The 46,390-nt window shown below is 54.1% G+C and carries 38 protein-coding genes and 2 tRNA genes; 21 read left to right on the top strand and 19 right to left on the bottom strand.

Features of this window, described 5'->3' with window-relative positions; genetic code table 11:
- On the bottom strand, positions 1 to 2,378 hold a 2,378-nt coding region (ileS, locus tag ABQ298_05520), incomplete at its 3' end, for an isoleucine--tRNA ligase (GenBank protein MEQ9823824.1).
- Positions 2,379 to 2,624: 246 nt separating this feature from the next.
- Between ileS and ABQ298_05515 the strand changes: the two genes are divergently transcribed.
- Positions 2,625 to 4,445, top strand: coding sequence for a hypothetical protein (locus ABQ298_05515; GenBank protein MEQ9823823.1), 1,821 nt, complete (start codon positions 2,625 to 2,627; stop codon positions 4,443 to 4,445).
- An 18-nt stretch (positions 4,446 to 4,463) separates the two neighbouring features.
- On the top strand, positions 4,464 to 6,641 hold the full coding sequence (locus tag ABQ298_05510) for a hypothetical protein (GenBank protein ID MEQ9823822.1): 2,178 nt from the start codon (positions 4,464 to 4,466) through the stop codon (positions 6,639 to 6,641).
- A gap of 12 nt (positions 6,642 to 6,653) precedes the next feature.
- On the opposite strand, the gene murJ is transcribed toward ABQ298_05510, so the two are convergent.
- Positions 6,654 to 8,192, bottom strand: a complete 1,539-nt coding sequence (murJ, locus tag ABQ298_05505; protein MEQ9823821.1) for a murein biosynthesis integral membrane protein MurJ — start codon at positions 8,190 to 8,192, stop codon at positions 6,654 to 6,656.
- A gap of 126 nt (positions 8,193 to 8,318) precedes the next feature.
- On the opposite strand from murJ, the gene ABQ298_05500 reads away from it, so the two are divergent.
- Both ABQ298_05500 and ABQ298_05495 read left to right on the top strand, forming a co-directional pair.
- Positions 8,319 to 9,356 (top strand): phosphate acyltransferase, encoded by a 1,038-nt coding sequence (locus ABQ298_05500; GenBank protein MEQ9823820.1) that lies wholly within the window; start codon positions 8,319 to 8,321, stop codon positions 9,354 to 9,356.
- The gene (locus ABQ298_05495; GenBank protein MEQ9823819.1) at positions 9,353 to 10,510 is read left to right on the top strand and encodes an AAA family ATPase; all 1,158 of its coding nucleotides are present in this window, start codon (positions 9,353 to 9,355) and stop codon (positions 10,508 to 10,510) included. Before ABQ298_05500 ends, ABQ298_05495 begins: the two co-directional genes overlap by 4 nt.
- 16 nt (positions 10,511 to 10,526) lie before the next feature.
- Here ABQ298_05495 and ABQ298_05490 read toward each other — a convergent pair whose 3' ends face one another.
- From ABQ298_05490 to ABQ298_05480, 3 genes are read right to left on the bottom strand one after another with little or no spacing between them, the layout of a single operon-like run.
- A complete protein-coding gene (locus tag ABQ298_05490; protein ID MEQ9823818.1) occupies positions 10,527 to 11,243 on the bottom strand; it encodes a hypothetical protein in 717 nt (238 codons plus the stop codon).
- 49 nt (positions 11,244 to 11,292) lie between these two features.
- On the bottom strand, positions 11,293 to 11,598 hold the full coding sequence (locus ABQ298_05485) for an FmdB family zinc ribbon protein (GenBank protein ID MEQ9823817.1): 306 nt from the start codon (positions 11,596 to 11,598) through the stop codon (positions 11,293 to 11,295).
- 12 nt (positions 11,599 to 11,610) lie between these two features.
- On the bottom strand, positions 11,611 to 12,243 hold the full coding sequence (locus tag ABQ298_05480) for a DUF4013 domain-containing protein (GenBank protein ID MEQ9823816.1): 633 nt from the start codon (positions 12,241 to 12,243) through the stop codon (positions 11,611 to 11,613).
- Between the two features lie 248 nt (positions 12,244 to 12,491).
- Here ABQ298_05480 and ABQ298_05475 point away from each other — a divergent pair, with 248 nt between their 5' ends.
- From ABQ298_05475 to ABQ298_05455, 5 genes are all read left to right on the top strand, one after another.
- The gene (locus ABQ298_05475) at positions 12,492 to 13,310 is read left to right on the top strand and encodes a polyprenyl synthetase family protein (GenBank protein ID MEQ9823815.1); all 819 of its coding nucleotides are present in this window, start codon (positions 12,492 to 12,494) and stop codon (positions 13,308 to 13,310) included.
- Between the two features lie 143 nt (positions 13,311 to 13,453).
- A complete protein-coding gene (locus ABQ298_05470; GenBank protein MEQ9823814.1) occupies positions 13,454 to 14,845 on the top strand; it encodes a hypothetical protein in 1,392 nt (463 codons plus the stop codon).
- A gap of 10 nt (positions 14,846 to 14,855) precedes the next feature.
- The gene (locus tag ABQ298_05465; GenBank protein MEQ9823813.1) at positions 14,856 to 15,773 is read left to right on the top strand and encodes an SLBB domain-containing protein; all 918 of its coding nucleotides are present in this window, start codon (positions 14,856 to 14,858) and stop codon (positions 15,771 to 15,773) included.
- A 50-nt stretch (positions 15,774 to 15,823) separates the two neighbouring features.
- The gene (locus ABQ298_05460; protein MEQ9823812.1) at positions 15,824 to 17,944 is read left to right on the top strand and encodes a polysaccharide biosynthesis tyrosine autokinase; all 2,121 of its coding nucleotides are present in this window, start codon (positions 15,824 to 15,826) and stop codon (positions 17,942 to 17,944) included.
- A gap of 31 nt (positions 17,945 to 17,975) precedes the next feature.
- Complete coding sequence (locus tag ABQ298_05455) at positions 17,976 to 20,315, top strand: O-antigen ligase family protein (protein MEQ9823811.1); 2,340 nt, start codon at positions 17,976 to 17,978, stop codon at positions 20,313 to 20,315.
- Positions 20,316 to 20,372: 57 nt separating this feature from the next.
- Here the strand turns inward: ABQ298_05455 and ABQ298_05450 are convergent, their stop codons facing one another.
- Both ABQ298_05450 and ABQ298_05445 read right to left on the bottom strand, forming a co-directional pair.
- Positions 20,373 to 21,914 carry an exosortase/archaeosortase family protein gene (locus tag ABQ298_05450; GenBank protein ID MEQ9823810.1) on the bottom strand — a complete coding sequence of 514 codons (1,542 nt, stop codon included), beginning with the start codon at positions 21,912 to 21,914 and terminating at the stop codon, positions 20,373 to 20,375.
- Positions 21,915 to 21,961: 47 nt separating this feature from the next.
- Positions 21,962 to 22,591 (bottom strand): NUDIX hydrolase, encoded by a 630-nt coding sequence (locus ABQ298_05445; GenBank protein MEQ9823809.1) that lies wholly within the window; start codon positions 22,589 to 22,591, stop codon positions 21,962 to 21,964.
- 81 nt (positions 22,592 to 22,672) lie between these two features.
- On the opposite strand from ABQ298_05445, the gene ABQ298_05440 reads away from it, so the two are divergent.
- The 4 genes from ABQ298_05440 (at position 22,673) to ABQ298_05425 (ending at position 27,521) form a co-directional block, all read left to right on the top strand.
- Positions 22,673 to 22,749, top strand: a tRNA-Pro gene (locus tag ABQ298_05440).
- 34 nt (positions 22,750 to 22,783) lie between these two features.
- Positions 22,784 to 25,699, top strand: a complete 2,916-nt coding sequence (locus ABQ298_05435) for a tetratricopeptide repeat protein (GenBank protein ID MEQ9823808.1) — start codon at positions 22,784 to 22,786, stop codon at positions 25,697 to 25,699.
- Positions 25,696 to 26,733 (top strand): hypothetical protein, encoded by a 1,038-nt coding sequence (locus ABQ298_05430; GenBank protein MEQ9823807.1) that lies wholly within the window; start codon positions 25,696 to 25,698, stop codon positions 26,731 to 26,733. Before ABQ298_05435 ends, ABQ298_05430 begins: the two co-directional genes overlap by 4 nt.
- A gap of 32 nt (positions 26,734 to 26,765) precedes the next feature.
- A complete protein-coding gene (locus tag ABQ298_05425; GenBank protein ID MEQ9823806.1) occupies positions 26,766 to 27,521 on the top strand; it encodes a MotA/TolQ/ExbB proton channel family protein in 756 nt (251 codons plus the stop codon).
- 45 nt (positions 27,522 to 27,566) lie between these two features.
- Here the strand turns inward: ABQ298_05425 and ABQ298_05420 are convergent, their stop codons facing one another.
- Together ABQ298_05420 and ABQ298_05415 are read right to left on the bottom strand one after the other, a co-directional pair.
- Entirely contained in the window at positions 27,567 to 28,454 is an 888-nt protein-coding gene (locus tag ABQ298_05420; protein ID MEQ9823805.1) for a rhomboid family intramembrane serine protease, read from the bottom strand.
- A gap of 73 nt (positions 28,455 to 28,527) precedes the next feature.
- Positions 28,528 to 29,094, bottom strand: coding sequence for an NUDIX domain-containing protein (locus ABQ298_05415; GenBank protein ID MEQ9823804.1), 567 nt, complete (start codon positions 29,092 to 29,094; stop codon positions 28,528 to 28,530).
- A gap of 232 nt (positions 29,095 to 29,326) precedes the next feature.
- Here ABQ298_05415 and ABQ298_05410 point away from each other — a divergent pair, with 232 nt between their 5' ends.
- Positions 29,327 to 30,994 (top strand): glycosyltransferase family 39 protein, encoded by a 1,668-nt coding sequence (locus tag ABQ298_05410; GenBank protein MEQ9823803.1) that lies wholly within the window; start codon positions 29,327 to 29,329, stop codon positions 30,992 to 30,994.
- On the opposite strand, the gene ABQ298_05405 is transcribed toward ABQ298_05410, so the two are convergent.
- The 6 genes from ABQ298_05405 to ABQ298_05380 form a co-directional block, all read right to left on the bottom strand.
- A complete protein-coding gene (locus ABQ298_05405) occupies positions 30,924 to 31,637 on the bottom strand; it encodes a phosphatase PAP2 family protein (GenBank protein ID MEQ9823802.1) in 714 nt (237 codons plus the stop codon). The genes ABQ298_05410 and ABQ298_05405 overlap by 71 nt on opposite strands.
- Positions 31,638 to 31,670: 33 nt before the next feature.
- Positions 31,671 to 32,009, bottom strand: a complete 339-nt coding sequence (locus ABQ298_05400; protein ID MEQ9823801.1) for a lipid-A-disaccharide synthase N-terminal domain-containing protein — start codon at positions 32,007 to 32,009, stop codon at positions 31,671 to 31,673.
- Positions 32,002 to 32,742 (bottom strand): glycosyltransferase family 2 protein, encoded by a 741-nt coding sequence (locus ABQ298_05395; GenBank protein ID MEQ9823800.1) that lies wholly within the window; start codon positions 32,740 to 32,742, stop codon positions 32,002 to 32,004. Before ABQ298_05395 ends, ABQ298_05400 begins: the two co-directional genes overlap by 8 nt.
- 49 nt (positions 32,743 to 32,791) lie before the next feature.
- Positions 32,792 to 34,318 (bottom strand): glycosyltransferase family 39 protein, encoded by a 1,527-nt coding sequence (locus ABQ298_05390; GenBank protein ID MEQ9823799.1) that lies wholly within the window; start codon positions 34,316 to 34,318, stop codon positions 32,792 to 32,794.
- A gap of 7 nt (positions 34,319 to 34,325) precedes the next feature.
- Positions 34,326 to 35,414: a 3-dehydroquinate synthase gene (gene aroB / locus ABQ298_05385; GenBank protein ID MEQ9823798.1), complete on the bottom strand. Its 1,089-nt coding sequence runs from the start codon at positions 35,412 to 35,414 to the stop codon at positions 34,326 to 34,328.
- A gap of 119 nt (positions 35,415 to 35,533) precedes the next feature.
- Entirely contained in the window at positions 35,534 to 36,646 is a 1,113-nt protein-coding gene (locus ABQ298_05380; GenBank protein MEQ9823797.1) for a tRNA-dihydrouridine synthase family protein, read from the bottom strand.
- A gap of 127 nt (positions 36,647 to 36,773) precedes the next feature.
- Here ABQ298_05380 and ABQ298_05375 point away from each other — a divergent pair.
- Positions 36,774 to 36,858 (top strand) — tRNA-Leu (locus ABQ298_05375).
- A 79-nt stretch (positions 36,859 to 36,937) separates the two neighbouring features.
- Here ABQ298_05375 and gmk read toward each other — a convergent pair.
- Positions 36,938 to 37,561: a guanylate kinase gene (gmk, locus tag ABQ298_05370; GenBank protein MEQ9823796.1), complete on the bottom strand. Its 624-nt coding sequence runs from the start codon at positions 37,559 to 37,561 to the stop codon at positions 36,938 to 36,940.
- 13 nt (positions 37,562 to 37,574) lie between these two features.
- Complete coding sequence (locus tag ABQ298_05365) at positions 37,575 to 38,111, bottom strand: hypothetical protein (protein ID MEQ9823795.1); 537 nt, start codon at positions 38,109 to 38,111, stop codon at positions 37,575 to 37,577.
- Positions 38,112 to 38,398: 287 nt separating this feature from the next.
- Between ABQ298_05365 and ABQ298_05360 the strand changes: the two genes are divergently transcribed.
- The 3 genes from ABQ298_05360 (at position 38,399) to ABQ298_05350 (ending at position 42,639) form a co-directional block, all read left to right on the top strand.
- A complete protein-coding gene (locus ABQ298_05360) occupies positions 38,399 to 39,586 on the top strand; it encodes an acetate kinase (GenBank protein ID MEQ9823794.1) in 1,188 nt (395 codons plus the stop codon).
- 47 nt (positions 39,587 to 39,633) lie between these two features.
- Positions 39,634 to 41,751, top strand: coding sequence for a phosphate acetyltransferase (gene pta / locus ABQ298_05355; GenBank protein ID MEQ9823793.1), 2,118 nt, complete (start codon positions 39,634 to 39,636; stop codon positions 41,749 to 41,751).
- A 219-nt stretch (positions 41,752 to 41,970) separates the two neighbouring features.
- Positions 41,971 to 42,639, top strand: a complete 669-nt coding sequence (locus tag ABQ298_05350) for a hypothetical protein (protein ID MEQ9823792.1) — start codon at positions 41,971 to 41,973, stop codon at positions 42,637 to 42,639.
- Positions 42,640 to 42,678: 39 nt separating this feature from the next.
- Here the strand turns inward: ABQ298_05350 and miaB are convergent, their stop codons facing one another.
- Positions 42,679 to 44,085 carry a tRNA (N6-isopentenyl adenosine(37)-C2)-methylthiotransferase MiaB gene (gene miaB, locus ABQ298_05345; protein ID MEQ9823791.1) on the bottom strand — a complete coding sequence of 469 codons (1,407 nt, stop codon included), beginning with the start codon at positions 44,083 to 44,085 and terminating at the stop codon, positions 42,679 to 42,681.
- Between the two features lie 215 nt (positions 44,086 to 44,300).
- Here miaB and ykgO point away from each other — a divergent pair, with 215 nt between their 5' ends.
- The 3 genes from ykgO (at position 44,301) to ABQ298_05330 (ending at position 45,548) form a co-directional block, all read left to right on the top strand.
- Positions 44,301 to 44,426 (top strand): type B 50S ribosomal protein L36, encoded by a 126-nt coding sequence (ykgO, locus tag ABQ298_05340; GenBank protein ID MEQ9823790.1) that lies wholly within the window; start codon positions 44,301 to 44,303, stop codon positions 44,424 to 44,426.
- A 22-nt stretch (positions 44,427 to 44,448) separates the two neighbouring features.
- A complete protein-coding gene (locus ABQ298_05335; GenBank protein ID MEQ9823789.1) occupies positions 44,449 to 44,697 on the top strand; it encodes a type B 50S ribosomal protein L31 in 249 nt (82 codons plus the stop codon).
- A gap of 89 nt (positions 44,698 to 44,786) precedes the next feature.
- The gene (locus ABQ298_05330) at positions 44,787 to 45,548 is read left to right on the top strand and encodes a hypothetical protein (protein ID MEQ9823788.1); all 762 of its coding nucleotides are present in this window, start codon (positions 44,787 to 44,789) and stop codon (positions 45,546 to 45,548) included.
- A 19-nt stretch (positions 45,549 to 45,567) separates the two neighbouring features.
- Here ABQ298_05330 and ABQ298_05325 read toward each other — a convergent pair.
- A partial coding sequence (locus tag ABQ298_05325; protein MEQ9823787.1) for a hypothetical protein occupies positions 45,568 to 46,390 on the bottom strand: 823 nt, incomplete at its 5' end.

The following is a 46,390-nucleotide window of genomic DNA, read 5'->3' as shown; positions in this document are numbered from 1 at the left end:
GAAGCGAAGTCGGAATCGGTCTCCAGATAACCGGCTGCTTCATCACAGGTAAAGGGCAGGATGGGGGAAAGTACCCGAATCAAGGTATCGAGCACCCGATAGAGCACGGTTTGCGAGGATCGGCGCTTTGCATCGTTGGGTGCCAGGGTATAGAGGCGATCCTTGATGATATCGTGATAGGTAGCCGAGAGCGTATTGTTGCAGAACAGCTGGACTGTCTGGTAGACCTTTGGAAAGTCGTAGCTGTCATACGCCTGTTCTACGGTGGAGACCATTTGCTGCAGTTCGTGCAGCATCCACTGATCCAGGATATGCAGGTCTTGCAGCGCAACGGCATCGGTCTCGGGATCAAAATCGTAGAGGTTGCCGAGTTGGAAACGCAGTGTATTGCGAATGAGTCGATAGATGCCAGACGCCTGTTTGATGACAGTGGCTCCGATCGGAAGATCACCGCGATAATCCTCGGACGAGATCAGTAGGCGAAGCACGTCGGCACCATATTCACCCAGCCATTGGGTTGCTGTTTTTGCTCCCTGGCTCTTGGACATTTTTCGACCATCTTCGTCGACGACGAAGCCATGGGTGAGCACGGTCTTGTAAGGAGCGCATCCCTTGGAGACAACGGAAGTCCATATGGAACTCTGGAACCACCCACGGTGCTGATCGCTGCCTTCAAGGTAAAGATCGGCGGGGGAGTGCAGTCCTTCAAAAGAGTCGAGCACAGCACGGTGAGAACTGCCCGAGTCAAACCATACGTCCAGCGTGTCCGTGCCTTTCACCATGTCGGACGCATCCCAACCTTTGGGCAGTTCAATGCCGTCCAACAGCTGCTGCTCTGTCCAGTCGAACCAGATGTGCGTGCCATGGGTGGCAACTTTGTCGGCAAGCGCAACAATGACATCCTTGTCGAGCAGAGGCACTCCGTCCGCGTTGTAAAATACGGGAATCGGTACACCCCAGGCCCGCTGCCGGGATATACACCAGTCCGGACGGCTTTCCACCGCACCACGAATGCGGTTTTTCCCCCAGCCCGGAACCCACTCCACCTGGTCAATCGCTTCGAGCACTTTTTCGCGCACATGATGGTGATCGAGCTGCATGAAAAACTGGTCCATGGCCCTGAATATCACCGGAGTCTTTGACCGCCAGCAATAGGGGTATTGGTGTTTGATTTTCTCAAAGTGCAGCAGCGAGCCATTTGCCTTGATGATGTCGAGCACTGCTAGGTTTGCAGGGTTTTTCCCATTTACTTCGAGAACACTCTTCCCCACCAGTTCTGGCGGAATCTGTCCATCATCAACATAGGCACCGTCGTCGTTGATCGGGCAGTAGATTTCAAGCCCGTATTTAAGTCCGGTCTGATAGTCTTCAAGCCCATGGCCGGGTGCTGTGTGCACGCATCCTGTTCCGGATTCAAGCGTCACGTATTCTGCCATCAGCACCGGACTGGCTCGGTCAATGAACGGATGCCGGGTCTGCAGTCCTTCGAGGGACTCACCCGTGAAGGTTTGCGTCTGGATGGTTGCGGAGTCGGACCATCCGCAATGTTGCACAAATGCATCCGCAAGCTCCTTTGCGACCAGATAGTGGTGTCCGTTCTGGATAACGGTGACATACTCAAAGCGCGGGTGAAGCGCAATCGCGAGATTGGCTGGCAGAGTCCAGGGCGTGGTGGTCCAGATCACCACGCTAGTGGCATCTGGCAACCCAAACGCAGAGGCATTTTCCGCAGGGAATGCAACCCAGATGGACGCACTGGTGTGTTCGGTATATTCAATCTCCGCCTCAGCCAGAGCCGTTCGACAGGGAATGGACCAGTAGACGGGCTTTTTGCTGCGATAGACCAGCCCCTGCTCCACAAACGCAGCAAAGGTGCGAAGGATGTCCGCTTCGTAAGCGGGATCCATGGTCAGATAGCGGGTTTCCCAATCCGTGAGAATGCCCAGTCGCCGAAACTGTTCGAGCTGGATATCAACGTATTTCTGCGCAAACGTCTCACAGGCCTTGCGTACAGTGACCGGGTCGAGGTCACCTGCTTTTTTTCGCAACTCTTTGGTGACGGCATGCTCGATGGGGAGTCCATGGCAATCCCATCCCGTGACATAGTGGGCATCGTACCCGCGCAGGGTTTTGTACCGCACCACGATATCCTTGAGCACCTTGTTGAGAACATGACCCAGGTGGATGTCTCCGTTTGCAAACGGAGGCCCATCATGCAGGATGAACGGCTCCGCTCCGCTCCGCTTTGCACGTACCTTTGGGTACACTGACGTCTCGTCCCAATGTTGAACGCGAATGGGTTCACGTTTGACGAGATCCGCCTTCATGGGAAAGGCAGTTTTGGGTAGATTGAGTGTATCCTTAAGGTTCGTTGACATCAGAAAAATGAAGATGACAGAGTTTGATCCTGCGGGGTGCCAAGTCAAGAATTCAAGCGACATTATTGACACTGCTGCCTGTGCAAGTAATGGGTAGGCAAGTTTGAACATGGCAAGGCTGTCTGCGGTCAGAGGTGCAAGTTTGCAGAAGGAGTCCATATAGAAGGGTTCCCGATGCGCTGCTGAGGGTGCGGATTGCGATAGTCCTTGCCTTTCATCACAAGGATGCCACATCGTTTTTTCATCGTGAGACCGTATATCATTCACACGCTAGCCCTCGCCATTGTGCTGCTGAACGGATTCAACCGTTTGCAAGCGCAGGACGTGATGCCCCTGAGAGAGATCAAAATTGGAATGGAGGGAACGTGGGATACGGTTGTCAGGGGTGACCAGATTGAGACCTTCCGATTGAGAGTGCTTGGTATTTCCCCCAACTTTGCGGGTCCGGGCAAACCCGTGATCATCTGTGAGGCACTGGATGCGGACCAGCTGCTCAATGGTCCGGTTGCGGGCATGAGCGGCAGCCCGGTTTACATCGAAGGCAGGCTGGTCGGCGCCTACGCCTATGGATATTCCTGGCCCAAACAACAGGCGATCATCGGCGTCACTCCGATCGAGTCCATGATCGACATCATCGAACGCTTTCCTCCGCAGGATATTGCTGAGCGCTATCGGAAATCATTCAATAATGGTTCCCGCGGGCTTGTTCGGCATCTCCTGGATCGACCCGCACTGACTGTGGAACCGAAAAGCCTGCGTGCGCAAAGCCAGGTATCGGAATCGACCGTGCAGGAATTGTTTCCCGTGTATGTTTCGGGTATTTCTGCCGAAGTGCTCTCGACGTTTGAGTCGCACGCTGCAGATTTGGGGATTCGCTGGGCGCAGGTGCCTTCGGCGACGGCGACTTCACGTGACTTTGGTGAACCGTGGAGTGACTCGCAGTCCCGCAATCTTCGCCCCGGCATGCCAGTGGCAGGAGTTTTGATGGGCGGTGATTTCAGCATGACAGGAGTGGGAACGGTAACCTGGAAACAAGGCAATCGTTTGCTCGGGTTCGGCCACCCCTTTTTTGGTGGTGGAGATGTGGAAATTCCAATGGCTGCGGCACGTGTGATCACGGTGGTCCGCTCCGTCCAGCAGTCGTTTAAGATGACAGAAGTCGGCCCTGTGGTCGGCTCGATCTACCAGGACCGTCTCACAGGAATTGCCGGAGAAATTGGACGAAAGGCCCCCACAATTGCGGTGAGCTATACCATCGAGAATGCGGATGGGATGGAAACCCGCTACGAAGCGGAGGTCTTTGAACACAGCCGAATGTCCCCCCTCCTGGCGGCGATCGGGTTGTTGCAAAGCTTGCAGTCGAACATGGATGCCGATGAAGAGCAGACCCTGTATCTGGAGACAAAAATCCATGTCGAAGGCCAGCCGGATGTCACTTATCAGAACGTTGCGATTGATTCCGCAGGTGCTACCGAGCTGGCGGTGCAGCTGCTCAACGTGGTGGGCGTGCTAGCGGACAATCCGTTCGAATACCCGCGCATTGACTCTATCGAATGCACCGTAAAGATGATCCCGACCCAGCATTTCAGTTTTTTCGACGAAGTATCAGTCGTGAGCAGCGTGCCGGCTCCGGGAGAGACCCTTAATGTTGATCTCCGGATTCGCAATTACCTCGGAGAACCCGTGCATCACTCCCTGAGCATTCCCATTCCTGTTGGAACCAAGGGGGAAGTGCTCACGCTTCAAATTGCGGATGCCTCGCAGGTTGAGCCGGAGAATCAGTCATTGTTGCGTCCGGATATGGATGATATCGGCGATGTAATTCGGCAGATCAATCAGATCCGCTCCCGACAGAACATCTATGTGCGACTCCTGCGTCAGGCAAGTGGCGTGCAGCTTCAGGGGGATTCCATGTATGATCTTCCGCCATCAATCACACACCTTTTCAGTACTCCCAAAAACGCCCAATACAGTGCCAGTTTGAGCGAAATACCGCTCTGGGAAACCACCCTGCCCACCTCGGGCGTGTTCTCGGGTTCATACCGCCTGAACATTGAAATCAAATAATCCGGTTATCGCTTTACTATGAAGATTTTCTCCCGTTTCCATTCGTTGCAATGCCTGCTGATTGTCATACTGGCGTCTGCAACTGCGACAAGCGCAACTGCTGTCATGACCGAGAGCGTGGTGCATGAGGGATTCAGCACCCTGGATAAAGGCACCTTCAGCAATGTTGGCATCTCCGTCGATGGAAAGCTGTTTCCCACTCGGCAGCTGACTTTGCACAGCACACTTCCTGCATCCATCGTGTGGGAAGCAGTCCTGGGACCCAGCGGGGAACTCATTGTCAGCACAGGGAACAACGGAACCGTTTACCGGGTGTTTCCTGAGACTGAACCGGAAGTATTGATACAACCTGAAGAATCGCTCTCCAGAGCGCTGGCAGTCGATGAACAAGGGCGGGTCTATGTGGGCACATCCCCAAAGGGACGGGTGTATCGCATCGATTCTGAAGGACGACAGGAAGTGTTTTTTGACCCATCTGACCTATACATCTGGGACTTGGAAATAGGTCCGGACGGCATGCTCTACATCGCTACGGGTGGATCGGGCAAGGTTTACCGCGTTCCGCTCGAATATCGACCCGGTGAGGAAGCAGAGGTATTGTTCGAGGCGTCGGAAACCCATGTGAACAAGATGGCATTCACCGTTGATGGAAGTGCGTTGGTGATCGGATGTGGAAATGGAGGAAATCTCTACCGACTTGACCTCCAGGGTAATCACCGGGCGCTTTATCACTCAGGAGCAGAAGAAATCAAAAGTATTTTCCCCCGTGCAGATGGGTCCATCTATTTTTCGACCTTTTCTTCAAACAACTCCTCCAAATCTTCAAATGCGAGCGCATCCACAAGGTCCACCAATAACAGTGGCGAAGAGGAGGACAGTAATCCGTTTTTGATGACGATTTTTGCCAAAAACCTGCCCGAAGACAATGGGTTGATGCGTCTGGATGCGGATGGCAACATCAACACCGTCTGGAGTCTGAGTCCCAACAAGATTTTTACGGTGTTTCCCGAAACGGAAAAGGATTGGTTGATCGGCAGTGGTACCAATGGCCGTGTCTTTCGAGCTCACAGCATGAACCAGTGGAGTAACGTGCTCACAGTTCCTACCGGAGGTGAAGTCACGCAAATCGTGAAAACAGGTGATGCGGATGGCAGCCTTTTTCTGATTTCCAGTAATCCGGCACGCATCTACAAACTGGGCGCATCCATCAGTGATGAGGCAACCTACACATCGGAGGTGATTGACACTGGCAAGATGGTGAAATGGGGCACCCTGCGCTATCTTTCCGTTACAGGAACCTTCACCAACGGAGTCGAGATCGAGACACGTTCGGGCAACATTGAAGATCCCAACCGTTCCTGGTCGGATTGGCAGGCACTGGAGGGGAATCGCATCCAGAGTCCTAGCTCTCGTTTTGTGCAGTATAAGATCCGAATGTATCCGGAAAATCCAGGACTACAGCGCATCCAGGTATTCTATCAAGAGCAAAATCTTGAGCCGACGATTGACGAGATTCGTATCGTGCCCGGAGCATTTGGACTCTATGCCCCACCCCGTCAGTCGCAGAACATGAATTTCTCGAAGGTCTTTCAGTCCAATTCGAATCTGGGTCAGACTCCCCGAATTCCGCAACTGGTCAGAGAAAAGGAAGAGGGGGCAATGACGGCGGTTTGGATGCCGGGAGATCCGAACAGAGATCGTCTGCTGTTTGATCTATTTGTGAAACGCGTTGGCGAAAACGATTGGATCCAGATCGCATCCGATCTGGAAAACCCGATTTTCGCAATGGATATTCGGGGGCTTGAGGAGGGCTATTATCAGCTCAAGGTTGTCGCTGATGACCGGCTCGACAATCAGGCAGACCTCGCCCATCGCTTTGAGAAACGCAGTGATCCGTTCCTGATCGACTTCACCTCACCCGTGGTAAGCATCGAGTCTCAGGAAGTCCTTGAGGATCGCTACCGAGCAAACATTGTGGTGGAGGACAAGTTTGGAGTGATTGAGCGTGCATACTATGTCCTGAACGGTGGACACATGATGAAAGCCATCCCGGATGACGGCATGTTCGATTCTGCTCTCGAGCGATTTGAAATCGAGCTGAATGACCTCAAGCCGGGATCGTACAGCCTGGTGTTTCAGGGGTATGATGAAAATGGCAACATCGGCGTGATTACCCAGCACTTTCAGATCCCCTGATCATGATCATACTCAGGATATGCGGTCGGTAGGTTTGCTGAACCAGGAGCGCAGCCCCATCAACCAACAGGCCAGTGCATAGCTCAGCACACCCGTTGCAATATGGGTCCCGAGAGCTAGAATCTGCAAAGCAATCTCCCCGGTGGCGGGTTTGGGCAGCCACCAGCTCAAACCCACGACGCAAAAACCCATGAATACGGCGGCAGCCGACATGCGTAGCAAAGGGGAGAGCATGCTGCCCAGTGAGTCGATCCAGTCGCGATGCCGAAGCAGCCCAACCAGCAGACAAAGCTGTACCAGTGAGGTGATGACATTGGCACTTGCCAGTCCGAGCACGCCGAAGGGAATCATCAAACCTATAGAAAGGGTGGCATTGAGTACCAAAGCGATCGCGGATACCTGAACCGGAGACCGCATCTCCTGTCGGGAGTGAAAGACGCGGGTCAGCAGAGCGATGATGGCGTAGCACGGGACACTGGCAGCGTAGATACTGAGCACTGGTGCGCTCTGGACCACGTCATGACTCGTGAACTTGCCCCATTGAAAGAGCACTGAGATGATGGGTTGTGCAAGCAGGGCCAGACCCACTGCAGCAGGCATTGTGATGCCGTATGAAAGCAGAATGCCATGCTTGCAGGTTTCGGAGAAGCGGGCGTGATCCGCCCGTGCTGCAAATCCGGACAGCAACGGAAACAGCACGGTGTAGATTGCGACTGCAAACATGCCAAGTGGAAGTTCTGTCAGACGACTCGCAAGGTAGAGCTGTGACACTGCAGCATCGGAATGCTGGTAGGCGATCAGACGCGTGACGAGAATGTTGACCTGAAGAATGGCAGCTCCGCCCGTTGCGGTGAGGAAAAGTTGCCTGAGTCGTTGGAGTTCCGGGGAGGGCTGCAGGTTGACCTGAGGGAGCCATTGGTGCCCCACCAGCTGCGCAGCGGGAAGGAGAAACTGAAGCAGACCTCCGCACAGCACCCCGACGCAGAGCATGATCGCGAGTGACAGGGAACCGGCAGGAAAGAGATAGTTGCCTGCCAGCAGGGCACTGATCATGGCGAGATTGAGGAAAATCGGGGAGAGTGAAGCTAGGAAAAATTTGCCGAAGACATTGAGCGCTGCGGTGAGGATCGCAGCCATGCAAATCATCACCGCATAGGGCAACAGCATGACAAGCATGGGCAAGGTGACGGACCATTTCTCAGGCAGGTCATACTGATGATGGAAACCCAGCAAGAGGATGGAAGCCAAGGCAATCCCTCCGCCGAAATAGAGCAGCAGTCGCGTCAGAGTCTGGTTCAAGAGGCGAAACCCCGATTTGGGGTCGCAGTTCCAGTTTTGGCTGAAAACGGGAATGAAGGCGGATGCCAACGCTCCTTCACCCAATAGCCTGCGAAAAAGATTGGGCAGGGTGAAAGCCATGAGAAAGGCTGAGGCGATCAGACCCGTTCCAAACGAAGAAAAGAAGGCAACATCCCGGACCAATCCCAAAAGGCGAGACCCTCCAGTGGAGAGTACCAGCGTACTCATTTGCCGAATACTTTTTGAATTCATGAGGGTTTGTGTTGAATCGTTGGCGAAATGCCCTAGAGATTGCTGGTGATCAGGTCTTTCCTCTATGCACATCGCCCAGAGGGACGACAATCACAATTTGACCGTTTCACCTGCATCTGCTTCGCCGTGTTATTTCTCGAAAGACTCAAGGAACAATTGCAGCGCCACCCGAAGCGAATTGTGTTCCCCGAGGGAGCAGACCCTCGCATCATTCAGGCGGCCCGTCAGTTTGTTACCAGCCAGCTCGGGGTTCCCATCCTGTTGGGAGATCGGCGGGTGATCAAGGATCGGGCACAGCAGCTCAACATCAATCTCGACCGAATCCGACTGGTGGAACCCTCTCGCACGGACGAGTTGGAGCTTTACGTTGAGCGAATCAGGGAGATTCCGCATTTTTCACAATTCCCGGACGAGGCCAATCGCGAGCGTCTGCTCGACACCAATACCTACGCAGCGATGATGGTTGCCAATGGCCAGGCGGATGGTGTGGTTTCGGGTGCTACAACGATGGCGTCGAGTGCTCTGCGTCCACTGATCCGCATCCTTCCGAAGCAGCCTCATGTCTCAACGGTATCGTCCCTGCTCATTCTGGATGTCAAGGTCGACGAAGAGGAGCGGCGGTTGTTGTTCCTGGCGGATTCGGCAGTCATCCCCGACCCGACCTCGCGGCAGTTGATGGACATCGCACTGACTACGGCTTGCCTGCATCAGCACCTCACGAATGATGTGCCTCGCATCGCCATGCTCAGCTACACGACACATGCACAGGATGCCCGTGACCCCCGGGTGGTCAAGATGCAGGAGGCAACTGAACTCGCCCGAGCCAAAATTGCAGAGTTGCGCCTCCCCTTTCATGTAGAGGGTGAACTGCAGGCGGATGCCGCTCTGGATTCCTTTACTGCACGCATCAAGGGATTGAGCGGACAGGTTTCCGGCAACGCCAATGTGCTGATTTTTCCGGATCTGTTGGCGAGCAACATTGCCTCCAAGATGGTGCAATGCCTTGCCGGTTGCCGCAGTTATGGGCAAATTCTGACCGGATTTGTGCGTCCCGCAGCTGAGATTAGTCGCAGTGCGAGTGCCCATGATATTCTGGGGACGGCGGTGATCGTGGCCGCTCAGGCAGTCGATCATCGCCTGTTGTTCAGTGATTCCAGACCATGATTGAAGACGAAAAAACCTACAGGGGGCAATTGCTGAAGCACCCGACCAACCGTTCGACCAAACGGATTTTTGTGGCAGGCACACGCATGAACGAGGGAAAGACTACCACCTGCCTCGGACTGTTCTCGGCCATCCAAAGGGTCAACCCGAATCTGGGCTTCATCAAACCCATCGGGCAGCGCTTTGTGCATGTGGGCGGCAACATGATTGATGAGGATACCGTGTTGTTCAACTCGACCTACCGGATCGCTGCCCCCATCGAATCGATGAGTCCTGTGGCAATTGATCCCACGCTCACCCGGCGGTTTCTGGACAATCCGGATGAATATTCGCCGCAGCTCGTGGACCGCATGTGCCGGGGCTTTGACCGAGCTGCGTTTGAGAAAGATTACATCATCATCGAGGGAAGTGGACATGCGGGTGTCGGCACGGTTTTTGACATGTCCAATGCTCAGGTTGCAAAGTGCCTGGGCGGCAAAGTCATCATCGTCTCATCCGGTGGCATTGGGCGTCCCGTTGATGAAATTGAGATGAATCGTGCGCTGTTTGAAAAACACGGTGTGGAGGTGATTGGGGCAATCCTGAACAAGGTATTGCCCGACAAGCTTGAGTTTATCCGCGAGTACGGTGGTAAGGGGTTGCGGCGACTGGGCATTGAGCTGCTTGGCGTCATCCCCATGGTCAAGGAATTGACAGCTCCAAATCTGCAGCAAATCGTCGAAGTGACAAAAGGTCGCTGGCTCAACGGAGAGCAACGTGGCAAGCATGCCCGCATTCTCAATGTCATCATCGGAGCCATGACGGCCAAGGTGATCACCGACTATTTTCGACCCGGGGTATTGGTGATCGTGCCAGGAGACCGGGAGGATGTACTCTTTGCTGCGATGTCCTCGCAGCGCTTCACCTCTGAGCAGGGTGGCGTTTCCGGGTTGATTCTGACGCGCAATGTACTGCCAACGCCGAAGATGATGGAGTTTCTCAGGCAGACCGACTTACCTGTGATCATTTGTGAGGATGAGAGTTATTCCATTGCTTCCAAAATCAATGGAATGACGGTGAAGACACAGCCTGAGGATTCGGACAAGATTCCATTGATCCAACGCACGATCATGGATTCGATCGACGTTGACAAGATCTTCGGAGCTTTTGAATGAGCTTGCGGTGCCGGTCTCAGGACCGCTGTAACAGCAGGCTGGTTGCTGTGATTTCAATCGAGCGGATGCGCCTCCAGGCGGTCTGCATTTTTTCCACTTCAGCGTTGGTTTCCAGCGCGCGCATGACCTGATTCATGATCAGGTGGGAACTCCATTTTTTGAAGGGCAGGGGTGCCGAATTCAGATAGAGGCGCTGCGCATTCCAGGTGGGTCCGCGTGTTCCTGTGGAAAAATCACCGGATGCAATCAGCCGCAGAGGCATTTCCATGCTGAGAATCTGCAGGGTTGCCGGGTAGGAGAGATGGAGTTTGTGACTGGCGATGTGAAAAACGGGAACGTCCGGAGCAAGGCTCAGGATGGAGGCGCGATCACTGTCTGCAGCAGTGGATGCAGGAGAATGCGGTGCCAGATGAACTTCGGCCCATGCGTTGAGCTCGAGTGCGTTGACATCGATTTGTTCCGTTTGGGAGGCATACAGTTTGCGCGTCAGTGCCTGAGCGTTTTGGCGGAAACCGGAGCGTTGGAAATACCGCACTTCATTCTCAAAATGAGTCAGGAACATTGCCGAAGTTTCTGCGGGTTTCGATTCGGACGGTTGTATGCTGACTGGCGGAACGGTGGCGAGATAGGCGAAACCCACCAGAACTCCGAGCAACATGGAGCCGAGAAATCCAAAAAGCAGCCCTCCAACGGGGAAGGCGTGGTGACTTGTTGCGGATAATGGAGATTGCATGATGCTGGAAGTTGGGGGTTGTAGGACGTCCGGGTGGGGTTGAGAGGCTTCAGGATGCGGGGGAAGCTGGCGTTGACGCAGGTGTGGTGCTGGCTTTGCTTGCTTCTTTCGGTTTGGAACTTTCTGCACCACCTTCCGCTTTCGAGGCACTTTCCGTTCCCGATTTGCGCTTGTAGTCCGTTTCGTAGAATCCGCTTCCTTTGAAAATGATGCCTGCGCCGAGACCTATCTTGCGACGCAAGCTGGGCTGGCCGCATGCAGGACAGTCGACCAGTGCGTCGTCGCGCATGGACTGGAAGGTTTCGAATTCGTGACTGCAGTCATTGTTGTGACAGAGATATTCGTAAGTGGGCATGGCAGCAAATGACTATGAATAGGTTTGTTGATCAACAATCTGGAATACGAGTGGAAAATAAAGCGTCAAGCCTGCGGCTATCGCAAAGCCCAGAATGGGAAATCCGATGAAGATGACTCCCCAAAAAACGAGGGTCAGGATGAGGAGCTGCTCAGCGTTGCACAGCGCCGTCTGCCAAATGGAGCGGATGTCAAATGCGGATTCGATGCTACCTCGAATGAGATAGCGGTGGTAGGCAATGCCCGAAAAAATCGGTGCGACCCAGACAACCAACATTGCTGGAATCCATGGCAGACTCCAGATCGGAATCCAGAACAACCACCCGAGCCAGCCCGATATGATGCTGGCAATCCAGCAGGCCAGCAGAATGGGCAACACCGTGTAGATCGTAATCAGGACCAGTAGTTCCCAGCTTTCGATCAGCAAGGCGAGCCAGGAGTTCCACTGTGGGAGATTGGCATCTCGCCGGTTTTTCAATTGATGAAGGAAGCGTGAGAGGTAGCCAATGAACAGCGGTATCCCCACAAGGGAATACACCAGCAGTGCAGCGATCAGCAGTTTGGGAAAAAACAGCGGAGAGCGAAGGATTTGTTTGGAAATGCTGTCCATTGTGTTCAGAGTGAGCGTATCGGCTCGGTGAATCAAGTACACTGTCGGGATGCCTGATGGGTATCGCGCCAAAACTCGCCAGGCCGGATCATGCCATCTGCGCTGGACACTGTCGTTTTCTACCTCAGTGAAGAGTTTACCAAACAGAATCCGGCTCGTTCAGACAGAGTCCAGCATCTGCCAATACCGGAATCATCAAACAGGCTAAACCATAAGTGGATTTTTCTCAACAATTGCAAGTTTTTCGGGAGCGCATTGAAGCCGCTCTGAAACAATGGGTTCCCATGGACCCCGCGACACCTCCGCGCCTCAGGGATGCCATGCTCCACAGTCTGCATGCCGGAGGGAAGCGCATCCGACCCGTGTTGTTGCTGGCTGTAGTTGACATGCACCCCAGCAGGCATGATCCGCTGCCCGCGGCGGTTGCGATCGAGTGTCTTCACACCTACAGTCTGATACACGATGACCTGCCAAGCATGGACAACAGTGACTTGCGACGGGGAGCACCCACGTGTCACATCGCATTCGATGAGGCAACGGCGATTCTCGCCGGGGATGCGCTACTGACGCTGGCTTTTGAAATCCTGTCGACTGCCTATGCGGAAGAACCGGTGCTTGCGATCCAGCTCATCCGGGAATTGTCGCGAGCAGCGGGTTCTGCTGAGTTGGTTGGAGGGCAGATGGAGGACATTCTGATGGACCGTGATTCGGGTGGAAATGTGAGCATGGATCAGGTTTATCAGATCGAAGACCGCAAGACGGGAGCACTGTTTTGTGCGAGTCTGCGAATGGGCATGCACCTTGCCGGACAGTCGGGCCAATCGCTTGAGTGGGCATCACGACTTGGACAAGCCATTGGTCGGTCGTTCCAGATCAGAGATGACCTGCTGGATGCGATCGGCGATGAAGCCATGGTTGGAAAAACACTGATGAATGATGAACGCAACCAGAAGGTCACCGCAGTGACTCACTACGGCATTGAAGGTGCGCGCAGGGAGGTGGATCGGCTGCACGAATTGGGACTGGAATGCTGCAGGCATTTGGTCGGTAGAACGGATTTTATGCAAAGTTTACTCCATCATTTGAAAAACCGGATTTCTTGAAGTAGTGGTTATGCAAAAGCAGTGGCATTCCTTCCTTCGCTAAATCGCTCATCACAATGAGGTTGCTTTGAAATTGACAAAACTTATTCACAGAAACAAGGTGAGTTATTAACAGCAGCAAGTTACAGACTTTTTTATCACCCATGAAACGCATCTCTCGATTTCGTCTCTCACTGGCGTCGCAGCTATTGCTGACGCTTTTTTGCTTTACGACGGTTTCCTCCCGGGCCCAGACGGACAATTACAATATCAAGATCGGGGACCTGCTGATGGATTTTTCGATGCACGTCGGTTATGCTTACAATGACAACGTTACAGCGGTTTCCGACAATGTTCCGGACTTGATCGATCCCAGTATCGTGGGTCCGCGGGAAGACTACATTCTCTCCTACGGGGCAGATGTGGATATCAATTGGCAAATCACGGACAACAACACACTTGGAGTTGTACTTGGGCTGCGATACGAGGACTATCAGGATCTGAACTACATGGATTCGAGCAAAACGTTCTTCCACATTGACCCATCGAGCGAGGTTGATTTCACCGTACTGCTTGGAATGGTGGAAGCAAGGGTTTATGGGAAATTCGGCTACACCGTGGATGGCAGCAACTCTGTATTTGTCGAAGCTGTACCGCAGGAAGATCAGGTGATTGGCGGAGATGGCCGGGAAATCATTCGGGGCCGTTCGGTTGGCACGCGTGTAGATCGCTATGCGGCATGGTCGACCGAGTATGGTATCGAATTGCTGGCGATTCTCAATCCGCTCGAGGCGACGTTGCGTGTGAGCCAGTATCATCTGATGCCGGATGACAATGATGCGGATGAGTTCGTGGAACAACTTGATGGAACCTTCCAGCGTCCTGAAGACCGCTGGGAATTCACCCGTCGCAGTGAGTTCATCATAAACGGACAGCTCTATTACCCGCTGGGACGTGAAAATGGAGTAGGAGTCTTTGGTCAGTTCACCCGGAACAATTACAAGCGCGACATCCTTGCCGACTCGGATGGATGGAAGGTCGGATTGCTGGCAGACTGGGCGCTCGGTGACCGTACGGCAATCAGTGCTTCTGTGGGCTATGATTTCCGGGATTACGACGAAGCCAACACACTGCGTTTTCTGGAGACCGGTGAGTTCGCCGATATCACTGAGGGAGACAACATTTTTTACAGCTTTGAAATCCTTAACCTGCTGGGAGAGACCTTTAATCACAAGTTGAGTTTCACGCGTGCAGTTTCGTATGGTCGTGTGACCAATGAGCAGGTCAGCGATGTGATTGCCTGGGATTTCCTGTATGAGGGGATACGCCGGATGAACATCACGGGCGGGGTGCAGTGGGCAAGTGCTGATGATTCGGGTCCGGCACTCTACGCCGAAAAGTACGACTTGTTCATGGCGACTCTTGGGTTTGATATCGAACTGGGTGAGCATCTCGTTACCAGTTTGAATCTCCGGCACGTGAACAAGGACTCGAACGACAATGACCGTGATTTTGAGCAGAACCTGGCCAGCATCATGCTCCGCTACGACTTTTGAGCCGTAACTGATGGTCAAACTAACTCTCACTTTATTGCAGCTTTTGTTGGGAGCCACCGTGCTTGCAAGTTCGGTGCTGGCACAGTCGCTGGCGGATCGCAGCTTCAGTCGTATGGATCTGCTGGATAATTCCTACCAGATTACCGCAAATGATCGCCTGGTGTATCAGGTCATCGAGGAGCAATCTCCAGGGGTCGTGTTGACTCCCGACAATGAAGGAAAAGTCCGATTCCCCCCCTTGAGAGAACCGATATCGGTAGTGGGGCTTACGTGCTTCGAACTTGCCCAGCAGGTCAAGGCCCTGCTCGAAGTGGATTTTTTCTACCGTGCAACGGTGGACATCAAAGTGGCGGAATCCACTTTCCGCGAACGCGTCAATGTGTATGGGCAGGTCAACAACCAGGGCAGGCTGCTACTGCCCAAGGATGGATTCTACACCATTAGCCAGGCCATTTCCCAAATGGGAGGATTTGCGGATGGTGCTGATCTTGAAAACATCATCATCCAGCGCAAAGATCCTGACAATCCCGACAAGGATCTGCGCATCGAGGTCAACATGCGGGCGATCTACGATGAAGGTCAGGTTGAGAACGATATTCGCATCCAGCCGGATGATGTGATTATTGTCAATCGACTCGAAGATGTTGGGGGCAAGTACACTGTGCTCGGGGCGGTACGCAGTCCGGGGTTGTTTACCATTTCACAAGAAAAACTTACCGTCAGCGAGGCGATCCTTCTCGCCGGGGGATTCACCGATGTTGCAAGAGAGACTCGGGTGAAACTGACGCGCCGGGTACCCGACTCCGATGAGAGCGAAACCTATTGGATCAACGTGCGACGGGTTCTCCGTGATGGGGACCGAAGCGAGGATATGTTGGTCAAAGAAGATGACATCATCAATGTTTCCGAACGATTAATCGTGTTTTAGGGCTTAAGCTTGAGCAGATTGGCACGACTATCAGTGGGAGCTGATTGGATATGGACGAGGATTTCCTGAGAGATACCGAAGATCCCCAGAGTCGCGGCAACGCGGACTTGGGCGACACCATTCGGAAGGTCACTTACCGATTGAAGGGCCTGCTGTTGTCGTATTGGTGGATCCTGCTGTTGACCACTTCGATGGGGTTTGCATTCAAGGCATTGCAGGTTCGCAACATGAAAGATTCTTATGAATCACATGCTCAGCTGATGATTCAGGGGCAGATTGAAATTTCGGAAGGGGATCGCATGCGGGAAGTTGCGACCAATTTTCATGACAACCAACTGCACTTGATGCTGCGTCCCTGGGTAAAATCCCGAGCTATCGAACGGGTTCGGGCATTGCACCCGCAGGTAGAGCCGGGCTGGGTACAGCTTTATGCATCCCGCAAGGGAACGACCGATGTTTTCCTGCTCACTGCGGTCGGTGAGAAGCCTGAATACACCCAACGCTTTCTCGATCAGGCTATTGAGGCCTATCTGGAATCCCGTCGCCAGTCCCGGCTTGAAACCTCGGACGATGTGATGTTGTCCATTGATGAAGAGCTTCGCGAACTGGAGGTGGAAATCAGCCAGACGCGTAGAGACATCCGCGAATTTCAGGAGAGCAACAATACCGCTGCGATTCGTGAACTCGCACAGGATGCGACATCTCAATTGACGGCTGTGACCGGGCGCATGGAGGAGTTTCGGACCGAGTTGCGCATTTTGGAATCTTTTGATGAAAATGCCTCACTGGATCAGATTCAGGGTGTGATCGACCTTGGGACGCTGGAGAGTACCCAGAACTACCGCGATACCAAGCGACAGTATCAGAATCTGGTTGCGATGAAGGAGACGTTGGGCATCTACCTCAAGCCCAAACACCCGCGCATGATCGATATTCATGATGACCTCGAGATGATCGGAAATCGACTGGAAGTCATTCGGAGACAGGCATTTTCGCAACTGGATGAGGAAAAGGCCTCTATCCGTACACGAATTTCCACACTCGAACCCCAGGTTGAACGGTGGCGCGGTGAGGTGCTCGAATACAGCAACAAGATCAACCAATACGACAACCTCACCCAGCGTTTGGAGCGCCTCGAAGGCACTCAGGAAAGCCTGATCCGACGCAAGCAGGCGCTCGGCATTGGACGAACTGTGGACACCGAACTGATTTCACGCCTGGTCGAAGCAACACCAGCAACTCTGCGAAAGGTCAACAAGCAGGCAGAGGTGATGAAGGGTTCGGGGATTGGGTTTGTGCTGGGATGTGCAATCATTGCGCTCATCGCAATCCTCAACAACAAGATCACTTCTGCGGATGACATTCGCAACCAGTTTGATGGTAAGGTGATCGGACTGATCCCACGTGCCAAAGGGCGCATTACACTGATCAAGAAGGATTCGAATCATGTGTTTGCAGAAGCGTTTCGCTCCCTGCGATCTTCGATACTCATGCACGGGCAGGACTCGGAGAAGGAGGTCAAGGTATTGCTGACAACCAGTTGCGCTCCTGCCGAGGGGAAATCCACGGTATCCAGCAATTTGGCAACGATGCTCGCGTATTCGGGTGCCAAGACCTTGTTGGTGGATTGCGACCTTCGGCGCGGTCATTTGCACGACAAGTTTGGGATCACCCGGGAACCCGGTCTTGCCGAGTTACTGGAAAACAGTTTTTTGGATATCGGGGAAATCACGCTGACGGGAGACAAGGCGTTTCAGAACCTCAGCGTCATCACAGCAGGTCGTGCAAACGAGAACCCGGGAGATCTGTTTCTCTCGCCCCGGATGGATGAAATTCTCCAGCAATGTCGTGAGCAATACGATTACATTGTTCTCGATACGGCTCCCATACTTGCGGTGGACGATACCATCGGTCTACTGAAGAAGGCGGATACCCTCATCTTTGTGACCAAGGCGGCGCAAACGACATTTCGACAACTGAAGATGGCGTTGGAACGCATTGGAGTGACCCAGCGGAAAGTGTGGGGATTTGTCATCAACTATGTCAGTCCGTCCGGTGCTGATTATTACTACTACAGCCGCTACAAGAGTTATCGTTACCACGAGGATGATAAAGCGCGATCCAAGTCAGCCGAGTCCCCAAAGGGTAAGCGAAAGATTTCGTTGACTTAACACCATGCAACTCGGATGAGTTAGCTATCCTGTGGCTCCCTACTCTCAGAAAAACTGGTCGGTTTACGCTTGGATTGCCAGCATCCTGCTGGTGATCGTTTCCGGAGGCGGAACCCATGAATATGGTCAGCTGTTTCTGTTGGTACTGACGGGATTCTGGTTGATTGTTACGCCAGTCGAGCGCTTGCCCGGATTCGCACTCGTAGGGAGTCTCGCAGCACTGCTTCTCTGGATGCTGGTGTCAGCGTGGATGCCGATGCCTTTTCCCAATGCAGTGGATTGGGTCGCAACCGAAAATCCGTCCTTCGCCAAGGCATCCGGAATATCGGCACAACCCTGGCTTTCCACGGAAAAAGCAGCGTTTTTTGCAGTGGGACTGTGCTGGTTTTTCATGCTCATCCAGCGACCCATGAGTCACTACCGGCGGGTGGGAGTGCTGAAGTGGGTCACTTGGGCGATTACCCTGCTTGCTGTTGTGACGATCCTCGGCTCGGTCCTGGGTTTTCAACACCCGTTCTCATGGGGAACCCACCGCTTTAGTTTTTTTCCAAATCACAACCAGAGCGGAGCAGTTTTTGCAATGGGGGGAATGCTGGCGTTGGGGTTGGTCATTCGATCCATGAAGCGGAGGGAGTGGGAAATGTTTCTCTTCCTCATTCCGATTGCAGCGATATCGGTGGCACTGATCATGGGAATGTCGAGAAGTGCTGTGATGACAATGGCTGCAGGGTGTGGCATTTATCTGCTGCTGACGCTCGAGCGTCGGAACTCGAAGTTTTATCTCAAGCTGGGACTTCCTGTGCTTCTGGTTTTTGTCGCAACCTTCATGTTGTATGGAGGCAAACTTCTGGATGAGTTTGTATCGGTCCTGCGCTCGGGTGGTGTGGGTAGCGAGATTCGGGTTCATATCTGGCTGGATGCAGCGCGAATGGCGGCTACCTTCCCGGTTTTTGGTGTAGGGTTGGGGAATTTTCGGTATTTCTTTCCCTTCTTCATGGAACACACCTTCACGTCTCAGGCAATTCATCATCCAGAGAGTGATTTGCTGTGGGTTTGCACGGAATTGGGCCTGGTGGGGTTCATCCTGGTTCTGATTGCAATTGTGTTGATGATTCGTCGATTGGACCCCGTAGATATTTATCGTAGCAAAGGCATACGCCTCATCGGATTTGTTGCGATCAGCATGTTTTTGTTTGCGAGTCTGATTGAAGTGTCAGGACACCGCCTTGGAACCGTATTGCTCGCTTTACTGATATACGCGCTCATCCAGCCAGGTGATGCTTCCCTGCATGCTCTGCCGGGGGTGAAACACCTTTCGCGTGCGATTGGAGTTTTATGGCTTATTCTCGCAGGGGTCTGGGGGTTTAGCCTCTATCAGAATCGACCGTTTGTATCCTCAGAGATTTTTCGGTATGTGCAGCATGACCCCAATGTTCTATTCGACGCCGATCCTCCTGAAGTTTGGAGCCAGCGCCTGGATCAGTGGATCGAGCGCTATCCGATGGTACCGGCCCTCCACAACGCCAAGGCGGTTACCGCTCTGGCAGTTGGAGATGTGGAACGTGCGATTGAAGGGTTTGACCGCAGCCACCAGCTCAATCCGGTTTGGTGGCGTCCCTATATGAATCATGGACTGTATTTGCAGGATTTTGATTTTGACACTTCTCTCAGGTATTTCATGGGAGGCATGCAGGTGGCGAGAAGCTCTGGAATTGAGGCATTTGAATTTGTTGCTCCGCGTGTGCGCCCAGAGCGGTTTCCGGAGCTGCGCGACCTGACCTATGGCAGCAGGAATCTTCAGTTTCTATACTTTGCAAGACTGCGAAACATGCCGATCGAATACTCCCGGGAATTGGGGCTTGAGCTTGCGATCAACCCCGAACTCGACGGCTTTAGTTCGGAACAGAAGCAGTCATTACTCTGGCGTTTTTGCGAAATTAACGGCCCCGAGATGCTTCGTCGGCTGATGGATCGATATCCCGTGCTGGGAAAGGAGAACTGGACAGTTCGCGCGCAGCTCAAAGCGGGCGAGGGCGATTTTCGGGAAGCCAGCCGCCTTGCCTTGATGAACTACCCTGAACCGGACATGATTGATCTCACAAAGGCGCGCACGCTTGCCGCAATCCGTACGGAATATTTGCAGGACTCAAACGACCCCCTGAAAGTCATCGCACTGGTCCAGAAACATAAGATCGATGGAAACTATGCTGAGGCATTGATCTCCCTGGAAGTTGCCCGACAGAAGGGATTCAAACTTCCATATCTGCGCTACCAGACCGCACTGGTTTTGTTTCACCTGGAGAAATATGAAGAGGCGTGGACCCACTTTGAGCGCATGATTTGGGAGCAACTGCGGTGGAGTCTTGAGTGACTTGAATGCTGCAAGGACGAGTGAACATTCACTCTGTCCGCTGGGAAGTTTCAACCCTCAATTTGCTGTAGGCTGACCTGATCGGCCATACATGCGATCCAGCGTGGATAAACATTCCCTTCGCGCCTGCTCAAGTGAAGTCGCGTTTTCGGCGAGAAACTGCAAGGAGTGCCGACCTGTGACCACCCTGCGCTTCCACACGTCTGAGAGCCGTTCTCCCCACGTCGTGGAGATCCAGGGTTCGGCTCCATTTTCATCCCAGACCGCAAAAAAGACATAAGTGGTGGTTCCCATTCCCTTGAAGGTCATGGTTTGGAAGGGAATGGTGTACCCTTCAGGACTCTGCCAAACCATGCTCTCATGAGTCGCCGCAAGTGAGATGCCTGCTGAGGGCAGGCAGTTTTCAGGGCGGTGTATGCCCGCATGTGAGGAGATTCGTCCCTGATCCCAGTGGAAATAAAACGCCGTCCAGCGAATGCCCGAGGAGTCTGTCCAATTGCGATGGGTTCCCTCGGAAAACTTGAGCTGTGCGACCGCGACGGGATCCATTTCTCGGCTTTCTATCGGATTTGAAACGGATTCCCACTGAATGGAGTGGTAGTCAAACCCACGACTCGAATCTTGGACCTGCCGGTACCAAAATGCGTTGAATGCAAATGCCAGTATGACCCCTCCGACCAGTGCGATGTACAGGCTGGCAGGAAGCACTTGCAGTGCACTGCTTTCACTGGCATCGGCGGATTTTTGCTGTTCGCTCTCGGGAGACTGGGGTTTGAAAATACGACGCAGCAGCCAGGCCAGCAGTGCAACGGTGAGGAATCCACCTAGGGCTACTGCATTGCCGACTCTGTCATGCCAAGCTTCAAACAGCTCGGGTCCGAGGTTGAGGCTGATCAGGGTGAGGATCAGTGTGCGGCCAAGGTTGAGCAGAAAATTGACACCTGCCCCCAAGGTGATCAACAGCAAGCGCGTTGGCATTCGGAAGCGTAGCAACTCCCCAAACAAATAGCCTGCCATGAGTGCGGACTGGAAAGACCGTACCCCACTGCATGCTTCTTCAACACCGACCACCGCACCCTGCAGTACGATCACATTTCCGCTGCGAACGGCAAAGATCCCTGCAAGATTGAGAACCTCTACCGTGAATGCAGAGACAAACTCCATGAGAGTGCTGGTGATTTGGTTCTCGACACCTGTGATCCACGGAACCGCAAACAGGATCATCGCAAGGGCCGGTGCAAAATGGCGCACCCACCGACGACCACCGATCTGATGAATCCACAGCAGAGTCAGACTGGTGGCCAGCAGTGTCGCGATCCAGTAAATGAGACGCCAGTCGGGGTTTGCGGTGTGGACAAGCTTGAGCGGAACAAAAAGCAGCGTGCCCAACAACAACACTGGCATGCAACTCCTGCCGGATGATGGAGCGGCAGCTGGACGGTCATCCCAGCGGAGGTAGAGCAGGTAGAGCGTGAAAAAGGGAACAAAATACCCGTATTGGTACTGCTCATTCAACCGCCATTCGAGTTCGAGGATTTCCAGCACGGGAAACCAAATTGCCAGCAAAAACACCAATGGAAGCAGGATTTGGGGGTGCATGGTGATCTTAGGGTTGGCAGTTACAGGAATACCGAGATCGAACAAACTCAGCAAAAGCGCTGCAGAAAGAACAGGGCGGTGATGCTCAGCGAATGAAAAATGGTTCCGTCCCGTGCCCAGCTGTCGGCAGTTTCAAGTGAGAGGGTTTGGGTCAATATTTCCTCGTGCTCATCCCAGTCCAATTTCTCCTGTGGGACGGCGTCTCGAACCAATACAAAATGGCAGCGATTGTTTTGAATTGCCGGGTTTGGAGCGATGCTCGCCATGCATTCACAGGACGAACCCACGTATCCGGTTTCTTCGCGTAGTTCACGCAGACCTGCTTCCACTGGACTTTCTCCCGGCTCCATCAGTCCTCCCGGAATTTCCCATGAGAGATTTTCAGTGCCAAAGCGAAACTGCTTCACCATCACGATCTGCTGATCAGGAGTGAGAGCAACGACGTGTACCCAGTCCGGAGTGTCCATCACATAAAAATCACCACTGGTCGCCCGAAGTTCATGCTGAAATCGAACTTTTTGGATTTTGAAGATTCGACAATCGGCGTGCAGGGTGCTCGCCGTTTTTTTCCAGATGTGGGGTTCGTGCTGCATTTGCCTGCTGAGTATTTGCATCATGGGTTGCGAGTCAAAGCGCTTTCGGAATTTCAGCAAGAATCCTTCAGTCTCAGGTTGCATGATCCCGGCAAATCTGCTGTTTTTCGATCTTCCCGCTTTACATTTCGGACAAACTCTGGAATGCATTGGGTTCCTTCGTGTCGGGGTGTAGCACAGCCTGGTAGTGCACCTGCTTTGGGAGCAGGGGGTCGCTGGTTCGAATCCAGTCGCCCCGACCACTTTAAATCTCCTCAACTCCTCTTCTCCGTTTCCATGGCGATTCAATCGCGCGCGACCGTGATGCGCATCACGATTCTGCTGGGCTGCAGTTTGGCAGGCCAGGCAAGTGCAACCACATTTAATCAGCGCTTTGCAGTCGCTCGGGAGTCCTTTTTGCAACAGCACCATCAGCAAGCAGTCGAGCAGTTTCAGGCACTGGAGGTGGAATTTGCGAGAGAACCCGAGTTTCGGGATTCCCGCTTTCAACAGGTGATGCTGCCCATGTACGGAGTCAGTGCACTGTTTTCCGGTCAGCCTGAAATGGCAGTGCAGGTATTGAATCGTTACCTGGATTGCTGTTATGAGGCACAACCTCAGGAGGCTCTGATTCTGATCGCACTCATTCAGGCGACCCGGCAAGCGCGAGAGGAAGGAGATCTTGATGCGCTTTACCGTCGTTTTCTCGATGATTTTCCGCAGCATCCCGAACGCTCTCTGATGCGCTTTGAGCGCATGATCACATTGTTGTCACAGGAGAGGGAAGCAGAGGCTCTGGAAGAGTTGAGGCAAATTGAATCCGAACCTGGAAGCGCCGACCTGAAAGCCAGGGCGCGGGTGGCGGCATTGCAGCACCATTTGAATCGCGCTCAATGGGAGCAAGGGGCAACACTTCTCTTTGAAAGGCAATGGAAAATGGATGATTTGCCCGAGCAGGCAGTCCTGGCGTTCAGTGCACTTCAGCTAGGGGATTATTTCATGGCGCAGCAGGCGTGGCAGAAAGCTCTGAGGGCATACGCGCATGTGCCGTTGTATACGGAATTGGTGTCCCGACAGAAATCGCAGCTCACACAACTACAGACGGTGCTGGCTTCCGCTGAATCGGAGCTTCGCGCCAATGCGAATCCGATGTGGCGTGCACACTACCACCAGTTGCAGGCACAAATGCAAGCGCGCTTGTCTCAGTTGGAACAGGGCGAAGACTACACGCCGGTGTTTCTGCTGAAACGTGGTCGATGCCACTTGTTTGCGTCCCATTTTACAGAAGCTTGGGTGATCTTCCGGAGTCTGGCGCTTGCGGAACTTGATGTCGAAATTCGGGAGCAGGCGTGGTACCACTGGATTTTGGCGAGCCATGGTTTTGAACGGTGGCGGGAAGCGCGTCAGCTTTGCGAAGCGTTTGCCAACCATTTTCCGGATTCTGCGCTGCTGCCCAAGGCGTTGTATCTGCTGGCTCGCACCTACCAGGAGGCAGGAGAAGCAGAGCCTGCGATCAAGGTGCTTTCGGACTTGATTGAGCGCTTTCCCGAGCACAGAGACCGATCCGACTGGTGGGTCACACGGGGAAACCTTCGGCTGCAGGTTCATCAACTCGAGCATGCTTTGAGCGATCTCGACTATGCGATTGCACTGCCTGACATGAGAACCTCCCTGCGCGTCCGTGCAGCATATTGGAGGATATTGGTTCTGGGTGCGATGAATGCATTTGATCGTGCCAGGGCATCGCTGCTGGAACTGTTGGCAACCTATCCAGATCATTGGATGGCACCTGAATTCCAGTACCGTCTTGGTCGCGTGGAATACTCCAGTCAGCGTCTGCCTGAAGCGAAGCAGGTGCTGACGGAGTTTCTGAATGATTATCCCGACCATGCTTCCAGCGTGGAGGCTCGTGTGTTGTTGGGTGATATTGCCATGGCCGATGGCGAACTTGAACTCGCCGTGCAGCGGTTCCAGTCCATCCTTCCAGAACATGGGCATTGGTATCGATATGCGAAGCTCCAGATCGGAAAGGTATTGCGGGCCATGGAAGACTATGCCGCCATGGAATTACACTTTCGAAGCTGGCTGAATGAAGAAGGCACTGACATATCGGACAGCGCGGGCGAAATCCTCTATTGGCTGGGCTGGGCATTGCAGCAACAGCAGCGCGCACCCGAAACGCTGCAGCTCTACCTTGATGCACTTGATCGCTGGGCGAATGATCCAGCTGCCGGAGGGATTACGGAGATCCTGAATGCACTTCCGGCGTTGTACGAGTTGCTGCGCTCGGAGGCTCTTCCAGAACCTGTACAGGCAGTCGATGGGGATTGGGGCGAATTTTGCGAGGCCGAATCCTTTGGGCACTGGATTGAAGCTCAAAAAATCCGCGCTACAGAGGCGGGCCGTCTGACCGAAGCTGCGCGGCTTCAAGGGTTTCAAGCACTGCAATTGCGATGGACGCAGCAGCAGGATCTCGCACGCCGTACCTTACAGGAGATCAGTCTGAAGGTGCCGATGGATGCATTGGACGATCTGTTACTCGGGGAAATTGGGTTTTCCCTGATTCAGGACGGATTTGAAGCGGGTGAACCTTACTTGAGGGAACTGCTGCAGCGCTATCCGCGCTCGGCATCCCGGGCACTGGCGTTTCTCGGAATGGGAAGACGCGCTGTCGATGAACAAAGATGGCAGGATGCGAATCATTGGCTCATCCAGTTTCAGCGGCAGACACCCCAGCATGAACGACGATTTGAAGCACAGCTGCTGCATGCGCGGATCTTGCAGCAACTGGGGCAGCGGGACCAGTGCAAAGCAGTTCTGGAAGAGATTTTGCGAAGCAGGGATGCGGGTGGACACACGCAGGTATTGGCGCTGCAAGCACTGGCAGAATGGCACGTTTCTGGAGCTGAAACTGCGAAGGCGATTGCCTACTATCAACGCATTTACACCCTGCATCGCGCCGAACGGGAGTTGGTTGCCGAGGCCTATGCGCGCAGCGCGCAATTGTTTGAAGAACGTGGAGACCTGCATGCTGCCCTCCGCACCTGGCAAGAGCTTCTGTCTCAGGAGGATTTGGTTGAATTCCCGCAACATCGTGAAGCTGCCGCACAGGTGAATCGATTGCAGGACTACGTTTCGATTTCGAGCGGGACAGAGTCTTTGGAGGAGGATGATTCAGAATGGACCCGATCCGGATTGGAGGTTTCCCGATGAATTGGAGTCGTTTTGCAATTGCAGTGGGCATAGCTTTTATCTCTGACGCATGGACTGTGTTGGCACTGGAACACGGGAATGAAGCGTTCTTGCAGCGAGCACGGATGTTGAAGTTGGCTGATGTTGAAGTCGTGCGAAGCAACGGCACTCATTTCCGCGGACGGTATCACGGATCGATCCAGGATGGTTGTGTCTTACTTCAAAAAGTGGGAGATCATGGCGAGGTTGAGGTGGAACTGCGTTGGCCTGAAGTGTCAGAAGTTCGATTTGCGGGTGAGCCGATTCTATCGCAGGCCATGGAGTTGCTCGGTGGGACTGAGCACGAGTTGGCGATGAAAGTCCTTTGGGAACTGTATGAGCAGCGATCACCGTTCTTTCCAGTGATGGAGTTGGCGCAAATCGAACCTTATCTGCAGTGGGCTGAAAGTGCGGAAGCCACAAGGCCTTCGGATGCGCTGGGTGTTTTGCGGGGCGTACATCCCCATCTTGAACATACCGTTTTGAGTGAGCGCTTTGCCCAAAGTCTGCTTCGTTGCTACCTCAATCTGTCACTGTGGAGCGAGGCAGAGGCGCTGGCGCGGCAACGCATTGAATCCAGTTCGAATCCGGGGCATGTATCGCTCGAGTGGATTGCCCTGGGCGTGATTTATCTGCAGCAGAACAGGGATCTGTCTGCCTTGCGCTGTGCCGTGCATGCACTGATATTCCATGCACAGCCCGATGCCGCATCGGTTCGACATGCCTCCCTGCTTGCGTCTCTCGCTTCACTGCGATTGAAGCGCATCGAAGATGCCCACCGTTATCGCACGGGCGTGGCGATTGGGAATGAAGCGCGGGACCTGCCTCCTTACCTCCGTCACTGGATGCAAGTATGGAGCAGCATGGACTGGCGAGCGCAAGCGTCGGAGCAGTTACGCAAGCATGAATTCAATGCTTTTCTTTCACCGGATTCATCGCCCGAGCATGCTATCGACGTGCTTCCTGTCCCTCGCATTGCTTTTCATTCTGCGGGGACTGTGCTCCCAGCAGAATGAATCCTTTCTCCAGCAACACCCTTCTTCGACTTATGAAATTCAGAATCCATGCTCTCAAGAAACTCTTTGGAATCCTCATGTTCAGCGCACTGCCCCTATGCAACGCAGTAGCTCAGGGGGATGAAGAACCCACCGTTGAGGGAAGCCTCAGCCTGTGGGGAATGATTCAACAGGGAGGGTGGGCCATGTATCCCCTTGGAATGTGTTCTCTGGGAATGCTGTTTCTGATGTTTTATGCGTGGAAGGAAACAGCGCGTCACAAATTCATTCCCACCGAGGTGCGGGAGTCAGGTATGGAACTGTTGGGACAATTTCGCATTTCGGAGGCGATGGAACTGTTGGGCAGAAACGATACGGTTTTGTCCAGAGTGATGGTGAAGTCCCTGCAACGCATTCGGGCGGATGTGCCCGAAATGAACAGAGGCAAGGCAGAGGCAACACTTGTGGAACATCTTGAAGCGGAGGAGAATGCTGTCGCACAATGGGTGAATTACCTCAATGTGGTCGGAGCGGTTGCACCGATGATCGGGCTGCTGGGCACGGTCAGCGGCATGATCAGTGCCTTTCAGACCATTGGGCAGGGCGGCATGGGTCGGCCCGAGCTATTGGCAGGAGACATCGGAGAGGCGCTCATCACAACGGCAGCCGGATTGGTCGTCGGAATTCCTTCCATGATTTCCTATTTTGTCCTGCGGAACCGCCTCAGTGGTGTAGTGGTGGAAACCAGTCAGCTTGCAGGTGATCTGTTGGATGAGATACCCGTGAACGTCATCTTTGAGGATGAGTGAGAACGACGGCTGCCGTGGTTCTCTCTCAGGAATTCCAACTGGAAGCTACTTGCGCAGCAAATCTCTGGCCTTGTCGAGAGTTTCCCGCTCCTCCTGGGTAAGCGAACCGAACCCGAGCGAGTTGATCTTGTCCAGGATGCGATCCACCTCTGCTTTCAACTTGTCCCTGCTCTCGAAGTTGACGGAGTAGCTGATTTTGGGTTTGCGGGGTTGGGGAGGTGGAGTCGACGTGGTGGTTTTGAAGGTGACTTTGGGGGCGAGGTTGCGAAGGGTTTTTCCCTTGGAAACCAGCAAAAAGTAGAGATACCCGCCCAGAATTCCGCCAAGGTGAGCTGAATGGGCTACCGGGTTGGTTCCGGGGATTTCATGAAAGAGCAAACCAAGCAGTGAAATGGCCAGAGTACCCCAGAGCACCCATTTTGGCTTGAGCGTAACCGGAAAAATAAAGTACAGCAGCAGGGTGATCTCTTCATTGGGGCGAGCGAGACAGAACAGAGCAAGCAACCCCATCAGCGCACCGGATGCGCCCAGGATGATCGCCTGGTCATTCAAGTGAACCAGCAGTGCAAGCAGTCCCCCCAACAGGGATGACAGAATGAACACCTCCACAACAGCGCGGTCCCCAAAAATGCGAGTCACCATGCGTCCGATGAAAAACAGGCCCAGCATGTTGCCGAGTATGTGCAGGATATTGCTCGTATCGTGCAAAAATGCATAGGTCAGCAAGGTCCAGATCTTGCCCTGCCCGATCACCGGACTGCTCAACACAAAAAAATCGAGAACGGCGTGTTGATAAACTGCAGGTCCGAAAAAAATGCGGATGATGTTTTGCATCATGAACACGACGATCAGCGAGATGAGCAACCAGGGAATGACACCCAAGCCACGGGGCTTGGTGTAACTGGCTTTCATGTAGGGTCGGTCGTAGATCATGATGGGCGAACCGTTAAGTGTGGCGGCTCTGTGGGAAAATGCAATCGGTTTTGCGCATAGCGAACCTGGATGCTCAGGCTATTGAAGGTTCAGGTGTGTCCGGATGCACGGAGTGGGTAATGGATTTGCGGAAGGTCTTCCAAACGAGCCTGAAGCACCCTGCGAAGACCTTGGGTTCAGACTCCATCCAAGTATCCAGATCCTCGGGCAGGATCCAGCGACCCTCCATGATCTCGTGTGGATTGGGGTCTGGAGTTTCGTCGGAATAGGTCTGGTAGATCATGGTGAATTCCATCCCGGTTTGGCGACTGGCCGGAAGTTTTGCGACTTCGGTCAGCTTGGGTGCGCCCAGCAGATTGAGTTCTTCACTCAACTCGCGCTTGGCAGCGACGAAATAGCTCTCCCCTGGGTCAACGTGTCCCGATGCCGAGCTGTCCCATTTGCCGGGGGCAGCATCCTTATTGAGCGACCTGCGTTGCAGGTAGATCTGACCGGATGCATTGAAGAGCAGGATGTGAACGGCACGGTGCAACAGTCGTTTTTGGTGAATGATTCCGCGCTTTTCAGTGCCAATGACCTCGTCCTTGGCGTTGACGATGGGAAGAAGTTCTTCGGAGACCTGGATTGGGTTGTGATACATGTGTGATGATGGTTGATGAGAGAACCTACCAGCCAGGCGCGTGCCAGGTTGGAGGAGGAGATCTTTTCATTGCATTGGGACCGCCGTTTGGGGGACTTCGTTCGAAATGGAAACCTTTCAAATCTTCTCTTGGCATTCGGGACGATTGTGAAATATCCGCAAATGGGCTTTCCTTGCCGCTGTGGATTTGCTTCAAACAAGTATGCGCATGACGCTGAACAATTCCCGATGCATGGAACGATGGGGTTTGCTGACGCTGTTGGTAGCGGGCGTGGTTGCGCTGCTGCCAGGAATCTGGGAAATGCCCCTTCTGGATCGTGATGAACCGCGCTTCAGTCAGGCTACGGTGGAAATGATGGAGCGACAGGAGTGGGTGGTGCCGTACTTCAACGGGCAATACCGCTTTGACAAACCTCCCCTGACCTACTGGTGGATGCGCCTGCACTATCATTTGTTTTCGGTTTCCGAGTTTGCCGCACGCCTGCATTCTGTCGTGGCAAGTTTGCTGGTTGCCATTGGCATCTATTTGATGGGTCGCCGCCATTTTAATGCAAGAGTGGGCTGGTTTGCGGGTTTTGCCTGGCTCACCTGTTTTCAGGTTCTCCAGCATGGTCGGCTTGCGTTGGCGGATATGCCCATGATCGCCGCAGTATTTTATGCCTGTTGGGCGCTGTATGAACTCGTTCGGGAACGGGGGAACGGCAGAGCACACCGGGGCTGGTTTTGGCTCTTGTATCTGTCGCTTGGCATCGGATTTCTCGCTAAAGGACCGATTGCGATCGCAATACCGCTGGTCACCTTACTGCTCTATCGCTGGGTCTGGTGGCGGCATCCGCTCAACTGGAAGGAACTGCGCCCGGTCTCGGGGCTGTTGGTTTCCCTGATGTTGATTGCTGCCTGGGGAATTCCCGCGCTGCTCGCAACGGATGGACTTTTTTGGAAGGTGGGCGTGGGCAAACACGTAGTGGATCGAGGGTTGGAGGCGTTTAATGAGCGTTGGGTGATTCCCGGTTACTATCTATTGACGACCTTCATCAGTCTCTTCCCATGGATGGCATTGCTGGGCAAGCGGCTGAAGCATCTGCGTTCGGATTGGAATCCGCTGAGTGCATTCCTGGTTTCCTGGCTCCTGAGTCCTTATCTGGTTTTTCTGTTTTATTCCACTCAGCTGCCCCACTACGTATTGCCAGCCTTTCCCGCATTGCTGATCTGGATCATGGCCAGTTTCGACCGGGAGGATTTGGAATGGGGGAACCTGGGGAATCGGTGGTTCTGGGGGTATGTTCTGTTCTTTGAATGCCTGCTCACGGCCGGACTGATCTGGGTACTCGGATCGCACCTGCAGCTAGACGGCGTCAAAGCTGCGCTCGGTGCAATGCTGTTCCTTCTCCTTCTGCTAAATGCTCTGGTAGTGGCAGTTCGCTTCCGGGTGGTCTGGGCAACGATTTCTCTGATGGTGCTTGTGTCCTTGACCCATTTGTTGCTTGCGACAGCGATGCGATCACTTTCTCCGGTAATTCCGGTTGCAAGCATGCTTGAAGAACTGCCCGAAACCTCGCGGACCGTGGGTATCGGATTTGAAGAGCCAAGTCTCGTATTTTATACCGGAAGAACATGGGATTTTGACGTTGAACCCGCTGAACTTGAAGCGGAGTTCCAGAGCGAACAGGCTCGGAAGACCTGCTATGTGATCCTCGAAAGGGAGTATACAATCGAGGGGCTGATTCAGGAAGGCTGGAACGGAAAAGCTCCTGAAGCGCACAGAGAAATCGGAATCGATCTTCGGTCACTGGCGCAGGGCACCCATGTGGTACTGCCTGTGGAAGGCATCAATTTCGCCCGGATGCGATGGTCGAAGATTTTGGTGCTGTTTCCAATGGATCCTCTTCCCTCCTCATGACCATGGCACCTCTCGCAAAGGCGATGCCGATGCCGGTGCCAAGTATTGCTGCGACTCCCACATCGGTTGGGTAGTGAGCCAGGCGTTGCATACGGGACCAAGCCGAAGCGGTGGTGAGCAGTACATAGGGAACCCCGAGCCAGGGCTGCACGATGCTCAGTGCAACCGCACCCGACATATTGGACATGACATGACCTGAAGGGAAGCTCTGCATGTTCGTGCTCACATCGAACCAATAAAATCGGTCTTCGATCTCCGCACGAGGGCGGGGTCGCGCAAAACTGGGACGCAGCGCGTTGACCAGGATTCCTCCGGTGGTAGCGGCAACCATGCAGATCAGTGCCGCGCGTTTGAGCTGGGGGTTCCTGCGGAGCCATCCAACCGACCAGATGACCGCACAATACAGCAACGGTGTGTAGAGAAAGGAAGAGTAGTGACTGACCTGCCCTGCAAATGCATGCAGTTGAGCAAATCCGACTTCATCAAAATGGATGCGTTCGAGCCATGCACGATCATGGTGCATGGTCTGACTCGTGAGCAAAGGAATGACCAGTAGTATCGCAATGTGAATCCAGGGACGTTGGCGGATTTCACGAAAGGTCGTGCGGAAGAGTTTTCCGGTGTATCGAAGTGAGGATGACATGGGCTGTGTCGCGATGAATGAAAAGGTTGAATGCTAGGGATGGATGGGCGATGGCTTTTTTTTCAACCGATGAGCGTTTCGAATATCCAGAAAGAGATTATAGCCCGCAATGGCACTCGGCATCAGATTGGAAAGAATGCCGACCGAGTCGTTTTTGCCCAGAATGAAGTAGGTGAGCAAGAGCAGTGATCCCAGCAGGCTCATGTACCAAAAGAGTCGGGGGATGGTGACGGCGCTGTTTCGGGACGAGGCAACCACCTGCACGATCCAGCGACCGGCAAACATGCTGACACCCGCATAACCTACGAGTTTCCATCCGGTTACCACCCACTCGGTTCCAAAGAGATTGATGTTAAACAGTGTCTCATGCATGTGTCTCAAAATGTGAGGTTTGAATGCGCGGAAAGTGAATCTTCCGTCTTAACAGCCAGGCAACGCCAATCAGGTCATAGACCCCGCGAATCGCACGATCCCAGTTCGTGTATTTGGATTTACCAAGAGTGCGGGCACGGTGGTTCACTGGAACTTCCCGGATGCGGAGTCCCGCACGGTTGAAAATGGCAGGCAGATAGCGGTGTAGACCGTTGAACGGTGTCAGCAGCTCCACACAGCAGGCTGGAAATACCTTCAGTGAACAGCCAGTATCACGCACTCCGTCGACGAGAAAAATGCGACGGATGCGATTGGCGATGCGTGACGCTGTACGACGGCTCCACTTGTCTTGGCGGTTTGCACGATAACCCACCACTACATCTGCATGAGTGAGTTCTGCGATCAGGGCATCAATATCGCTTGGATCGTTCTGACCATCACCGTCCATCAGCACGATGACGCTGCCCGTTGCATGAAGCATGCCCGCATAGATGGCCGCGCTTTGTCCGCAGTTTTGATCGAGTCGCAGTCCCCTGACATCGCAGCGTGATTGAATGTGTTGCCAGGTGCCATCGGTGCTGCCGTCATCCACAGCGATGATTTCGGCAGAGGGCTGGGCATTGCGGATTTCGGCCAATACTGCTTCGACACATGCTGCCTCGTTGTAGAATGGCACCACAATGGTTCGGCTGAGTTCGCAGGTGTTTTCTACCGCCGGCAATGCGGAGTGCATGGATGCAAAACTGCGCGCGGAGAAGCTCATGACAGATCTCAAACAGGCATCAGCGTAATTGAAAGGACTTCGCGATGTAAAGAGAGTAGCTGCGGGAATGATGATCGCCGATGGTGATTTCCAGCGTGTCCACTTGCCGGACAGAAACAAAGTGCGAGTAGAGACTTTCGGGAAGCAATGGGACATCGCCAGAGGCAAGAATCAAGGCATCCCGACCTTGCAGCTCAGGATCAAAACCCCAGATTTCATACTGCGACTCCACGGCCCCCGGCTCCGAAGGCCAGCGGAAGACTCTCGGCTGATCTACGAGATAAAATGCCAGTTGCGAGGTCGTGTAGCGGTGCCCGGTAGTCAGGAGAAATGGATCGGTGAGTGCATGTTGGTGCAATTCCCGGTAGCGCTGCAGTTCGTGAGCAAGTTCCGACCAACCCTGAAGGCGAACCAACGGATCCAGTTTTGATCCGGTGCGCTCCGTCCATTGCAGTAGAAAGGGAATGGCTGCGGTAAACAGAGCAAAGAGAACGCCAGTCGCAACTGCGGGGATACCCCAGCGCGGCCAGTGGCGTCTCCAGTGCTCTGGCAATCCTGGTGAGCCAGCGACTGCAGCCCCCAGCAGGGAGAAAAATCCGCAGTAAAACACAGCGGGCCAGTTGGCGTTGATGCCCTGCCTCAACAACAACAGGCAAACGAGAATGAGGCCGGGCACACTGAATATCACGAGGAAGCGCGCCTTTGCTTCGAGCAATCGGAAAGAGCGCATCGACTGCAGACCCAGTAGCGCGATCGCAAATGCGGTTACCGGGGAGAGCAGTCCGATTTGTGAACCCAGAAACTCTCCGGCCCGGCTCAGAATGCCGAGAAGGGAAATCGATTTTCCTTCGAAATGGTGCTGTGTGTGGGCAAGCGTGATCCATTCATGTGTCGCATTCCACCACAGCGTGGGAAGCAGGAAGCTCAGGGATAACAGTGCTGCGCTGATCAGCGAGCGGTGACGGAGCAGGGGGCGGGTTTCCGGTTGATTGGCCAGATAGGCGATGGCCATGGGGTAAAACGCCAGCATCATTTGCTTGCTCAACAGTCCAAGTCCAAGAAAAACCGTGGTGAGCACCCACCACAACCGGACATAGCGTCGGTTGTGGATGAGGTTGTAAAAAAAGAAGAGCGCTCCACTCCAGAAAAACACCAGGGGAGCATCGATGGTGAGAATGAGGTTCAGCGCTACATTGCCAGGGGAAGCCACGGTGAGCAACACGGCCCAGAAAGCGGCTGATCGCCCCCAGAGTTGCCGGGTAAGCAGGTAGCAGAACAGCAGGCTTCCAGTTCCGAGCAAAGCTGCCATGATGCGGATGCCGGTGTCAGTTTGACCTCCCAACCAACCCGCGAGTGCCATGAGCCATGCGATCAGTGGGGGTTTGCTGAAATATCCCCAGGACAATCGGCGTCCCCAATCCCAGTAGTATGCTTCATCTCCGGACAAATCCAGAGGGAAGGCAATGGCGTAGAGCAGGCGCAGGAATGCGACGGATGCGATGATCCACCAAATCAACGAACTTCGCGCGCTCGGTTTGGTGTTCATCGTTCCGTCAGATCGCTCCACCCTTTTGCAGTGCACGCTCAATGAGTGTGGCGTCCACGTCAGCTTGTGTTGCCGCGTTCCCGAGTTGTTTCAGCACCACGTATTTCAGGCTGCCTTCCCGTTTCTTTTTGTCGCGACCCATTGCGGTCATCAATGCGTCAATGGAAAGCGATGGCTCAAGGCATACGGGCAGCTCATAGCGCTGCAGCAAGCCAATGACCCGTTGAGTGTCTGCAGTCGTTATCAAGTTGAGATGTTCTGACAGTTCGCAGGCCATGCGCATCCCGATCGCAATGGCTTCCCCGTGCAGGTAGCTGCGGTATTGCGTTACCTGCTCGATGGCATGACCAAAGGTGTGGCCGAGGTTGAGCAGTGCCCGACCCCCACTGCTGGCGGATTCCCGCTCATCGGATGCAACAACTTGTGCCTTGATTTCACATGAGCGTGCGATGACGGAAACCAGCTCCGGAGAGGATGCGTGCAGCCGGTCCATGGATTCGAGCTGTTCGAAGAACTCGCGGTCTGCCAGCAGTCCAGCTTTGATGATTTCGGCCATGCCTGCGTTGAACTGGCGCACAGGCAGTGTTTCAAGTCTGCAAAGGTCAATGTAGACGGCTGAGGGTTGATGGAAGGCCCCGACCAGATTTTTACCCGCTTTCAGATTGACTCCCGTTTTCCCTCCGACAGAGCTGTCCACCATGGCAAGCAGAGTGGTGGGGACTTGCACAAACTCAATTCCGCGCATGAAACTCGCGGCAACAAAACCCGCAAAATCGCCAACGACACCCCCTCCCACTGCAAACAGAACCGTGGAACGGTCGAATCCCTGCTGAGCGAGAAACTCGAGTGCCTCAATAAACGGGTGCAGGTTTTTATTGACCTCACCTGCAGGCAATTCCCATCGCGGAACGTCGCGAAAGCAGGCATTGAGGAAGGGTTCCTGGCACCGGGCAACTTCAGAATCGGTGATCAGCGCGATCGGACGATTCCGCGCGCGCAATTCAGAAATCCTGGATTGAATTTCGACATGGAGATCCCGTCCGATGCAGATCGGATACGAACGACTCCCGAGTTCGACTTGTAGCTGGCGGTCCATGATGCGGTGGATGGATAGTCGACGAACATCGCATGCCCACTCGATAGCGTAAACTCAAAAGTTTTGAACTTCTCGTGAACTCTGCCTGCAACCGATCTGCTTGCTGCAGGGGCAAGGGTTTACAAGCGGCACGGCTCAATTTTGACCACACTGCCATCTTCGCAGTTGGGACGGGCGACCACACCCGAATAGGGTTCGATGGAGAACGGCAGTTGGGCGTTTCCATCTGCAAGCAAGTGTTCTTCGCAAACTTCAAAAAACTCAGTTTCCGTGTGGCAGCGTCGCATGGCCTTGATGAATCGCGTGCGCGGGTCCACGGACTGACCCACAAAATTGACAAACTTTTTGAGGTGATTGATCGCGGAACGCTCGCGTTCGATACCGCCACAGCAGATTTCGAAGAGATCACGGATGTAGGCATGCACATCGGCAAGCGTTGGCTGGAAAATGGGTTCACCCTTCGAGAATTCCCGAATCTGGCGAAAGATCCATGGATTGCGAATGGCAGAGCGTCCGATCATCACACCTGCGCAACCCGTGCTATCCACCACGTGACGTGCCTTCGCGGCAGAGGTGATGTTGCCGTTGGCGTAGACGGGACAGCGCAGCGAATTGGCCGCGTGTCGGATGAGGTCATAGTGTGGTTCTCCGCGATAGGACTCGGCGACGGTGCGGGCATGGATGGTGAGCAGGTCTGCCCCGTGTTTTTCGACAAGAGCCAGAGTCGGTTCAAAAGGTTCAAAGGAGTCAAATCCCACTCGGATTTTCACGGAAAACGTGCCATGGCGCACACTGTCGCGCAAGGTGCCGAGAATGGAGTCGAGCAGGTCAAGGTTGCGTAGCAGTCCACCGCCCGCATGGTTTTTGTAAATCTTAGGGGCGGGGCAACCGACGTTCAGGTCAATTCCAGCGATGGGATAAGGCTCGAGGGCGCGAACAATGCGTCGAATATCGGGAAGACTGTTGCCGAGCAACTGTGCCACGACCGGGCGCCCCGTCTCGCTTTCAGTGATCGATTGCAGGATGTGTTTGTCGAGTCGGGAGTTGGGATAGACCCGGAAGTATTCGGTGAAGAACGTGTCGGGCACCCCATACTTTTTGAGCACGCGCATGAAGGGTAGCGTGGTCACATCCTGCATGGGGGCCAGAGCAGTGGGAATGGTGCCAGTCACCAACGGTGGCGGCAGAGTTGCAAGAGCACGCTCGGGTGACTGGATGTGGGTTGATGACATGGCGGGTTGTGAAATGCGAAAAACCGGGCAATGTGATGCAATCGAGCCGACTGTTCAAGAAAACTCGGATTTTTGCGTTGATCTGAGTCCTGCAATTCCTAGCGTGGTGGGCTACGCAACAACCTGTGCCCAGGTGGTGGAATTGGCAGACACGCTAGACTTAGGATCTAGTGCCGCAAGGCGTAAGGGTTCAAGTCCCTTCCTGGGTACCATTCTTCGCCAAGGCTACGGCTGGCATTCCAAAAGGTGTCTCGGGCCAGCACCAGGAAAAGCACTGGTGCTTCGAGAGTGTCAGGGAAGCCGCACGACGCGGTGCTTTTCGGCGAGGTAGATGCTGCGCATCAATTCAAAATCACGCTCACGTGTGGACGTGGGCAGGATGTAGTCGTGGGATTCCGCCGTTGCCAGTTCCTGAAGGGCGGTCTGCAGGCGACGCTCAATTTCGGCTTCCGAGTCGGATTGTCGATCGCGCAGGCGTTCCCGGATCACTTCAACACTTTCGGGGCGGATGAAAATGGTGCGCAGGCGTGAGGCGAGCAGGGGGTCGTGGGTGGCATGCTCCCGAAAGCTGGCAGCACCCTGTACATCGATGTTGAGCAGGATGTCGTTTCCGGCGTTGAGTTGTGCCTGCACCTCTGATTTTAAGGTTCCGTAGTGGCGACCGTGCACCTTGGCGTGTTCGTAGAAAGCACCCGCTTCGATGTGTTCTTTAAAATCGGCCTCGGTAAAGAAGAAGTAGTGCTCGCCATGGCGTTCCCCGGGTCGGGGTTTGCGTGTGGTGGCGGTGATGATGCGCTTGAGGCTCCCGAACTGGGCGAGCATTTGATCGCAGAGCGTGGTTTTTCCGCTGCCAGCGGGTCCACAGAGGATGAGGATGATTCCGTTTCGGGGAATGGCTGCTGCGATACAGGTCATGCGAGCCGGTTGCTTAGTAGGTGAAGGCGATCCACCCGAGCAACAGACCATAAGCCAGTGAGCAGACGGCCAATATGCGCGGGCGATAGGGTTTCCGAAACAGCCATTCGTAAAAGTCCCTGAGTCGATAGGGCAGTGAGGCGAGATACATGCATGCTACAATCACTGCATAGATGAAACCGACAAGAAAGAGACGAGTGGTCGGGGGTTCCATGTAGGCGGCGTCGAGCACTGCATCTGAGCTGAGCAACAACAGTGCTGCGAGTCCGCGAACGGCCAGAAAATCCGGGATGAAAAAATAGGAAAGAACGGAGGTTGCGATGAACAGCAGGATCAGCCAGTGCTTGTAATTCCCGAAATCGGGTGCGCCGAGCTGCGTCAGTTTCCAGACGAACCACGCAGTTGCGATGCCGAGCAGTACCACGGCAGCAGGTTTTGAGCGCAACATGCGAACTGCCGTGCGTTGTGCCCGGTCGGCAGCGACCAGTTGAAAAGTGCCGAGTCCGATGAGCAGCAGGGCAACCAAAAGCGTGGCAAAGAAGAGTGTCATGAAGCGGCGATTGTTCTCAATTTTCAGGCGGATTGTAAAGGTCCTTTGTGCTTTTGAAACGAACAAAAAGGGAAATATGCGAATCCACTACCGGAAATTTACGGAGCACGAAGCACGATGGTCGACTCCATGTGAGAGTGATTTGGCGTGCATTCCGTGATGTCAGCATTAGCAGGTGTTTAATGGATTGCAATCGGGATTAGTTTTCCTGTAGCTTCAGGGGACGCGTTTCTGAAAATCCACCCGCTGGGAAGGGGTGCAGGAGAAGCTATTATACTTGGAGAAACATGTCAGAGAATACACTGGTTATTAACTGCGGCAGTTCGTCGTTGAAATTTGCGGTTTTTGACACCGCCCGTCACGACTGCCTGCTCAAGGGTGTTGCGGAACCCCTGGGTGGGGCAAAACCGCGTCTCAAGTGGACGCAAGATGGCAGAACTGTTGAGGATTTCCTGCACGCAGGAGCTACCCTGGAGGATGCATTGCACGCGATTGCGGAGCGCTTGTTGGCGGGCATCGAGATTCAATCCATTGGGCATCGTGTGGTCCATGGTGCGGAAAAATTCAAGGCATCTGCCGTGATCGACGAGGCCATGATGGAGCAGGTGGAGGCCTGCAATCACCTGGCTCCGCTTCACAATCCTGCCAACCTGACTGGCATTCGCATGGCCCGAAAAGTGTTCGGTGACATTCCGCATGTGGGAGTATTTGATACTGCGTTCCACCAGAGCATCCCACGCGAGGCCTACCTCTATGCGCTGCCCTACGAGTTTTACGAGGAATTGGGAGTGCGGCGCTACGGCTTTCACGGAACCAGTCACCACTACGTCTATCGTGAAGCGGCACGGCGGCTTGGGAAGCCCCTGCAAAGCACCTCCATTTTGTCGGCCCACCTTGGCAACGGGTCGAGCGCAACCGCAGCCCAGGCGGGCAAGAGCATGGACACCACGATGGGACTCACCCCGCTCGAGGGGCTTGTGATGGGCACGCGCTGCGGTGATATTGATCCGAGCATCCATGGTTTTTTATGTCGGGAAAAGGGATATTCCATCGAAGAAGTGGATGCGATTTTGAACAAAAAGAGCGGATTGCTCGGCCTCTCAGGCCTCTCCAATGACATGCGGGAGCTGGTGGATGCCGCCGAAAAGGGGCACGAGCGTTCGCAGATTGCGCTGGATGTGTTGGTTTTCCGCCTGGCAAAATCCCTCGCAGCACTTCGCACTTCGCTGGATCACTGCGATGCCATCGTGTTTACAGGTGGCATTGGCGAGCACAATCCCTGGCTGCGTGAGGCTGTGGTACGACGCCTCGGATTTCTCGGAGTGCAAGTGGATCCAGTTGCGAATGCCACGCATGGCGGTGAGTCGGATGGCCGCATCAGCCCTCCGGACAGTCCGGTAGCGGTTTACGTCATTCCCACTAACGAAGAACTGATGATCGCCATGGAGACCGCTGAAACCTTGCGTGCCCGCTGACGCCTTCCAGTCGAATACTGCACACCTGCAACCCATTTACAACGACCATGAATCACATTCTTCTCACGATTCCCACTGGAGCCAAAGTAGGGCTTTCAACCATTTCCATCGGATTGTTTCGCGCACTGGATCGCCAGGGAGTTCGGGTTGGTTTCTTCAAACCGATCTCACAACCCCTGCACAGTCGTGGTGACACGGAAGATTGTTCGACGCGATTTATTGCCTCGGAGACTGCAGTTGTTCCCCCTGACCCCATGCCGCTTTCCGAGGTGCGAAGCTACATCAGCGAAGACCGCACCGAATTGTTGATGGAGCAGATCGTGCAGCGCTTCAATCAGGCTGCGCAGGGATTTGATGTCATGGTGGTGGAAGGACTGCTGCAGACGGAAGATTTTCCCATGGGCGCAATGCTCAACAAACGCATTGTGCAAACCCTCAGTGCGGAAGTCATTTTGGTCTCGCAACTGCATGATTGCAGTCCTGAAGAACTGAACCGGCAGATCGAAATCGCGGTTTTGGAATACCAGGGAAGTGTGGTGGGATCGATCATCAACAAGGCAGCGCTCGAGATTGTGGCGGATCGTCCGCTTTCGGAGAGCATCGATGCCATGGCTCGACAACTGAAGAACCAGTGTCCGGTGTTTGAACGACGCGAACTCGATCTTATCGGCATTGTTCCGTATGCCAAGGATCTGCTCGCTCCGCGAACCAAGGATGTGGCAAAGCTCATCCACGCCACCCCCCTGTTTGAGGGGCAGATGGAAAACCGACGTGTGCGCAACATCGAACTGTGCGCCCGTTCGATCCCGAACATGCTCTGGGTGTTGAAAACGGGCAACTTGCTGGTGACCCCTTCGGATCGCAATGAAATCATCGTGGCCGCCGCCATGGCTGCGGTGAATGGTGCGCAAATTGCGGGGTTGATTCTCACGGGCGACATGGAGCCCGACGAGCGTGTGCTCAAGTTCTGCCGCAAGGCATGGGATACCGGATTGCCCGTGTTGCGTGTGAATCTGACTTCTTTTCAAACAGCCAAGGCATTGACAGAAATGAACCCGGAAATTCCGGCGGATGACAGCGAACGCATCAACAAGGCGATGGACCTCGTTGCGCGCTCCATTGATGGAGGGTGGATACGAAAAGCCCTTGCCACAGCAGTGAAAACCCGGCTTTCGCCAGCGGCCTTTCGGCACATGCTTGCGCGACGGGCGTCGTCGCGTCGCAAGCGTATTGTGTTGCCCGAGGGCAATGAGCCGCGCACGATTCAGGCGGCGATTTCGTGCCAGCTGCGCGGTATCAGTGATTGCATCCTGCTTGGTGTTGAGAGCGAGATTCAGGCACAGGCTGAGGCTCTCGGTGTCGTGATCCCGGATGAATTGCAAATCATCGAACCCGAGAAGGTGCTTGCCAAGTATGTTCCACCTTTGGTTGAGATGCGCAAGCACAAGAACATGACCGAAGAGATTGCCAAGGATCACCTCTCGGACAACGTGGTGCTCGGAACGATGATGCTAGCACTCGGGGAAGTGGATGGCCTGGTTTCCGGTGCGGTGCATTCCTCTGCCAATACGGTGCGTCCGGCATTGCAGCTGATCAAGACCCATAAGGAAGCGAAGATCGTCTCATCGATCTTTTTCATGTGTCTGCCTGAGCAGGTGCTGGTCTATGGGGACTGTGCGATCAATCCCGACCCCGATGCTGAGGAACTGGCCGATATTGCGATCCAGAGTGCGGAGTCGGCCAAGGCCTTCGGCATGGAACCCTCGATCGCCATGATCAGCTACAGTACGCTTGGTTCAGGTTCCGGGAAGGATGTGGACAAAGTGGTGGAAGCGACCCGTCTTGTGCGGGAGTTGCGCCCCGACCTGCTCATTGATGGTCCCTTGCAGTATGATGCAGCATCGACAGCTGATGTTGCGGCGAAGAAGGCACCAGACAGCCCGGTTGCCGGCAAGGCTAATGTTTTCATTTTTCCCGATCTGAACACGGGCAATACGACTTACAAAGCCGTGCAGCGCTCGGCCAACGTGATTTCGATCGGTCCCATGCTGCAGGGGTTGAACAAACCGGTGAACGACCTCTCGCGCGGGGCACTGGTCGACGACATCATCTACACCATCGCGCTCACCGCTATTCAGGCTCAGCAGCGTGAGGACCTGCTCTGAGCGTTTCAGTCCGAGAGCAGTGAGAGTAAATCCGTAGTGAAATTTGGCAAAAATGCTGATTTCAACATGGGAATAATTCAAAGTACCCGGATCCAGGTGCTCCTTGCCGTGCAGGCGTGTGCTCCGACTCTGCCAGCGGTGGTGTGAGTTTCAGGATTCGGGCTTGAATTTCCCCGCAAAGCGCATTCGGTGTTCGCAGGTCCCCTCCCATCTGCATTCATGAAAAAACTCATCCTGTTGATCGTCTTCGTCTCCCTGCTGGCCTGGGTAGCGCAGTTTCTGGTGCGCTCCGGCAACCTGTTTCAGGAAGGCATCCAGAAAATCGAGGGTAAGCAAAACGTGGGAGCCACCCTGGCCTTTGCCGAACTGATTTCGCGTTACCCCGCAAGTCCATTTGTCGCAGTGGCGCGTGCGGCAATGATTCAGAGGGATCCGGCAAACCTGATCACGATGGACCTCTTTTATTCGACCCGCGCGAAGCGGGACGTGTTTGAATCGATTGTGGGTCGCTCTCCCGCCTACTACGATCCGTATTTTTTCTGGGCCGTTGCTTACTTCCTGGTGATTTCTCTGCTGGCGGCGGCTCAGCGCTATTGGGCGGGGGCAAAAGGATTGAGTTTTCGCTCACTGACAAGCAGGGATACATTCGCATTGCTGCTGTGCATTGCTTATTACTTCTGGGTTCGCGGTTCGTTGTCGGTTGACACTGGCGTATATCGGCTGGCCGGAAGTGTGTCATCCTGGCTGAATACTCCGCTGGGTTCGACAGCGGTCACGCTTGGGTTTTCTGCTGTCATTACGGTGGCGAATCTCTTTGTCACACTGCTGGCGGCATTTACCTTTTTGGGGTCTTCGCGCAAGGGATCGGCATCTGCGTCGGCGAATTGATGTTCACTGGATTTGGGTGCGGGTTCTCTGGACGATGCCTCAAGCACCGAGCACTTCTGCAGTCTCTGACAGTGTCGGGGCTTCCTCAGGGTCCATTCCGCTCAGTTCCAGTTCTCCGCGCACAGTGGTGACCGTTGCGTCGAGAATGCGAACGGGAACCAACTCCCCTATCAGCCGGGGTTGTCCCTTGAAAATGACTTTGCGAAAACCACGATTGCGCCCCATGAGCATGTTTTCCCCCTTGCGGGCGGGGCCTTCCACCAGAATTTCCTGCACCGTTCCCACCAGTGATTCATTGGTTTGCAGGGATTGGCGTTGCAGGATCTCAAGCAGGCGCTGGTTCCGCTCCTCCTTCACCTCCTTGGGCACATCATCTTCCAGTTCAGCCGAGACCGTTCCGGAGCGTGGGCTGTATTTGAAGATGAATCCCATATCAAACCCGACCTGCTCAAAGATGCGCACCGTCTCTTCAAAGTCGGCATCAGATTCACCCGGATATCCGACAATGATATCGGTTGAGAAGGTCATGCCTGGGGCCGCAACCTTCAGACCGTTGACGATGTTCATGAAGCTCTCCACCCGATAGGGGCGATTCATGGCCTTCAACATACGGTCGGAACCGCTCTGCAGCGGAAGGTGCACGTATTCGCAGAGCTTGGGAAGATCGCGATAGGCTTCGATCAGATCCTGCTTGAATCCGCGCGGGTGGGGGGAAGTGAAACGAATGCGCTCGAGTCCCTTGACCTCATTGACACGCTCGAGCAGTTGCACAAACGGACTCTTCTGTTGTTTAAATGGAAGAATGTCGCGTCCGTAGCTGGTGACAATCTGGCCGAGCAAGGTGACCTCTCGCGTTCCCTTCTCAACCAATTCCTCGATTTCTTCCAAAATGTGCTCAATGGGGCGGCTGCGTTCGGCACCCCGTGTTTTGGGAACGATGCAGAAATTGCAACGCATGTTGCAGCCCTGCATGATTGAAACAAAGGAGGAGACGCCAGTCTCAGCATTGTGATCACGAATCGTATTTTGAGACTCCTGCTCCGCCTCGAGATCCACAAGCGAACTCGGACGTGGACCTTGCCCGTTCAGACTTGCGATGAGATGATCCAGGTGATCGGGAACGCGGTGAAATTTTTGGGTTCCCACCACGAGATCAAGATCGGGGAGGCGGTCGAGCAATTCGGTTCCGCGATTCTGTGCCATGCATCCCATGATACCGACCAGAAATTTGGGGTCCTGTCGCTTGCGTGCGGTCAGGTAACCTGCCTTACCGATCGCTTTCTGCTCCGCCTGATCGCGCACTGAGCAGGTATTGAGCAACACGATATCGGCTTCGTGTTCGCTGGCGACCATCGAATAGCCGCGATTGCGCAGCATGGCGGCGACGGCTTCAGAGTCGCGCTCATTCATTTGGCAGCCGTAAGTTTTGATGTAGACGCGATTCACGATTATAGATTCCTTTGCAAAAGAAAATGGTGGGAAGCTATGCTTTTCCCCGCGTGCGTCAACCCAGAAGCTGTTGCCCCTGATCCGAATGGCATGGACGATGATGGCGGATTTATCCGTTTTTGATGGCTGGTGTCGATGCTTCGGATTCAGGAAATTTTGGAACTAATGGTTTGACACGACTTCGGGAAACCCATCTTATAGCCGTTTTTCCTATGAAAGTAGTATCGTCAATTAAGTCTCTGAAAAACCGCCATCCGGATTGCCAGGTTGTCCGGCGCAAGGGACGGGTTTACGTAATCAACAAGACTAACCCCCGCTTCAAGGCGCGTCAGGGTTAATCCGCTCAACTGATTTTTTACCGTGAAAAAAGAAGGTCATCCTGAAGTTTATCCAACTTGTTTCATCGACGTTTCATCCGGCAAGCAGTTTCTGACCGAATCGACCATGAAGTCGAAGCGCAAGGAGACCATCGACGGAGTCGAGTACAACGTGTTCGTACAGGACATTACGTCAGACTCGCATCCGGTCTTTACGGGCCAGAAGCGCTTCGTCGACACGGCGGGCCGCGTCGAGAAGTTCCAGACCAAGTTCGGACGTCGTCGCAAGTAGATCGCTTCCGGGCGCGCTTTCGGGTTTCCACAATTGCATTGAACTCCTGCGTTGCTTGGAGCTAAGGTGCACGGGACTCGTCTCGGAATATGGTACGCGAACGCCTGGTACAGATCGTCGAAAATTTAGCACCCACCCCTGTCGCATGGATTGCGATTGCGGTGGGTCTTTTCGTACACGGGGTAGGGTTTTTTCTGTTTCGAGTCGAACTGCCCGGATTTCTTGATGTTCAGGTTTCCGAACCCTACGTTTCTTTCATCAAACTCGATGCATCAGAGGATCATCGGAATTTGCGCGATCAGGCTTTGCTCTCGGACAGTGTGCCCCTTTTTCTCCCGAGCGAGTATGATTTTGGGTGGAAACTACTGCAGCCCGAAACCTACCTCGATAACCAGAATCCGCGCATGCTGAGTCCGTTCTCCTGGAACGCCTCACTGAATGCACAGGACATACTGAAACCTGTCGCTCTGGAGGCGGAGCTTTTGGATCCAAGTGTACTGCTCGAGGGAGAGCTGTGGCATACTTTTCATACACTTGGCGAGCGGGCACAGCCCGTTTCATCCGGGACAGAGCGATTTGCAGTCATGGTGTTTGAGTCCGAAACCCTCAGGGAAGAGGTTGCGAGCTTTCACTATCCGGAAAACCCAATCGATGTGGATCTTTCGAATATGTTGTGGCGACCGGTCGAAGTATTGGTATGGGTGAGTACGGAAGGCAGTCTGGGATCTCCCATCTTGCAGGAATCGAGCGGGATTTCCGCACTCGACCAGTTTGCAATGCAGGAGGCCCAGCGCATCGCGAATTTGCGGTGGGTCCCACAGGGATACTACCGTGTGATACTTGGCCCCTGAGCAGGGCAATTCCCGAACATCATGAGGTCTTGCGACCGTTTTGGCACCAGGGAAGGTGCGGCAGTAACCAGATCCAGAGGATTCCCAACAGCCCAAGCAGAGTGGTATAAAAGCGCCGCTGTGGTGGATGCACCGTTACGTCTCCGGCAAGCAGGGTTTCCTCATCCTTGAAGATAGCGGTTGTCGAAACCAGTGCGGGTTCATTCTGCCGAATCCCTTCGATGGGCATTGGGTCCCGGATGACAGCGCTTCGAATGCTTCCGATACCCACTTCAGTGCCAGGAGCATACCAGGCTCGGTCAAAGTGGACGACCTGTCCGGTCCGCTGCTCTGATCCCTTCCACACCCGAAGATCGTGCACATTGGATCTGATGACGGCCTCCATGCAGAGCATGGGTAGCAGCAGGTAGGAGATTGCCAGTAGCAGGCTTGTGAACCAGGTTCGCATGCGGCAATGCGCGTCGAGTGCAATGCCTGGAAACTTCAATCCTCCCCAGAAACCACTGAGCAATGTGAGTGCTCCCAGGAGGGTGAGAAGGATGGAGACCCAGCCGTCCATGCTGAATAGCTCCCACTGGTAGGTTTGCCAGTGCAGTGGAGCCAAAAAGAGAACGCCCAAATGTGCTTTTTCCTGCAAACTGTCGAGCACCAGGTGAAGCACGCAGTGCAATGAGAGAATACCGAATACCTGCCATCGATGACGAAAGGGCAGGCTGATGGCTGCACTCAGCAGCAGGCAGAAGAACGGTGCGCTCATCGAAACCACGTAGGCCCGCACCTGAACGGGATCCAGCTCAGTCGTCGAAATCAGAATGCGTTGCAGGATCCACGGTAAATCCGGA

Source organism: Puniceicoccaceae bacterium (genome assembly GCA_040224245.1).
In the GTDB taxonomy this organism is placed as follows: domain Bacteria; phylum Verrucomicrobiota; class Verrucomicrobiia; order Opitutales; family JAFGAQ01; genus JAKSBQ01.
The sequence above is the reverse complement of the archived record's forward strand: the minus strand, read 5'-3'. Positions and strand labels throughout refer to the sequence as shown.

What these genes read in the sequence shown, in the direction of transcription:
- ABQ298_05510 (MEQ9823822.1), top strand. Translation starts at nt 4,464, where the DNA reads ATGAAGATTTTCTCCCGTTTCCATTCGTTGCAATGCCTGCTGATTGTC.
- murJ (MEQ9823821.1), bottom strand. Translation starts at nt 8,192, where the DNA reads ATGAATTCAAAAAGTATTCGGCAAATGAGTACGCTGGTACTCTCCACT.
- ABQ298_05495 (MEQ9823819.1), top strand. Translation starts at nt 9,353, where the DNA reads ATGATTGAAGACGAAAAAACCTACAGGGGGCAATTGCTGAAGCACCCG.
- ABQ298_05490 (MEQ9823818.1), bottom strand. Translation starts at nt 11,243, where the DNA reads ATGCAATCTCCATTATCCGCAACAAGTCACCACGCCTTCCCCGTTGGA.
- ABQ298_05485 (MEQ9823817.1), bottom strand. Translation starts at nt 11,598, where the DNA reads ATGCCCACTTACGAATATCTCTGTCACAACAATGACTGCAGTCACGAA.
- ABQ298_05475 (MEQ9823815.1), top strand. Translation starts at nt 12,492, where the DNA reads ATGGACCCCGCGACACCTCCGCGCCTCAGGGATGCCATGCTCCACAGT.
- ABQ298_05470 (MEQ9823814.1), top strand. Translation starts at nt 13,454, where the DNA reads ATGAAACGCATCTCTCGATTTCGTCTCTCACTGGCGTCGCAGCTATTG.
- ABQ298_05465 (MEQ9823813.1), top strand. Translation starts at nt 14,856, where the DNA reads ATGGTCAAACTAACTCTCACTTTATTGCAGCTTTTGTTGGGAGCCACC.
- ABQ298_05460 (MEQ9823812.1), top strand. Translation starts at nt 15,824, where the DNA reads ATGGACGAGGATTTCCTGAGAGATACCGAAGATCCCCAGAGTCGCGGC.
- ABQ298_05450 (MEQ9823810.1), bottom strand. Translation starts at nt 21,914, where the DNA reads ATGCACCCCCAAATCCTGCTTCCATTGGTGTTTTTGCTGGCAATTTGG.
- ABQ298_05445 (MEQ9823809.1), bottom strand. Translation starts at nt 22,591, where the DNA reads ATGCAACCTGAGACTGAAGGATTCTTGCTGAAATTCCGAAAGCGCTTT.
- ABQ298_05435 (MEQ9823808.1), top strand. Translation starts at nt 22,784, where the DNA reads ATGGCGATTCAATCGCGCGCGACCGTGATGCGCATCACGATTCTGCTG.
- ABQ298_05430 (MEQ9823807.1), top strand. Translation starts at nt 25,696, where the DNA reads ATGAATTGGAGTCGTTTTGCAATTGCAGTGGGCATAGCTTTTATCTCT.
- ABQ298_05425 (MEQ9823806.1), top strand. Translation starts at nt 26,766, where the DNA reads ATGAAATTCAGAATCCATGCTCTCAAGAAACTCTTTGGAATCCTCATG.
- ABQ298_05420 (MEQ9823805.1), bottom strand. Translation starts at nt 28,454, where the DNA reads ATGATCTACGACCGACCCTACATGAAAGCCAGTTACACCAAGCCCCGT.
- ABQ298_05415 (MEQ9823804.1), bottom strand. Translation starts at nt 29,094, where the DNA reads ATGTATCACAACCCAATCCAGGTCTCCGAAGAACTTCTTCCCATCGTC.
- ABQ298_05410 (MEQ9823803.1), top strand. Translation starts at nt 29,327, where the DNA reads ATGGAACGATGGGGTTTGCTGACGCTGTTGGTAGCGGGCGTGGTTGCG.
- ABQ298_05405 (MEQ9823802.1), bottom strand. Translation starts at nt 31,637, where the DNA reads ATGTCATCCTCACTTCGATACACCGGAAAACTCTTCCGCACGACCTTT.
- ABQ298_05400 (MEQ9823801.1), bottom strand. Translation starts at nt 32,009, where the DNA reads ATGCATGAGACACTGTTTAACATCAATCTCTTTGGAACCGAGTGGGTG.
- ABQ298_05395 (MEQ9823800.1), bottom strand. Translation starts at nt 32,742, where the DNA reads ATGCACTCCGCATTGCCGGCGGTAGAAAACACCTGCGAACTCAGCCGA.
- ABQ298_05390 (MEQ9823799.1), bottom strand. Translation starts at nt 34,318, where the DNA reads ATGAACACCAAACCGAGCGCGCGAAGTTCGTTGATTTGGTGGATCATC.
- aroB (MEQ9823798.1), bottom strand. Translation starts at nt 35,414, where the DNA reads ATGGACCGCCAGCTACAAGTCGAACTCGGGAGTCGTTCGTATCCGATC.
- ABQ298_05380 (MEQ9823797.1), bottom strand. Translation starts at nt 36,646, where the DNA reads ATGTCATCAACCCACATCCAGTCACCCGAGCGTGCTCTTGCAACTCTG.
- gmk (MEQ9823796.1), bottom strand. Translation starts at nt 37,561, where the DNA reads ATGACCTGTATCGCAGCAGCCATTCCCCGAAACGGAATCATCCTCATC.
- ABQ298_05365 (MEQ9823795.1), bottom strand. Translation starts at nt 38,111, where the DNA reads ATGACACTCTTCTTTGCCACGCTTTTGGTTGCCCTGCTGCTCATCGGA.
- ABQ298_05360 (MEQ9823794.1), top strand. Translation starts at nt 38,399, where the DNA reads ATGTCAGAGAATACACTGGTTATTAACTGCGGCAGTTCGTCGTTGAAA.
- pta (MEQ9823793.1), top strand. Translation starts at nt 39,634, where the DNA reads ATGAATCACATTCTTCTCACGATTCCCACTGGAGCCAAAGTAGGGCTT.
- ABQ298_05350 (MEQ9823792.1), top strand. Translation starts at nt 41,971, where the DNA reads ATGAAAAAACTCATCCTGTTGATCGTCTTCGTCTCCCTGCTGGCCTGG.
- ykgO (MEQ9823790.1), top strand. Translation starts at nt 44,301, where the DNA reads ATGAAAGTAGTATCGTCAATTAAGTCTCTGAAAAACCGCCATCCGGAT.
- ABQ298_05330 (MEQ9823788.1), top strand. Translation starts at nt 44,787, where the DNA reads ATGGTACGCGAACGCCTGGTACAGATCGTCGAAAATTTAGCACCCACC.